Origin of the sequence: Pseudomonas asuensis, from assembly GCF_014646755.1 — a bacterium.
GTDB classification, from domain to species: Bacteria; Pseudomonadota; Gammaproteobacteria; order Pseudomonadales; family Pseudomonadaceae; genus Chryseomonas; species Chryseomonas asuensis.
Map to the genome: position 1 here is coordinate 308,035 of NZ_BMNW01000002.1, position 57,671 is coordinate 365,705.

Annotated in this window: 55 protein-coding genes and 1 pseudogene (1 of these 56 running past the window's edge); 28 read left to right on the forward strand and 28 right to left on the reverse strand. The window is 54.4% G+C overall.

The genetic code is table 11. The features are described from left to right. From IEX86_RS24970 to IEX86_RS05225, 6 genes and pseudogenes are all read right to left on the reverse strand, one after another. A partial coding sequence (locus IEX86_RS24970; RefSeq protein WP_229685259.1) for a dihydrodipicolinate synthase family protein occupies nt 1-537 on the reverse strand: 537 nt, incomplete at its 3' end. A 481-nt stretch (nt 538-1,018) separates the two neighbouring features. Then, nucleotides 1,019-1,774 carry a methyl-accepting chemotaxis protein gene (locus IEX86_RS25605; protein ID WP_373290403.1) on the reverse strand — a complete coding sequence of 252 codons (756 nt, stop codon included), beginning with the start codon at nt 1,772-1,774 and terminating at the stop codon, nt 1,019-1,021. A gap of 102 nt (nt 1,775-1,876) precedes the next feature. Further along, nucleotides 1,877-3,160 (reverse strand): annotated as a pseudogene (locus IEX86_RS25610) (methyl-accepting chemotaxis protein); the annotation flags it as partial. A gap of 107 nt (nt 3,161-3,267) precedes the next feature. After that, complete coding sequence (locus tag IEX86_RS05215; RefSeq protein WP_188865332.1) at nt 3,268-4,698, reverse strand: efflux transporter outer membrane subunit; 1,431 nt, start codon at nt 4,696-4,698, stop codon at nt 3,268-3,270. Continuing rightward, complete coding sequence (locus IEX86_RS05220; protein WP_188865062.1) at nt 4,698-5,729, reverse strand: HlyD family secretion protein; 1,032 nt, start codon at nt 5,727-5,729, stop codon at nt 4,698-4,700. Before IEX86_RS05220 ends, IEX86_RS05215 begins: the two co-directional genes overlap by 1 nt. Then, complete coding sequence (locus tag IEX86_RS05225) at nt 5,726-7,258, reverse strand: MFS transporter (RefSeq protein ID WP_188865063.1); 1,533 nt, start codon at nt 7,256-7,258, stop codon at nt 5,726-5,728. Before IEX86_RS05225 ends, IEX86_RS05220 begins: the two co-directional genes overlap by 4 nt. A gap of 96 nt (nt 7,259-7,354) precedes the next feature. Between IEX86_RS05225 and IEX86_RS05230 the strand changes: the two genes are divergently transcribed. Further along, nucleotides 7,355-8,131: an IclR family transcriptional regulator gene (locus IEX86_RS05230; RefSeq protein WP_188865064.1), complete on the forward strand. Its 777-nt coding sequence runs from the start codon at nt 7,355-7,357 to the stop codon at nt 8,129-8,131. A 4-nt stretch (nt 8,132-8,135) separates the two neighbouring features. On the opposite strand, the gene IEX86_RS05235 is transcribed toward IEX86_RS05230, so the two are convergent. The 5 genes from IEX86_RS05235 to IEX86_RS05255 form a co-directional block, all read right to left on the reverse strand. Next, complete coding sequence (locus tag IEX86_RS05235; RefSeq protein WP_188865065.1) at nt 8,136-9,212, reverse strand: alpha/beta fold hydrolase; 1,077 nt, start codon at nt 9,210-9,212, stop codon at nt 8,136-8,138. Nucleotides 9,213-9,364: 152 nt separating this feature from the next. Further along, a complete protein-coding gene (locus IEX86_RS05240; RefSeq protein WP_188865066.1) occupies nt 9,365-9,679 on the reverse strand; it encodes a hypothetical protein in 315 nt (104 codons plus the stop codon). A gap of 79 nt (nt 9,680-9,758) precedes the next feature. Continuing rightward, complete coding sequence (locus IEX86_RS05245; protein ID WP_188865333.1) at nt 9,759-10,580, reverse strand: cytochrome c oxidase assembly protein; 822 nt, start codon at nt 10,578-10,580, stop codon at nt 9,759-9,761. Between the two features lie 23 nt (nt 10,581-10,603). After that, entirely contained in the window at nt 10,604-11,068 is a 465-nt protein-coding gene (locus tag IEX86_RS05250) for a DUF2243 domain-containing protein (protein ID WP_188865067.1), read from the reverse strand. A gap of 152 nt (nt 11,069-11,220) precedes the next feature. Further along, nucleotides 11,221-11,598, reverse strand: coding sequence for a hypothetical protein (locus IEX86_RS05255; RefSeq protein WP_188865068.1), 378 nt, complete (start codon nt 11,596-11,598; stop codon nt 11,221-11,223). A gap of 190 nt (nt 11,599-11,788) precedes the next feature. Between IEX86_RS05255 and IEX86_RS05260 the strand changes: the two genes are divergently transcribed. Together IEX86_RS05260 and IEX86_RS05265 are read left to right on the forward strand one after the other, a co-directional pair. Continuing rightward, a complete protein-coding gene (locus IEX86_RS05260; RefSeq protein WP_188865069.1) occupies nt 11,789-12,727 on the forward strand; it encodes an AEC family transporter in 939 nt (312 codons plus the stop codon). Nucleotides 12,728-12,816: 89 nt separating this feature from the next. Beyond that, nucleotides 12,817-13,194 carry an RcnB family protein gene (locus IEX86_RS05265; RefSeq protein WP_188865070.1) on the forward strand — a complete coding sequence of 126 codons (378 nt, stop codon included), beginning with the start codon at nt 12,817-12,819 and terminating at the stop codon, nt 13,192-13,194. 246 nt (nt 13,195-13,440) lie between these two features. On the opposite strand, the gene IEX86_RS05270 is transcribed toward IEX86_RS05265, so the two are convergent. Then, nucleotides 13,441-13,590 carry a hypothetical protein gene (locus IEX86_RS05270; RefSeq protein WP_188865071.1) on the reverse strand — a complete coding sequence of 50 codons (150 nt, stop codon included), beginning with the start codon at nt 13,588-13,590 and terminating at the stop codon, nt 13,441-13,443. A gap of 358 nt (nt 13,591-13,948) precedes the next feature. Then, complete coding sequence (locus IEX86_RS05275) at nt 13,949-14,917, reverse strand: DNA replication terminus site-binding protein (protein WP_188865072.1); 969 nt, start codon at nt 14,915-14,917, stop codon at nt 13,949-13,951. Between the two features lie 708 nt (nt 14,918-15,625). Here IEX86_RS05275 and IEX86_RS05280 point away from each other — a divergent pair. Then, nucleotides 15,626-16,933, forward strand: a complete 1,308-nt coding sequence (locus tag IEX86_RS05280; RefSeq protein ID WP_188865073.1) for an alpha/beta fold hydrolase — start codon at nt 15,626-15,628, stop codon at nt 16,931-16,933. A 43-nt stretch (nt 16,934-16,976) separates the two neighbouring features. On the opposite strand, the gene IEX86_RS05285 is transcribed toward IEX86_RS05280, so the two are convergent. Next, on the reverse strand, nt 16,977-17,339 hold the full coding sequence (locus IEX86_RS05285) for a hypothetical protein (protein ID WP_188865074.1): 363 nt from the start codon (nt 17,337-17,339) through the stop codon (nt 16,977-16,979). A gap of 47 nt (nt 17,340-17,386) precedes the next feature. Further along, a complete protein-coding gene (locus IEX86_RS05290; protein WP_188865075.1) occupies nt 17,387-18,124 on the reverse strand; it encodes an SDR family oxidoreductase in 738 nt (245 codons plus the stop codon). 362 nt (nt 18,125-18,486) lie between these two features. Here IEX86_RS05290 and IEX86_RS05295 point away from each other — a divergent pair, with 362 nt between their 5' ends. The 7 genes from IEX86_RS05295 (at nt 18,487) to pip (ending at nt 25,872) form a co-directional block, all read left to right on the forward strand. Next, nucleotides 18,487-19,410 (forward strand): AraC family transcriptional regulator, encoded by a 924-nt coding sequence (locus IEX86_RS05295; RefSeq protein ID WP_188865076.1) that lies wholly within the window; start codon nt 18,487-18,489, stop codon nt 19,408-19,410. A 397-nt stretch (nt 19,411-19,807) separates the two neighbouring features. Continuing rightward, nucleotides 19,808-20,629, forward strand: a complete 822-nt coding sequence (locus IEX86_RS05300; protein ID WP_188865077.1) for an NAD-dependent epimerase/dehydratase family protein — start codon at nt 19,808-19,810, stop codon at nt 20,627-20,629. A 57-nt stretch (nt 20,630-20,686) separates the two neighbouring features. After that, entirely contained in the window at nt 20,687-21,589 is a 903-nt protein-coding gene (locus IEX86_RS05305) for an SMP-30/gluconolactonase/LRE family protein (protein ID WP_188865334.1), read from the forward strand. A gap of 65 nt (nt 21,590-21,654) precedes the next feature. Then, nucleotides 21,655-22,638, forward strand: coding sequence for a TRAP transporter substrate-binding protein (locus IEX86_RS05310; RefSeq protein WP_188865078.1), 984 nt, complete (start codon nt 21,655-21,657; stop codon nt 22,636-22,638). Nucleotides 22,639-22,727: 89 nt separating this feature from the next. Continuing rightward, nucleotides 22,728-23,258: a TRAP transporter small permease gene (locus tag IEX86_RS05315; RefSeq protein WP_188865079.1), complete on the forward strand. Its 531-nt coding sequence runs from the start codon at nt 22,728-22,730 to the stop codon at nt 23,256-23,258. Between the two features lies 1 nt (nt 23,259). Beyond that, a complete protein-coding gene (locus IEX86_RS05320; protein ID WP_188865080.1) occupies nt 23,260-24,543 on the forward strand; it encodes a TRAP transporter large permease in 1,284 nt (427 codons plus the stop codon). A gap of 348 nt (nt 24,544-24,891) precedes the next feature. After that, entirely contained in the window at nt 24,892-25,872 is a 981-nt protein-coding gene (gene pip / locus IEX86_RS05325) for a prolyl aminopeptidase (RefSeq protein WP_188865081.1), read from the forward strand. Between the two features lie 146 nt (nt 25,873-26,018). On the opposite strand, the gene IEX86_RS05330 is transcribed toward pip, so the two are convergent. Together IEX86_RS05330 and IEX86_RS05335 are read right to left on the reverse strand one after the other, a co-directional pair. After that, nucleotides 26,019-27,980, reverse strand: coding sequence for a glycoside hydrolase family 3 protein (locus tag IEX86_RS05330; protein WP_188865082.1), 1,962 nt, complete (start codon nt 27,978-27,980; stop codon nt 26,019-26,021). A 134-nt stretch (nt 27,981-28,114) separates the two neighbouring features. Beyond that, complete coding sequence (locus IEX86_RS05335) at nt 28,115-29,089, reverse strand: Gfo/Idh/MocA family protein (protein WP_188865083.1); 975 nt, start codon at nt 29,087-29,089, stop codon at nt 28,115-28,117. A 229-nt stretch (nt 29,090-29,318) separates the two neighbouring features. Between IEX86_RS05335 and IEX86_RS05340 the strand changes: the two genes are divergently transcribed. Then, nucleotides 29,319-29,981, forward strand: a complete 663-nt coding sequence (locus IEX86_RS05340; protein ID WP_229685261.1) for a nucleoside/nucleotide kinase family protein — start codon at nt 29,319-29,321, stop codon at nt 29,979-29,981. Nucleotides 29,982-30,059: 78 nt separating this feature from the next. Here the strand turns inward: IEX86_RS05340 and IEX86_RS05345 are convergent, their stop codons facing one another. Then, entirely contained in the window at nt 30,060-30,773 is a 714-nt protein-coding gene (locus IEX86_RS05345; RefSeq protein WP_188865084.1) for a LuxR family transcriptional regulator, read from the reverse strand. Between the two features lie 120 nt (nt 30,774-30,893). Between IEX86_RS05345 and IEX86_RS05350 the strand changes: the two genes are divergently transcribed. From IEX86_RS05350 to IEX86_RS05360, 3 genes are all read left to right on the forward strand, one after another. After that, nucleotides 30,894-31,310 carry a DUF4902 domain-containing protein gene (locus IEX86_RS05350; protein ID WP_188865085.1) on the forward strand — a complete coding sequence of 139 codons (417 nt, stop codon included), beginning with the start codon at nt 30,894-30,896 and terminating at the stop codon, nt 31,308-31,310. A 79-nt stretch (nt 31,311-31,389) separates the two neighbouring features. Beyond that, entirely contained in the window at nt 31,390-31,971 is a 582-nt protein-coding gene (locus IEX86_RS05355; protein ID WP_188865086.1) for an acyl-homoserine-lactone synthase, read from the forward strand. Between the two features lie 182 nt (nt 31,972-32,153). Then, nucleotides 32,154-32,474, forward strand: a complete 321-nt coding sequence (locus tag IEX86_RS05360; protein ID WP_188865087.1) for an Arc family DNA-binding protein — start codon at nt 32,154-32,156, stop codon at nt 32,472-32,474. Between the two features lie 393 nt (nt 32,475-32,867). On the opposite strand, the gene IEX86_RS05365 is transcribed toward IEX86_RS05360, so the two are convergent. Continuing rightward, nucleotides 32,868-33,563, reverse strand: a complete 696-nt coding sequence (locus IEX86_RS05365) for a TerC family protein (protein WP_229685262.1) — start codon at nt 33,561-33,563, stop codon at nt 32,868-32,870. Between the two features lie 218 nt (nt 33,564-33,781). Here IEX86_RS05365 and IEX86_RS05370 point away from each other — a divergent pair, with 218 nt between their 5' ends. Next, on the forward strand, nt 33,782-34,567 hold the full coding sequence (locus tag IEX86_RS05370; protein WP_188865088.1) for an exodeoxyribonuclease III: 786 nt from the start codon (nt 33,782-33,784) through the stop codon (nt 34,565-34,567). A 71-nt stretch (nt 34,568-34,638) separates the two neighbouring features. Next, nucleotides 34,639-35,166 (forward strand): GNAT family N-acetyltransferase, encoded by a 528-nt coding sequence (locus IEX86_RS05375; RefSeq protein WP_188865089.1) that lies wholly within the window; start codon nt 34,639-34,641, stop codon nt 35,164-35,166. A 61-nt stretch (nt 35,167-35,227) separates the two neighbouring features. Here the strand turns inward: IEX86_RS05375 and IEX86_RS05380 are convergent, their stop codons facing one another. From IEX86_RS05380 to IEX86_RS05405, 6 genes are all read right to left on the reverse strand, one after another. Further along, nucleotides 35,228-36,937: an ABC transporter ATP-binding protein gene (locus IEX86_RS05380; protein ID WP_188865090.1), complete on the reverse strand. Its 1,710-nt coding sequence runs from the start codon at nt 36,935-36,937 to the stop codon at nt 35,228-35,230. 173 nt (nt 36,938-37,110) lie between these two features. Beyond that, nucleotides 37,111-38,313 (reverse strand): serine palmitoyltransferase, encoded by a 1,203-nt coding sequence (gene spt, locus IEX86_RS05385; RefSeq protein WP_188865091.1) that lies wholly within the window; start codon nt 38,311-38,313, stop codon nt 37,111-37,113. Further along, on the reverse strand, nt 38,297-38,560 hold the full coding sequence (locus IEX86_RS05390; RefSeq protein WP_188865092.1) for an acyl carrier protein: 264 nt from the start codon (nt 38,558-38,560) through the stop codon (nt 38,297-38,299). Before IEX86_RS05390 ends, spt begins: the two co-directional genes overlap by 17 nt. A gap of 37 nt (nt 38,561-38,597) precedes the next feature. Further along, on the reverse strand, nt 38,598-39,512 hold the full coding sequence (locus tag IEX86_RS05395) for an NAD-dependent epimerase/dehydratase family protein (protein ID WP_188865093.1): 915 nt from the start codon (nt 39,510-39,512) through the stop codon (nt 38,598-38,600). A gap of 4 nt (nt 39,513-39,516) precedes the next feature. Beyond that, nucleotides 39,517-41,265 (reverse strand): fatty acyl-AMP ligase, encoded by a 1,749-nt coding sequence (locus IEX86_RS05400; RefSeq protein WP_229685263.1) that lies wholly within the window; start codon nt 41,263-41,265, stop codon nt 39,517-39,519. A gap of 42 nt (nt 41,266-41,307) precedes the next feature. Beyond that, nucleotides 41,308-41,757 carry an HIT family protein gene (locus IEX86_RS05405; RefSeq protein WP_188865094.1) on the reverse strand — a complete coding sequence of 150 codons (450 nt, stop codon included), beginning with the start codon at nt 41,755-41,757 and terminating at the stop codon, nt 41,308-41,310. 225 nt (nt 41,758-41,982) lie between these two features. Here IEX86_RS05405 and IEX86_RS05410 point away from each other — a divergent pair, with 225 nt between their 5' ends. Further along, a complete protein-coding gene (locus IEX86_RS05410; protein ID WP_229685264.1) occupies nt 41,983-43,137 on the forward strand; it encodes an N-acetyltransferase in 1,155 nt (384 codons plus the stop codon). Further along, nucleotides 43,121-43,951 (forward strand): nucleotidyltransferase family protein, encoded by an 831-nt coding sequence (locus tag IEX86_RS05415; RefSeq protein WP_188865095.1) that lies wholly within the window; start codon nt 43,121-43,123, stop codon nt 43,949-43,951. The genes IEX86_RS05410 and IEX86_RS05415 overlap by 17 nt, the downstream gene beginning before the upstream one ends. On the opposite strand, the gene IEX86_RS05420 is transcribed toward IEX86_RS05415, so the two are convergent. Beyond that, nucleotides 43,945-44,721 carry a phosphocholine cytidylyltransferase family protein gene (locus IEX86_RS05420; protein WP_229685265.1) on the reverse strand — a complete coding sequence of 259 codons (777 nt, stop codon included), beginning with the start codon at nt 44,719-44,721 and terminating at the stop codon, nt 43,945-43,947. The genes IEX86_RS05415 and IEX86_RS05420 overlap by 7 nt on opposite strands. Before the next feature lie 148 nt (nt 44,722-44,869). On the opposite strand from IEX86_RS05420, the gene lptF reads away from it, so the two are divergent. From lptF to IEX86_RS05450, 6 genes are all read left to right on the forward strand, one after another. Next, entirely contained in the window at nt 44,870-45,943 is a 1,074-nt protein-coding gene (gene lptF, locus IEX86_RS05425) for an LPS export ABC transporter permease LptF (protein ID WP_188865096.1), read from the forward strand. Then, entirely contained in the window at nt 45,940-47,013 is a 1,074-nt protein-coding gene (gene lptG / locus IEX86_RS05430; protein ID WP_188865097.1) for an LPS export ABC transporter permease LptG, read from the forward strand. Before lptF ends, lptG begins: the two co-directional genes overlap by 4 nt. Before the next feature lie 103 nt (nt 47,014-47,116). Continuing rightward, on the forward strand, nt 47,117-48,301 hold the full coding sequence (locus IEX86_RS05435; RefSeq protein WP_188865098.1) for a CDP-alcohol phosphatidyltransferase family protein: 1,185 nt from the start codon (nt 47,117-47,119) through the stop codon (nt 48,299-48,301). Between the two features lie 37 nt (nt 48,302-48,338). Next, nucleotides 48,339-49,268 (forward strand): diacylglycerol/lipid kinase family protein, encoded by a 930-nt coding sequence (locus tag IEX86_RS05440; protein WP_229685266.1) that lies wholly within the window; start codon nt 48,339-48,341, stop codon nt 49,266-49,268. Between the two features lie 8 nt (nt 49,269-49,276). Next, nucleotides 49,277-50,245, forward strand: coding sequence for a hypothetical protein (locus tag IEX86_RS05445; RefSeq protein WP_188865100.1), 969 nt, complete (start codon nt 49,277-49,279; stop codon nt 50,243-50,245). 69 nt (nt 50,246-50,314) lie between these two features. Continuing rightward, on the forward strand, nt 50,315-51,085 hold the full coding sequence (locus IEX86_RS05450; protein WP_188865101.1) for an aspartyl/asparaginyl beta-hydroxylase domain-containing protein: 771 nt from the start codon (nt 50,315-50,317) through the stop codon (nt 51,083-51,085). A gap of 54 nt (nt 51,086-51,139) precedes the next feature. Here IEX86_RS05450 and IEX86_RS05455 read toward each other — a convergent pair whose 3' ends face one another. Then, the gene (locus tag IEX86_RS05455) at nt 51,140-51,907 is read right to left on the reverse strand and encodes an aspartyl/asparaginyl beta-hydroxylase domain-containing protein (protein ID WP_188865102.1); all 768 of its coding nucleotides are present in this window, start codon (nt 51,905-51,907) and stop codon (nt 51,140-51,142) included. A gap of 55 nt (nt 51,908-51,962) precedes the next feature. After that, a complete protein-coding gene (locus IEX86_RS05460; protein WP_188865103.1) occupies nt 51,963-54,380 on the reverse strand; it encodes an ELM1/GtrOC1 family putative glycosyltransferase in 2,418 nt (805 codons plus the stop codon). A gap of 312 nt (nt 54,381-54,692) precedes the next feature. On the opposite strand from IEX86_RS05460, the gene IEX86_RS05465 reads away from it, so the two are divergent. From IEX86_RS05465 to IEX86_RS05475, 3 genes are all read left to right on the forward strand, one after another. Further along, on the forward strand, nt 54,693-55,733 hold the full coding sequence (locus IEX86_RS05465; RefSeq protein ID WP_188865104.1) for a purine-nucleoside phosphorylase: 1,041 nt from the start codon (nt 54,693-54,695) through the stop codon (nt 55,731-55,733). A gap of 357 nt (nt 55,734-56,090) precedes the next feature. Further along, complete coding sequence (locus IEX86_RS05470; RefSeq protein WP_188865105.1) at nt 56,091-56,828, forward strand: FadR/GntR family transcriptional regulator; 738 nt, start codon at nt 56,091-56,093, stop codon at nt 56,826-56,828. Further along, a protein-coding gene (locus tag IEX86_RS05475) for an ABC transporter ATP-binding protein (RefSeq protein ID WP_188865106.1) crosses the window boundary here: on the forward strand, nt 56,825-57,671 show its 5' portion. The gene runs 149 nt beyond the window's last position; only the first 847 of its 996 coding nucleotides appear in the window; it begins with the start codon at nt 56,825-56,827; its stop codon lies off the right edge, out of view. The genes IEX86_RS05470 and IEX86_RS05475 overlap by 4 nt, the downstream gene beginning before the upstream one ends.

A 57,671-nucleotide genomic window follows, 5' to 3' on the forward strand; every position in this document is an offset into this window, starting at 1 on the left:
AATGGAGACCATCAGCTCTATGTCACCCATGCCATCCTTGAAGCCGATCAGGTTTGGGCAGCGCTCGGCCAGCCTTTCCAGCTGGTCAGGCTTCAAACGGCAGACGTTGCGGTTGTAGACCACCACGCCAAAGTTGACGGACTTGCACACGGCTTCTACGTGAGCCGCTACGCCTTCGGGGCTGGCTTCAGTCAGGTAGTGCGGCAGCAGCAGAATGCCCTGGGCACCCAAGCGCTCGGCTTCCTGAGCTTGCTGGATAGCGACGCGAGTCGGGCCACCGGCACCGGCGAGGATCGGGACCATGCCTTTGCAGGTGTCCACCGCCGTTTTGATGATGTCGGAGTATTCCTTCTGGTCCAGCGAGAAGAACTCACCGGTGCCGCCCGCAGCAAACAGGGCGCTGGCGCCATAAGGAGCCAGCCATTCCAGGCGCTTGATGTAAGTATCGCGGCGGAATTCGCCTTGCGCATCAAAATCGGTCACTGGAAAGGACAGCAATCCGGATGAAAGGGTGTGCTTAAGTTCTTGTGGATTCATTTTTCTGCACCTTGCTTGATCGAGTACATGGCAGTGAACGAACAAGCCGTCACTTGTTGTACGACATCGTATGACTATAGAAAGCAAAGTGCAACTTAGACGAGCGCCTGGGGCAACGTGAAGATGCTCACTCTAGAGCAAGCGGCTGGAATACTGGAATAATTCCTTACAATTCAACCGTTAGGTTTGCTGGTAGCAAATTAAGCATGAGCGGTTCAGCTCTTGTTCGAGGTGGCTTTTAGCTTATTGATTAAAAGCCCGTCATAAGCGAGTCAGCTTTCCCACTGTACTCAAAGGGGTAGCAACCTTAAACATTTATCCCTTGTTAACCGCCCTGCTCTTCATGTCATCTCATCTACCAATACAGATTGCCTTGGCGTACAGCCTTCAACGGTGGGGCTTGAGTGACAAGCATGCAGTGAGCAGAGGTATAAGCAACGAGCATAATGCAAAAAAGCCGCCCCGGAGGGCGGCTTTTTCGTCAGACCTTGAACTGATCCATCAGTGTCTGCTGATGGTTGGCCAGTTCATTCAACGATTGGCTGATCCGTGCCGACTCGTCCGCCTGCCCCGAAAGTGACTCGGTGACTTCGCGGATACCACTGACGTTGCGGTTTATCTCTTCAGCCACGGCGCTTTGTTCTTCAGCGGCACTGGCAATTTGCAGGTTCATGTCAGTAATAACGGAGACGGCATCGCCGATCTGGCGCAAGGCCGATAGAGCCTTGCCTACGTGCTCGACGTTCCCCTGCGCCTGACGATGGCCATCATGCATGGAGTCCACCACGCTGCGCGTACCCTTCTGCAAGTCTTCGATAACCTGACGAATCTCCTCAACTGACTCCTGAGTCCGCTTGGCCAACCCTCGTACCTCATCGGCCACCACGGCAAAGCCACGACCGGCATCACCGGCACGTGCAGCTTCGATGGCCGCATTCAGCGCCAGCAGGTTCGTCTGCTCGGCAACACCCCGGATCACTTCCAGCACGCTACCGATCTGTTCGCTACTTTCTGCAAGACCTTCAACCTGGCTCATGGACGCACTCATGTCAGCAGCCAGCTTCTCGATGCTGCGGGTGGTTTCATTGATAACGGCAAGACCTTCATGGGTCGCATGGTCAGCACCCCGGGCAGCCTCTGCAGCCTGCGCGGCATTGCTGGCCACATCATGGGCCGTCGCACTCATCTCATTCGAGGCAGTCGCAACCTGATCCACTTCATGAAACTGATGCTGCATGCCCTGGCTCGTGCGGGTGGCAATGGCCGCCGACTGGTCTGCTGTAGCACGAGCGTCCTGAACCGAGCGCTTTACATCAGCAATAATGGGTTGAAGCTTGTCGAGGAAGCGGTTGAACCAACCGGCCAACTGCCCCAGTTCGTCCTGCTTGGCGTACCCCAAGCGGCGAGTCAGGTCGCCTTCACCGCTGGCGATATCCTTGAGCATGGCTGCAACCGCCAGGATAGGACGCGTCACGCTGCGGGCGGTGAACCACATCAGCAGCAGGCCGCTGAGCACAGCGATCAAGCCAACCACCACCGAGAACACACTGTCGGAGATCCGACGCTCATCCAGCTCATCAGACAGCTGAATGGCTCGGGACAGGACTACATTCTTTGGCGCTTCGAGCAGGATGCCCCACGGCTTGGCTTCCGGGATAGGCTTGATCGGCTCGATGACGCGAACCAGATCATTATGAGACAGTAAAGCTGACTGTCCCGTCGCCAATGCCTGCTTGAGTTCGCCGGCCTGACTGGCATATACCTTATCCAGGGATTCTCCCAGCCGCTTGGCATCATAGCTATGACCCGCCAGGAGCCCTGCCGGGCTGACAATGCTGACCTCGCCCTCACCCTTGTACAACTTATCGCCAGCTTTCTCGGCAATGTGTTGAAGTGTGCTCAGGCTGATATCGATACCAATAACCCCCACCACCTTACCGCCCTGCTCAATCGGCAAGGCAATACTGGTCATCAAGACCTGCTGCTTGTTTACTTCATCAAAGTAAGGGTCGAGCAAGCAGGCCTTGCCCGTATCACGCGGGCAGGTGTACCACGCGTTATACGCCGCACCACTGGGTCCGGGTGTCGTTTTGGTAAGATCTTCTTCGGTCATTGCTTCGAATTCGAATGAGCCCGGCTCTCCTTGAGACCAATACAACGCAAAACGGCCTCGCTCGTTACTACTGGCTTCCTCCGAATCGAGGAACTGGCTGTCCTGACCATCCAGCGCATTGGGCTCAAAGGCGATATAAAGTCCCAGCAGATCAGGACGTGCCTTCAGCGCATCACCGACCATAGTGATCAACTGCTGGCGCAGTTCACGAGCACTGATTGCACCCTTCTCCTGTGCGCCATTCAAGAGTTTGACCTGGCCGGCCAAACCAAGCCCGTAATCATACGCACTCATGAAATCACGCTGGATACGCAATGCCTGGGCCTCGCCCAAGGTCTGCAAGCGCAGCTGCGCAGACTGCTCAAGCATGCTGGAGCTCGTCTGTTTGACGACCTCTGCACTACGCTTGGCCTGATAGAGCGAAGCACTGACCAACAGAGTCACAATAGCCAACAGGCATAAACCTGCCAGCGCAGTGATTTTCAGCTGGATTGAAAGACGGTTGAACATAGTAAAGGCCTGATTAAAGTAATGCCTTTGCTATCGGCCTGTTCCCGCTGCGCTTAATTAGTTTATAACTATGAACCTCTTAAACAATCCCGCTGCACGATACCGGCCTAGCCCTGAGTGGCTGGGGCTTGAGGCCATCCACCGGCCAATACCTTGTACACTTGCACCAGGTCCGTCGAAACGCGGGTAGCACTGTCTACCAGCGCGCTTTGAGTCTGGATTAGCTCACGCTGGACATTAAGCACGTTGATAAAGTCGATGGCGCCTTCCTTGTATCGGGCCTGGGCTGTTTCCAGCGCGATACGATTCTGACTTACAGCCTGCTCCAGCGCTGCATGATGGCGTTGCTCGGCACTATAGGAGGTCAAGGCATCATCCACTTCGTGCCAGGCAGCCAATACAGTACGTCGGTAATTCAAGGCCGCTTCCTGCTGCTGACGTTCACGCAGTTCCAGCGTACCGGTCAGACGACCGCCCTGAAAGATCGGCAAATAAAGACTAGGACCCATCGAGAACTGACGGGCGCTCCACAGCCCCAGGTTGGAACCTTCCAATGCCTGGAAGTCAAAGTTCCCACCCAAGCTCACGCGCGGGTAGAAATCTGCCTGGGCTACGCCTACGGCAGCCGTAGCCTGATGCAGCGCGGCTTCTGCCTTCTGGATATCCGGACGACGACGAGCAAGCTCCGAGGGCAGCCCTACCGGTACCGCTGACGGTGGCTTTGGTAGGCCCTTGGCTTGCCCCAACTCCTGGCCAAGCGCATGCGGCTCCTGGCCCAGCAGATAGCTCAGGGCATTGATGAGGCGTGCCTCTTCAGCCTCCAGCAGCGGAAGACGTGCTTCAATCGTAGCGACTTGAGCGGCCGAGTTAGCGGTATCCAGATTGGTTGTTACACCGTTCTCAAAGCGAGTCTTGGTAAGGGCCTGACTTTGTTTAGCAATGTCGAGGTTTTGCCGGGTAACCGCCAAGGTCGCCTGCACACCACGTAGTCGCAGGTAGTCCGCAGCGGTTTCTGCTGCGATGCTCAATGCTACGCCATTGCGCTCAGCTTCACTCAGGGCAACGCTGGCATTGGCAGCTTCCAGACTACGCCTTACACGGCCCCAGAGGTCCACCTCCCAATTGGCCTTAAGACCATACTGCCAAAGGCTGAAATCAGATGTCCCATTATTACCAGAGGAATCCATCAGCCCCTTTTCGCTGTTACGTGCACGCTGATAGCCTCCCGTGGCCGAAACATCCGGCAGTACGTCGGCACCTGCAATCTGTAGCAGCGAACGGCTCTGCTCAAAGCGGCTACTGGCCAGAGCAAGATCAAGGTTGGTGGATGCAGCGCGCTCGACCAATGATGTTAGCTGTGGATCGTTGAACTGGGTCCACCAGCTCTTTTCAATAGGATGACTAACCGTCACGCTACTAACGGGCTGAGGCGGACTTTGCCAAGCTTCAGGCAATGTTGCATCAGGTGTATGAAAATCAGGCCCGACGCTGCATCCGGAGAGCGCAGCCAGCGTAATAGCCAATACATGGCGGCGCATCACTTGACTTCTCCTTGCGTATCGACCGTGGCTACAACGGAAAGCCCTACGCGCAGATTGGCAACGGCCGGCTGATCGGGCTCAAACACGATTTTGACCGGGACCCGCTGAGCGACCTTGGTAAAGTTACCCGTGGCGTTATCGGGTGCAATGGCTGAAAACGCCAGCCCCGTCGCCGGAGCGAGACTGTCGATATGACCATGCAGCACTTGATCCGGAAAGACATCGACCCGTACATCAACCGCCTGGTTAGCCTGCATCTTTCCGAGTTGCGTCTCACGGAAATTCGCAACCACATACGCTTCACTGACCGGAACCACGGCCAGTAATGGCTTGCCAGGCGCCACATAAGCACCAATCCGTACCGAACGCTGGGCGATCACACCGTCGCGGGGAGCAACGATATGCGTGTATGAAACATTCAGGTCAGCTTGCTCGCGGGCGGCTTCGGCTTTTGCCTGAGACGCAGCCGCTACATCACGCTGCGCCTTGAGTACTGCCAGATGCTTCTGGGCAGCGACACGGGCAGCACTGTCCCGGTCCCTGGCAGCTTGCCACTGCAACAACTCGGCCTCTGCCTTTTGCTGTTCCTCAACTGTCCCTGCGCCTGCCTTGGACAGATTGCGATAACGCTTGGCATTGGCCTGAGCAAAAGAAAGAGACGCCTCGGTAGCACGCACTGTCGCGGCTGCCTGATCGATAATAGCGGCTTGTCGATCGACTTCAGCGGTCAGGTTGGCCACTTCAGCCGCAGCCGCTTTTACAGCAGCCTCGGCCGACGCCTGCGCGGCCACAAAATCGCGGTCATCGATTCGCGCCAGTAATTGACCGGCCTTCACCGGCTGGTTATCCGAGACGAGCACCTCGGACACGATGCCTGGAATTTTAGGGGCAACCAGAACCGAATCGGCAGTGATAAAGGCATCGTCTGTGCTTTGCGTGCCATTATTCTGGGCAACATGCACACAGGCATACAAGGCGCCGAGCACAACGGCGACGCCGATAAGAGAAAACGCGGTTTTATGACTCATGGCATTACCGGAGGTTGAGGTGGATAGGCCCGCTTGGGCAGGGTTAACAGAATCAGCAGCATGAACCCGGCTACACCGATCAGGGCGAGATAGGCATCGCTGAAAGCCAGGACAAAGGCCTGCTCGCGAACACGATGGCCCAAGCCTGACATTGACTCATTGGTTAACAGAGGCGATAGCTGGGACTGTGCAGACCCGAGCCGGTCAAGCAGGACATTGGAATGAAAGTGTTCACGCACAGTGATGAAGTGTTCCAGCATCGCCGCGCCGATCACGGAAAAGAGTCCGCGTATGGTGTTCACGGTCGCGGAGGCAAAGGGTCCCTCAATTGGCTGAACGACGCCCGTGGCACACATCAGCAGTGGAACCACGATCATGGGCTGAGCCAGGGTCTGCAGGATTTGCAGGACGTAGAAGTCCTCTCGAACCCAGTCGCTGGTCAGCTGTGAGCCACCCAAACACGCCAGCGCCATCAGCCCGAGCCCACAGGCGATAACCCAACGGGAATCCACCCAGTTGCGGTTGATAACGGTGGCCACCAGCGGCGCCATGATGAGCTGCGGCAGTGCGATCATCAGGGCAATCGGCATGGTTTGCAGCGGACGGTAGTCATGCACATGGGCAAGATAAGTCGACGGAATGGCTACACCGGACATACCCAGGATTAAGAAGCTGGCCAGCGTAATGATGCCGAATGCGAAGTTACGCCGGCTGAGCAGCTGCAATTTGACGAGCGGAAGCGGATGAAACCATTCGTTGATGAGAAAGAGTGGAAACAGAATGGCAGCGCCGATAAACAAGGTGCGAATCAAGGGTGACGCGAGCCAGTCCAGGCGCTCTCCCTGCATCAGCGCAATGACAAACATCGCCACGCTACCGCATCCGAAGAGCGCACCTAGCCAATCTGCCTGTTTGAAGCGCTCAAGGCGCAGCGGATCCTGTGGTAAGCCATAGGCAATACAGGCTGCGGCGATCAGGCAGGAGGGCACTACTTGCCAGAACACCAGATGCCAGTCCAGATAATCCGTCCAGACCGCTGCCAGCGGGACGGCGAGGTTTGGGCCAAAGGTGGCCGTCAGGGCATATGCCGAAAGACCATATAACTTGATATGCCAAGGCAGGAAACGCAGTGCTGCCGTCATCAACAGCGGCGGCAACGCCCCTCCTGCAAGCCCCTGAAGCACACGTAGAAACAGCAGTGAATGCAGATCAGGCGCGAGCGGGCATAACAGTCCCAGAAATGCGAACGCCAAGGTCACACCAATGGCAAACCGACGCAGCGAAAATGTAACTGCCAGCCAGGGTGAAATGAGCATCGCCGATACTTCAGCGGCTCCGTACAATGCACTGATCCAAGTCCCTTCGTCATGACCGATGCCGAACACGCCTCGTATATCCGCGAGGGCAATCTCGGTAACACGGTCATTAAGGCCGGACGTGAGTGCTGCAATCAGGACGCCAATAAGTCCAATAGCCAAACGCCAGCCGAAAGGCGCTGGGGTTGGCGCCGGGGGCGCAGTAGAAGACATAGGATTTCCAAAACAGAACGGCTCGATGGGTGAGCCTATGGTGCAGAAACAATATGCGATACAGTGTACCGAACAGTGATACACAGGACAATATCCATGACGACCTCTGAGCCGGAACGTGGTGCCATTCAGGTCATTTCACGGGCGGCGGCCATCCTGCGTTGCCTTGAAAACGAACCTGCGGGGCTCAGCCTTGGTGCCATTGCCAAACGCATCGACCTGCCCCGCTCTACCGTACAGCGGCTGGTAGATGCACTGGCGCTGGAGCAGCTACTGGAGGTCCATGGCGCTGGCGGCGTACGGCTAGGCCCGGCCCTTATCCGCCTGGCCTCTCGCAGCCATGGCGATATCACCCAACGGGTACGTCCCTACCTGGAGGAGTTATCCAAACATACGGGCGAGACGGCTGTACTGGTGCATGCCAACGGTGCTGAACTGATGGTGCTGCATTCCGTTATTTCCAACCAGGAGCTGCGGGTTGCACCTACGCCCGGGAATTTTCTGGCCATTCATGCAACATCGGGCGGAAAGATGTTGCTGTCAGGCATGACAGATAGCGCAGTGACGCAGCTGTTAGGTCAGAACTTGAAGGTGCTGACGGACAAGACGCTCTCCACCCTGCCCGCCCTGCTTGAAGAGCTGAAACAGATCCGGGAGCAAGGCTTTTCTTATGACCGTGAAGAGCACATGGCCGGGGTCCATGCAATGGCGATTGGTATAGAGACTCCACAGGGACGGTATGCCATCTCTCTGGTAGGTCCAGCCTGGCGGATGGAAGCTAACATTGAAAAGTTACGCAGCGCGCTGACGGATTGCCGTAACGCGCTGGCTGATGCCCTGCGGGGTCCTCAAACCGAATATCGCCAAGCCTGATCAGTCAAGCCAACTCAGCGCCCTCTGCCACCAGAGGGTCTACCCCAGTGTTCTTTTCGGTAAGTTGAAGAACCTCGTTAATGACCTGACTGACAATGTCTGGATGGTCTTCGGGGTTAAAATGGCGGCCACCGGGGATGGATATCAGATCAGCATTTAGCTCCGCTGCCAATTGCTGACCTGAAGCGAAGGTAATCGAGTCCGCATCTCCCCAGACGACTCGCTTGGGGCCACTGATGACGGAAAGTTTTCCTGCGAGTGCCTGTGTGTCTTTCGAATCCAGGCAGCTGATCTGATGCGCAAAAGCCTTTGGCCCGATAGTTCTTGAATACGGCTGCCAATGCAGGCTGATTGATTCCTGACGACGGATCTCGTTATCGTGCCCCAGGTTGTAAACGCCACTTAGAAACAAGGGCTTGAACAGGCTGGGTGGCAACTGTTCGATCACCGAAGCCTTGAGTTTGGCCAGGCGGACAGTGGGAACAGGCCAGTTGTCATACGCAACGCTATCAATCAGCACCAGCCCATTACTGAGTTCGGGATGCTGGACCAGAAGCTGTTGAAGCACGCCTCCGCCTAGATCATGCCCGACGAACACAGCCTTGGTAATGTTCATGTGTTGCAGCCAGTCATACAGGTAATCTGCCTGTTTGGGTAGCGAGATATCGCGCTCCAGGCCTTCTTCCATCGACCAGCCAAAGCCAACCAGTTCCCAGGCAAGACAACGTACGCCCGGCTTGCAAACTTGCGGGATGACATAACGCCAGAGACGCGGATGGGTAGGAATACCGTGTACCATGATGACGGGCATCGCACTGGGGTCCGCATCGCCATGCTCTTCCCAGCGCATGTTAATGCCATTAACCAAGCCGGTACGGATAAGCTCAGGCGCCGCCCGCTCATCTGGATTAATAGTTGCTTCATTGGCACTTGGCTTAAGCAGTGCGCTACCTAGCCCTAATGCCGCGGCTGCCGACATTACACTACGCAGCCCTCCGCGGGGCATGGCCAATGCACAGGCCGCCGCCACGCTACCCAAGATCAAGCGTTTCTTGTCGAAATTGAAAGATGACTTGTTCATGTGACCTCCAAACCTGTTCACAGATGTGGGCCACAACAGGAGGCAGGAGGTTCCGGGCAGAACCGGATAGACGACAAAGGGCACCCACTGCCAAGGCAGAACGACACCCTTTGAGTGATACAAGCAAAGCGCCGAGCGAACAGCCCCTTGCTTTATTGGTTAGGTGCGTGTCCGTATTTTTTGATGAACTGCTTTTCCATTTCCTGGCAGGACTGTTGAATCGAAAGCCGGTCCGAGGAGTCAGCCGCGGCCGCATCTGCCCGTTGATGACAGGCTTCGATCGTATTCCGCTCGTTGGCTTCTACCTGAGGTGAAGGCCCACGGGTAAAGAGGTAGATCATGCCGCCAAACAATGCGAAGGCGAAAGCAATGGCACCGACGGTCATCCATAGGCAACCGGCTTTACTAGGCGGCGGCTCGGGCTCATCGGTATTTAAATGGATATGGGAGCTTTTATCTTCTTTCACAACGGGACCTCTAACCGTGGGGACGCGAATCTAGCATGCCTTTAACGCTTCGATAACACAAAGGATATGCGGGTTCTCTTTATCCTGCTCTGGCCAATCCATAGGCCAGTGAGTATTGACCGTATGCATTGGCATTGATGCGTTGTCGATAACGAAACCACACCATACAGAACGCAACGGCAAGCAGCACCTCTGCAAGATCCCCACCGTAATACATCCACTGTGCTGCGGACTCGATTTCAGCCAGCTCATAGGCGAGTCCGTGTGGGTAACCAAATCCATACATGATCTTGGCTAACCCCGCATGGGCAGCCATGGCAGCGAACAGCACGATCAGCCGCAAACGCAGCGTGGGTCTGTGAGGCGCCGGGTCAGGCCCAGCGATGGCCCAGGTGAACAGATACCCTGACACGATAAAATGAAAATGCAGCCAACCATGAATCCAGGGGCTGGCCTGACTCACTGCAAAAAATGACGTCAGATACAAGACATACATACTACCGATATCAAGTAACGCCGCTGTTATCGGATGAGTCAGTACACGCAGTAATCGAGTCGCCAGTAGCCGGACCAGGACTCGTGCCACGCTCACGGGCGCTGCCCTTAGCAATAGCAATCCAGGTGCGCCGAATACCAGGCCCAAGGGCGCAAACATGCCTAATAGGAGGTGTTGCAGCATGTGCCCGCGAAGGTCCTGATGGGCAAAGCTTGATACGGGGGGCATAAAGGCGAGCACAATCAACATAATGCCGACCGCAAAGCTGAGCGTACGCCAGCCAGACCATGCCCGGCCCCGCCGCTGCAAGCAGATCACTCCAGCACAATAGAAGAGCCAGACAATGATAACCAGCAGGATTGGGATTATTGCCACATGCCCTGGCCCAAGGAAGTAGTCTGGCATCACCACGCAAAGACTCCCTGAGATTACGGGCTAACGTAGGTACGTCGGGCTTTTCGCAACAATACAAAGCTGATCAGCAGTAATACGACAGCGGTTAGATTCCAGAGAATGTCATACACCAACAGGTTTTCGACATACCGGATCTGATGAAGCCGCAGTACCTTGTGATCGATCAGCCCATCAAACAGCTGAAAAGCGCCCATGCCAAAAAAGAAACCAGCCCAGGCGTGGGCCTTGGCAAACAGTTTCCGCTCACGCAGCTCTGCCACCATGAAAAATCCAAGAATAAGCAGAATGAGCTCGGCTGAATGCAGGAGGCCATCCGATAACAGGGCAAATGTACCTGTGCCGCAGTCTACGAAATGGTGCCAGGCCAAAAACTGGTGAAAGATGATCTCATCAATAGCGGCCATGAAGCCGATCCCGATGAGCAAGGCGGCCATTAATGATCGACGCGCCAGAAGCGTGGCTGATGTTCCGGTAGCCATGGGCTTTCCTTCCTGTCTCTATAAACTCATCTGCCTCATCCAGTCTCCCGGACAAGCCTCTGCTGAGTAAGACGCAGGACGAACAAGATCGTTCGAGGAAAGCCAACGGCTCAGGGTAGCTAACCGCTACCTCCCAGCTATCGGGTCAAGCATCACTCTACCCGTATGGCGGAATGCACATCCTTACTCTCAATCCATCCCTCCACAGGCTGATCACCTGCCTCAATCTGGATCTTTTTCCAGCGTTTGTACTCGCGAGTATCCACTACTCGTACAGACGTGCCGGCGGCCAGATGGGTTTGGATATTTCCACGACGGGCAGCCACGGTGTCATAGACGACAGGCCATTTACGTACCAATACGTTGTCCGTCTGCAAATGCCAGGTTTGCTCCGGACCTGCTTCACGAAACGATACTTCAGCCGCAGATGTCGTGATTGAAGAGAAAGAGGCACCCAAAACAGCCAGCCCGAGCACAAGGTGTTGTGCGGGCTTGAACATACGAATCGGGTGTTTCCTTGAGATTGCCATTAAGTCGCTCCATGCAATGATGGCGCTATGACAGTGTCTTGCTTAGCAGGTTCGGTGCAATTAATCGTTATTTGAATGAATTAAGAAGGATGGTACGGATCATAGCGGTAAGAACGCTGGCATCGAGCCTGACGCCGACTCTGCCAAGCGGCCATGATGAGCCAAAACCAACAAGGACGCAGCGGTTACCGTGCTACAGATACTCTCTATCACGACCCCCATCTTTATCCTGATCGGCCTCGGCTTTTTCGCTTCCAAAAGCGGCATTCTGGTGCGAGAGCAGATACGTGGCCTGGGCAGCTTTGTCATCACCTTTGCCATGCCGGCCTTGATTATCCGGGCATTATCCGAAAGCCCAATCGAGCAGGTTTTCAATAAATCCTATCTCATCGCCTATGCCGCAGGCTCACTGTTGGTCTTTGCCGGCGGCTTTTGCTTTACCCGCTACAAACTCAAACAAAACCTGGATGTAAGCGCCATTACGGCCATGGGCATGTCAGTGTCCAACAGTGGCTTTATTGGGTATCCCATTGCCGTACTCGTATTGGGGCAACCGGCTGCGGTAGCGTTGGCCCTAAACATGCTAGTGGAAAACATGCTGATGATCCCACTGGCCCTGGCCCTGGCCGAAGCCAGCCGTTCGAGTGAGGGCGGCGTGTTGAAAGTGCTCTTGGACATCGTAAAGCGACTGGGTAAAAACCCGATGATCATTGCGATCCTTGTCGGGCTCCTGCTGTCAGCATTACAGATCAAATTGCCTATTGCGATCTATACCGTGATCGACATGCTGGCCCATGCCTCAGCACCCACTGCCCTCTTTGTCATTGGCGCCACACTGTATGGCCTGAAGGCAAAAGGCATGCTGATCGATGTCGGCCGGATTGCGGGCAGCAAACTCATTCTACACCCGCTGGCCATCTTTCTGATGACCCTGACGCTACCTTCCATTGATCCAACGCTCAAGCTCGCAGCTGTTTTGTTTGCCAGCGCGCCGATGATGAGCATTTATCCGATCATAGGACAACGTTATGGACTGGAAGGCCGTTGCGCGGCTGCACTCATGGTAGCCACAACCGCCTCGTTTTTTACAATCAGTGCCCTGCTCATGTTTGTTAGCCCTGCACCGTGACGCCAGGCCGCAGAGGGAAAATAAACCGCTTCGGGATATCCATGAGCCAATGCCGGTCTTATGTTTAGACTCGATCACTGGAGGACGAGATGAATATCAAAGCACTATCGGCCGTCGTAGCTATCAGCGCATCCCTTGCAAGCGGTGCCCTCTTCGCCCAGCAAGCCGCTGGCGATCATCAGCCTGCCAACAGCAAGTACCAATCCGAGGTGATAAAAAAAGCGCCTAATCAGTCTGAAGATGCCGCCGTCAAAGACCCTAACAGCGAAAACGAATACAAGGTGGGCAGTGAAGCACCAGACAAGTTTCAGCGTGACACCTATAGAATCAAGGACTGGAAGGCTCACGGCTTGAGTGCTCCAGATGAAAATCAGCACTGGGTCAAGATCGGCAACGATTATGTCCTGCTAAAGGACACCGAAGGTGCGATTATCAAAATCGTCAAAGGCCAAGACCCGAAGAAGTAACGGCGGATTTGCCTACCGCTGGATCACCTAGCGGCTTAGGTTGTTGCATGAGGGCCGGTAACAATTGCCGGCCTTTATGCTTATCAACATCAATAAAATGCCCTCGCTCTTCCTCTCTTTCTTGGTTACCTCGTTTCATCCAACTTTTCTTTCTAGTAATCGAACAGGCCTATTTCGACAGGCGCATCACACTGCTGATAGCGTAACAGGCATACAGCCAGGCGCTGCCTTCTTGTCAGGGCGTAACTAAATCAAGCGAGCCCCGACCAGAATATCGGCCACGGCCTGAAAGGTCGCTTCTGGAACACCCTCTCCCGCCGTCCGTTGGGCAATACGCTCAGCCAAGCTTCCGTTAACGGCATACGGAAGCCGCAACTGCTGTGCGTCCTGGATCATTTGCTGCGACTGCTCCAATTAATACTTAAGTGTTATAAGTAGAAAATAATCGGCATAGTGCTATAAGCACATAATCATTCCACTAACAGCAAGCAAGTAAAATAGTGCACAAAGCCTGATTATTGCATTATCAAACTATTGAGAGGCATCGATAACCTGAGCGGTTATGTCTAATGAGGTAGCTTTCTGAAAGACTGTATAACCTAGCTCTCGCTACCGTGGCCGGCAGATAAGTCCGTAGCCCGTGCAGCGCATACTTTGTGCCTACTGGATTAACGGACAGATTCGCATATTTTAAAAGCGATAGGCTCGCCCTACTCTAAACGCCAGGCTACCTCTGAATAGCACGAACTACCGATTACCGCTTCTGGTAAGTAGAAGAAACAGGTGTTCGTGCTACTGCCGTTGTGTCCTGGTTTACAGGCTTAGTGCTGCGCTTACGACCAGGAGATGTTTTGAGGTATAGCCCAAGACGCGGGATGATCTCCTGGCGAGGCACCTTGTCAGAGCGTTCAGCCTGAGCATTTTCCGCATCGAACTCTTCGAGCACATCAACCTTTGGCCAGGGCTGCTTTTCATCCAGCGAAACGAAAATAGGTAGATTGGCATGAGGCATGGCGTCGTAACGGGGGCTTTTGGAGAAATACAGCATTACCCGTGGGTGGGGTGCGATTGGACGGTAGCGATGCAGCTCGGCCTTGGCCTCCAGAAAACCCAATGCCTTGAGCTCAAGCCTCAGATTACGTTCCTTGTCCATATCGGCCTTGGCGACTGCATCAGCCAGCTGTGTCTCGATCTTCTCGATCACGTCTTTGACGGGAATGCTTTCCGGTGCTGCCGTCTTGCCTGCCCACGTAAACAAGATGCGCCGTGGCACGCCTTCGAACACCTGGATATGACGTTCGATCTGTTTGATGACAATGGGCAGTTTGAGAATACTTCTGAGATGCTTTCCCTTGGACAGCGATTTCAGATTCATGGACGCCGTTTCCTGCGCCAGCACCTCAAGGAAGCGGTCCCGCGCAGCATTGGCCTCGCGTGCAGACTCCAAAACTGACTGTGAAACCCCTATCCAGCCTGGCAGGCGCATCACGGTACTCGGGTGCTGCCCCTCTTCTTGCTCGAACTGCAAAATAGCCTTTTTAGCCGCTGCGATAGCAGGTTCGCCAACCAGCTCCATTGGCGTGATCTTGGTCTGACCCTTGGGTTCTTTGTTGATCGGAAGCAGCCAAACCTGCGCATGAATCACTGCCGAAGGCCACGTTGCATTGAAGGCCCGCTGGGCCTCTACCATTTCCTGCCACGCTTCACGGATGTCAGTGATCATAAACGCCTCAATCCTTCCAAAGTAATACCAACACTCATTATAGCTGACTGTTTTAAATTCTGTGGTAGCCAAGGCATAAAAACGCTATTCAAGCCATTAAGTAAGCCATTACTTGACCACTTTGCTTAATTTAAATTTTGGTATCAGGATCCCACTGTAAAATGGGCTGGTATTATTAAAACATATTTATTTTATGCTTTTACTGTTTCTCCATGCACCTTTTGTAGTGCACTGTTATCTCTTTGCTCTGGATAAAAGGTATTTACGTTCGTCGCCTCTAAGGCACTTTTTCGCTTCCAGCTTATCGGTCATTAAGCAAGGGATCATTTAACTCCCCTGGCTATTTTGGATCGACACGAGGTCCGCTCGGGTCAATCGGCAACCTGTATTGTAGTGAGGAGTCTTGAGATGCGCAGTCCCGTTTGTTTTAGCCGCCGCGACAAACTACGGCCCCTGTTCATCGCAGCTGACTGCATCATCGTACAGTCCTCCCCTCTGGGTCCTTGATGGATGGACCCTTTTGCGGCAGCGAGTTGTTCTAAAGCTCGTTTCGGCCCGCTTTGCGGGCCTTCTTTTTTCTTCTGCATGTTCAGCATGCATGTACAACGTTAACGCTCAGGGCCACGCGCATGCTTCATCATCGACTGATGATGCATTTTGGCAGGCTGCGACCTGAGCAACGCCCGATACGCATGGGAGCTGCTCTCTATGTTCAAACTCGCTTACGCCCCTTACAAAACTTGGACGACTATTCCTTCCCTCGGCATCCGTATGCATGCCCGTACCTGGCTTGCCCATGAAGACGAGCTTCATCGGGTCCCGGTCATACTCATTCATGGCCTGGCACTTTCAAGCCGCTACATGGTTCCACTGGGTAGGCGTCTTGCTTCAATGGGCCATGACGTCATGGCACCGGATCTGCCCGGATTCGGACGTTCACCTGCACCCAAGATGTCCAAATGGCCAGCCGGTCCTGATGTCAGAGAGCAATCCAATCATTTATTGGCCTGGATGGATGCCAATGGAATCCACAAGGCCGTGCTGTGCGGCAATTCTGTGGGTGTACAAATTGCCGTAGAGATTGCTGCACGCTTTCCCGATCGTGTTGAACGCCTGATTCTTATTGCACCAACACCAGACCCGGCCTACCGTACACCGGCGCGACAATACGCTCGCCTGGTATTGAACATGCCCTTCGAGAGCCCCTCGATCAATCCACTGATGCACATGGAGTATCTCTCCAATGGCTTACCCCGCATGGTGCAGCAGCTCCGCAGGACGGTACATGACCCCATAGAAAACCGACTGTCACATGTGCAGGCCCCTACCCTCGTGGTTCGTGGGCAGTATGACAAAACGCTTACCCAGCAATGGGCAGAAGAATTCACAAGCCTGCTTCCCAACGGCAAACTGGTGGTTGTAGATGGCGCCGCACATAACGCGCATTACACGGCCGCCCCGCTCATGTCGCAACTGATCCATCGCTTTATCGGTGGCCGCTTCGATACCCAGGCAACCCACATGAGTAATGAAGTTGTCGTACCCGGCATGGATCAAGGCCGCGACCCGCTGGCGCCTGTTAAATTGTTGTCGCCTCGTATGCATGGTCTTCTGGACTATGCATCAGCAGGTCTCTGCCTGGCGCTGGCAGGTGTCAGCCATTGGGGGCCGCGTACCCGTCAGCTTTTCGCAATTGCGGGCCTTTCAACCGCGACTTACAGTCTTATGACTAACTATGAGTATGGTCTGGTGCGCAAGCTGCCGATGACGGTTCATTTGAATATTGATACCTGCAGTGGACTGAAACTGCTACTTGCGGCCGCAACCCTGCTTCGCGGTGAACCTGTAGGCGGACGTTGGGCCGTTGCCGCCCAAGGCACGTTTAATTTGCTGGCCGTGGCAGCCACACGGGTCCCTATGGGGCCGGCTCGCCTGGTACCCATGCAGAACCTGCACCTCTCTGCTCCGGCGGACTACCACCCCCTTGCCGACTACCAGAGTACGCACTCTCAGTGATCGAGCGCAGCTCTCAGGGCCACCGGACAGGATTGCCTGCCTTTTAGCCATAGCACGCGTAAGAGGAGCAGCCCGAAGAGCCTAATCGTGACGTTGCCCAACGGTATGCGTTGGGCAACTCGTTTTCTTCAACCGTCATGAAGTGCATACGCGCAGCAATGGAGCCATTCACCAATCGCGTCCAGAACGCTGCAGGCAGTGCGTTGAAATAGCTATCCATATTCGCCTGCGACCTCCATTGGCCATACACCAGCCAACAGTTTCCATCTTCTTGCGATGGCTTGATAGCAAAGGTGAAGCAGTGCTGCCCTGGATAGGGCAGGCCCTCAAGACATGCGCCAAGCGCAGCGGAGCGCCCTGGCCGGGCCTGGATCAAGAGCAACGATGTATGAGGCGATGCGGACATGAATCCTTCTCCAAGATGGGGTGTCACATTTTGAAAATGGAAGCTGCTTAATAAGGGCTCGCTGTAGGCCTGACGATGATTTCGCTTACATCCACTTCAGCGGGCTGTTCGATAGCAAACGCAATGGCTCGCGCGATCGACTCGGCTGAAATAGCACCTTGGCGAAAGGCACTCATGGCTGCCTGAGCGGTTGGGTCTGTAATAGTTTCAGCCAGCTCGGACTCAGTTACCCCAGGTGAAATCACAGTGACCCGTATATCGGCACCTACTTCCTGCCGCAAACCTTCGGAAATGGCTCTGACGGCAAACTTGGTTGCGCAGTAGACTGCTGCCGTGGGGCTGACAGTGTGCCCGCCGATCGAAGACAGATTGATGAACTGTCCGCTACGCTGTTGTTGCATAACCGGCAGACCGGCAGCAATCCCGTGGAGCACACCTCGAATGTTTACATCGATCATGCGATTCCATTCTTCGACTTTAAGCGCCTCAAGCTTGGAAAGGGGCATCACGCCCGCATTATTGACGAGAACATCCAGGCGCCCACCCTGCTGCTGCGCAAAATGCACAAACGCTTGCATCTCATCCAGCGCCGTGACATCGAGCCGGCTGTAGTCAGCCTTGCCGCCCTGAGCCTGGATCTCGGCCACCAGCGACTCAAGCCGCTCCGTACGACGTGCCCCCAGAATGACGTAACCGCCTCGTGCAGCCAGATACCGTGCGGTTGCTTCGCCAATGCCGCTGCTGGCACCGGTAATCGCAATGACTTTGCCTTCAAGACCTTTCATACAAACCCCCTTACTTGTCAGTTATAGGCGGCCGGTATTGCCGCTTCAGTGACAAAGCTAGGGCTTAAGGTCGCTTTCGCGTTAGACGAATCCTGCTCACTTCTTGCCTGATTCTGCACAGGTAAAAAATATCTTGTGCCTGGGAGATGCACCAAGCACGATAAATCGTGCCTTGCAGACATCTTCGATCTACTTTGGCTTTAACAATCCTGCGGACAACAGGCATACCGTGACAGGATCAGGCAAGAAGCAAGCAGAATCGATATAACGTTTGGTTACCGCTGTTGGCTATCCTGACGTCTGACTCGATCGGTAAACCCGTGCTCAATACAGCAGGAACCGGTAGCCTTGGAGGGAATAGCATGGACCGTGTAACGCCTGAACCCACTTATAGTCGAGACACCCTTCAGCAACACGAACTAGCAGGATTGATCGACCAGTTCACCCAGGCAGATGGTGCTCATGCCACACAAATCGACGGGCTCTGCCTGATGCGGGCAAGCCAGCCCTCAGAGCCAGTACACGGCATCTACAATCCCAGCTTTTGCGTCATTGCCCAAGGCCGAAAACAAGTGACGCTTGGTGAAGAACGTTTCACCTACGACCCTTTGCATTATCTGGTAGGCTCCGTTTCGCTTCCGCTCACCGGCCAGATTATCGAGGCCACGCCGGAGCGTCCCTACCTCTGCATTCGCATCAATCTGGATCTGACAGAAATTACCCGCCTGCTAACCGATGTAGGCCCCACAGGCGTTCCAATCGTACCTGTTCATCGGGGTCTGTATGTCGAACGGGTCGATAACGCTATGCTGGATGCAGTAACTCGACTGGTTCGCCTTCTGCATACGCCTCGTGATGTAGCCATGCTGGCTCCCCTGGTTCTTCGGGAGATCTATTACCGCCTACTACGAAGCCCTCAGGGGTATCGACTTTATGAGATGGCAATGGCAAACAGCCAGACTCACCGCGTAAACCGCGCTATCAACTGGTTGAATCAAAACTACATTGAATCGTTGAAGATTGATGAGCTGGCCCGACGGGTAAACCTCAGCCCTTCAACATTGCATCATCGCTTCAAGGCGGTAACAGCCATGAGCCCGCTGCAATACCAGAAGCAGTTACGCCTGCAGGAAGCCAAGCGCCTGATGCTCAGTGAAGGCCTCGACGCTTCATCAGCCGCCCATCGTGTGGGCTATGAAAGCCCCTCGCAATTCAGCCGCGAATACAGCCGGTTGTTTGGAGCACCACCCATGAAGGATATGGCCCGCTTAAGAGCTAGTGCCTAGAAACACCTGACACTTGACTACGAGGCCCCTATTGCCCGCACACCTAACATGACGGAAGCGTTAAGCGGGATTAGACCTTTGTCTAAGAAACATTGAGAATTTAACAGGCATACTCAATTTTTCCTGACCCTGTCTTGCTTAATCAGATCATTACGCCACTATAGACCGCATACGTCGCACATTTAGGCGTAATCGCCAGGTCTTATAGCTTGTAACAAAACGTTGCTTAACGATCAGTTTCTAACCAGAATCCTGGCGAAACCCATAAGATACGACAACTTACTCCTCGCAAGAGAAAGGCGTCGTTGACATCACAGGTCAGCACTGTTAAAAATTTCGCCATCTAGTCGTATGACATCTTACGACCCAAAATAATACTAATAACCAGGAAACTGACATGGCGACCAGTTCTGTAGAGAATCAGCGTTTAAACCGTATCCTTCTCACCGGCGCCGCAGGCGGTCTTGGAAAGGTACTCCGCGAAGCTCTTCGCCCCTACGCTGAAGTGATCCGGCTTTCCGATATCGCCAATATGGCACCTGCTGAAGGTCCTCACGAAGAAGTGATCCCTTGTGATCTTTCTGACAAAGCGGCCGTTGATGAGCTTGTCAAAGGCGTAGACGCGATTCTTCACTTTGGTGGCGTTTCCGTTGAACGGCCTTTTGAGGAAATTCTGGAAGCCAATATCAAAGGCGTGTTTCATATCTACGAAGCTGCACGCCGTAACGGCGTCAAGCGCGTTATTTTTGCCAGCTCGAACCATGTGATCGGCTTTTACAAGCAGACCGAGCGTATCGATGCCAGCTCACCGCGTCGCCCGGATAGCTACTATGGCCTGTCGAAATCCTATGGCGAAGACGTGGCCAGTTTCTACTTTGATCGCTATGGCATCGAAACCGTCAGCATCCGTATCGGCTCCTCCTTCCCCGAGCCGCAAAACCGCCGCATGCTGGCCACCTGGTTAAGCTACAGCGATCTGACCAACCTGATTGCCCGCTCGCTGTTCACACCAAACGTTGGCCACACTGTGGTATTTGGTGCCTCCAAGAACCGTGACGTCTGGTGGGATAACCGCCTGGCCGCACATCTAGGCTGGGAGCCACAGGATTCTTCAGAACAGTTCCGTGAAAAGGTCGAAGCCCAGCCCGCCCCTGCTGCGGATGATCCTGCCATGGTGTATCAGGGCGGCGCCTTCGTTGCCTCAGGTCCGTTTGAATAATCACGCCGTTGCTTGCAATGGATCAGGACGATCAGACTGAACAAGAGAGACAAGATGATGCAAGCTGAACTGATTCTGGATGCCCGCAACGGTACGGGCGAAAGCCCGGTCTGGAACCCACGGGAACAGGCACTGTACTGGGTAGACATTCCTGCCCGTACCCTCAATCGCTGGAGCGCTGCCGATGGCAGTACCCGCGCCTGGCTGGCACCAGAAATGATCGCCTGCGTGGCTCGTTACGAGGGCAGTGACAACGCGTGGTTGGCAGGCCTGGAAAGCGGATTGTTTAAGGTCGAACTGGCTGAAGGCGACACCTTGCAGGCGACTGCACTGACCACCGTGGCGCATCCCGCTCAGAACATGCGCTTCAATGATGGCCGCTGCGACCGCCAGGGCCGCTTTTGGGCCGGAACCATGGTCATGGACATGGCTGCCGCCGCGCCTGCTGGAAAGCTCTATCGATTTCCTGAGCAGAATGCGACCGCAGCCGATGGCCTGACGCCGATCCTGGAAGATTTTATTGTTCCCAATGGGTTGGGTTTCAGCCCGGACGGCCGAACCCTGTATCTGTCCGATTCACATCCGAGTGTACAGTTAATCTGGGCATTCGATTACGACACCGATACCGGCACTCCACATAACCGTCGTCTGTTCGTTGATATGAACAACCATCCAGGCCGCCCCGACGGCGCCGCCGTGGATGAGGACGGTTGCTACTGGATCTGCGGTAACGACGCCGGCCAGATTCATCGTTTTACGCCGGACGGTCGCCTTGATCGCTCACTGACTGTACCGGTAAAAAAACCAGCCATGTGCGCCTTTGGCGGACCGGGACTGGATACGCTGTTCGTAACCTCCATTCGACCCGGCGGCGATCTATCCGATCAGCCCCTGGCAGGAGGCGTATTTGCCTTGAGGCCCGGCGTAAAAGGCCTGGAAGAGCCGACGTTCAGAGGATAGAACAACGCCTTCAACCACTGCTGTACTCCTCATAACAAAGACAAGATTCACTCAGGAGTTATCTCATGAATTTCAAACGTAACCTATTAGCCGCTGCATGCTGTGCTCTTCTGACTCCCGCAATCGCACTGGCTGACATCACGCTCAAGTCTTCGGACGTTCACCCAGCCGGCTATCCGACGGTTGTCGCTGTCGACAACATGGGTAAGAAGCTCAAGAAGGAAACTGACGGCGAGATTAGCATTCGTATGTTCCCAGGCGGCGTACTGGGTAGCGAAAAAGAAGTAGTTGAGCAGGTACAGCTAGGCGCCATTCAGATGGCCCGTATCTCCATCGGCTCGGTAGGTCCAGTCGTACCAGAGGTAAACGTCTTCAACCTACCCTTCGTCTTCCGCGATGAAGCGCATATGCGCAAGGTCATTGATGGCGAGGTAGGCCAGGAGCTGCTGGATACCGTAACCAACTCCAACTTCAACCTTGTGGCATTGAGCTGGATGGATGGCGGCACTCGCCATCTGTACACCAAAAAGCCAGTGCGCAAGATGGAAGATCTCGGCGGCATGAAGATCCGCGTGATTGGTAACCCAATCTTCATCGATACCCTGAATGCCATGGGGGGTAGCGGTATTGCCATGGCAACGGGTGAAATCTACAGCGCCCTGCAAACCGGCGTGATCGATGGCGCGGAAAACAACCCACCGACCATGGTTACGCAGAACCATTTCCAGGTTGCCAAGTACTACACCCAGACAGGTCACCTGATCCTGCCTGAAATGTTGGTGATGTCAAAGGCCACCTGGAACAAACTAACCCCGGATCAGCAGGCCCTGGTCAAGAAAACCGCACGCGAAGCGCAAATGGAAGAGCGTGAGCTGTGGGACAAGTACAACGCTGAAAGCGTGACCAAACTGAAGGCCGGAGGTGTGGAATTCATCGAAGTAGACCGCAAGCCATTCTATGACGCCACCGCACCAGTACGCGCAAAATACAGCCAGCAATATGGACCTAAATTTGCTGAACTGGTCAAGCGTGTTGAAGCGGTGCAATAAGGCCTAACAGCCATTACAACAACAATCTGACATGCCCTGCTCGCTCCGAGACTCCCTCGCAGCGAGCATGCGGCCGCTCGGAGCTTCTCATGAAACATGCTCTTCTGCGTGTCAACGATGTCATCTATACCCTTTGTGTCTGGATAGCGGGCCTGTCAATCCTTGTCATCTCGCTCATCATTCCGTGGGGCATCTTCACGCGTTATGTAATGGGTACCGGTTCGTCCTGGCCGGAGCCTATTGCCATTTTGCTTATGTCCATCTTCACATTCATTGGCGCAGCGCCCAGCTATCGCGCCGGTGCGCACATGGCTGTAGCGATGTTTACGGATCGTCTCTCACCACAGCTCAAGCGCTACGACGCCGTCCTGGTCAATCTGCTCATGGCTGCCATCAGTCTGTTCATGACCGTATGGGGTATCAAATTGTGCATGGCGACCTGGTATCAGTTCACCAGCGACCTGGCTTGGCTACGTGTTGGAATAGCCTATTCACCGATTCCAATCGGCGGCGCACTGACCCTTTGGTTCGTGCTTGAAAGAATCATTTTTGGCGATCAAAGCCACCGTCGCGCCGTGCAATACGATGCGGTAGAAGAAGCTGCCGAAGGAGTTGCCTGATATGGATGCGTTCGTGTTGTTAGGCAGTTTCATACTGCTGATCCTAGTAGGCATGCCGGTTGCGTATGCTCTTGGCCTGGCTGCGCTGGTCGGTGCCTGGTGGATCGATATCCCGTTCGATGCACTGATGATTCAAGTGGCAGGGGGTATCAACAAGTTTTCTCTTCTAGCCATCCCCTTCTTCGTACTGGCTGGCGCAATTATGGCCGAAGGCGGCATGTCACGTCGTCTTGTAGAATGCGCCAACGTCATGGTGGGTTTCATTCGCGGTGGGTTGTCGCTGGTTAACATTCTCGCCTCTACCTTCTTTGGTGCCATTTCCGGCTCTTCGCTGGCGGATACCGCCTCGGTGGGCTCGGTACTGATTCCGGAGATGGAAAAGAAAGGTTATCCCCGTGATTACGCAACTGCAGTCACGGTCAGTGGCTCAGTTCAGGCCCTACTGACACCACCAAGCCACAACTCTGTCCTGTATTCGCTGGCGGCTGGCGGCACGGTCTCCATCGGTTCGTTGTTTATCGCCGGTATCGGTCCAGGCCTTCTACTCAGCGCCATCATGATGCTGATGTGCCTGTTCTTTGCCAAGAAGCGCAACTATCCCAAGGGCGAGGTCATCCCGCTCAAGCGAGCCATCAAGATCTGTATCGAAGCGCTCTGGGGCATGATGACCATGGTTATCATCCTGGGCGGTATTCTGTCAGGTGTCTTTACCGCGACTGAATCTGCAGCGGTCGCAGTACTGTGGGCGTTCTTTGTCACGATGTTCATCTATCGCGACTACAAATGGAGTGAGTTGCCCAAGCTGATGCATCGAACCGTGCGCACGGTTTCCGTCGTAATGATCCTGATTGCCTTTGCCGCAAGCTTTGGCTACATCATGACATTGATGCAAATCCCGGCGCAGATTACTGCCGCACTCATGACCGTTTCGGAAAACCGTTATGTGATCCTGATGTGTGTGAACATCATGTTGCTGATTTTGGGCACTGTGATGGACATGGCGCCACTGATCCTGATCCTGACGCCCATTTTGCTACCGGTGATGATCTCCATTGGCGTCGATCCGGTCCACTTCGGCATGATCATGCTGGTCAACCTGGGCATCGGCCTGATTACTCCTCCAGTAGGAGGCGTACTGTTCGTGGGCGCGGCAGTAGGCAAGGTCACCATTGAACAAACTGTAAAAGCACTGCTGCCTTTCTATGTCGCACTGTTTGCTGCATTGATGGCCGTGACGTATATCCCTGCAATTTCTCTCTTCCTGCCCAGCCTAATGAGTAACTGATTTTCCGCACCGCTGCTGGCCTCGCCTATACCTCATCGAGGCCAGCAATCTCTTCCCCTCCTAGCAGACAGCTCACCAAAATCCGCTATCTCGGCCTGAGAACGCTATATGGCCGGGCGACCGCTGAGCTTGGCCTTCCATCGGCTTACCGCATTGGATAGAAACTCCAGCGCAACGGGGTAACTCATATAAAAGTGTCCTAAATCAATAACCTGATCTGGACCATCATTCCCTTGTCTACCTCTTGTACCTTATTCGCCTTAATCCAATATGGCAGGTAGCGCCGCACATTCAGCAGGAAGCCCCAAAGTCGAATAGAGACAGTAAATCTGCCTTGCGGAGTTATCTATGGATGCTCAGTGTGAAGTGTGTTACTCGGCTTTTCCTCCAATTGAAAGGCCTAACCGAAGCGGCATGCTCCAGGTCGACGATATCCACCAGATCTATTGGGAGGAATGTGGTAACCCGGAAGGTTTGCCTGTCGTTTACCTGCATGGCGGACCCGGTGAAGGGGCTCCTCCTTCCAAACGCCAATTCTGGGACCCGGACTATTACCGGATCATTCTGTTCGACCAGCGTGGCGCGCTACGCTCTACTCCCTTGGCTGAAGTCAAAAACAACACCACCCAGCACCTGATCGATGATATCGAGATGCTCAGAGAGATGCTTGGCATCGACAAGTGGCTTGTCTCTGGCGGCTCGTGGGGAACCACCCTGGCACTTGCGTATGGGGAGGCACATCCCGATCACTGTCTTGGCTTTGTGCTACGTGGCATCTTTTTAGGCACAACTGACGAGATCAACTGGTTCATTTACGGTATGCGCCTGTTTTTCCCGAAGGCTCATGAGGACTTCGTAAAGTGGCTCCCGGAAGACGAGCAGGATGACCTGCTAGAAGCCTATAGCAAACGGGTGATCTCCGAGGATGAAGATGTCCGCCGGGAAGCGGCGCGTTACTGGGTAAAGTATTCTGGTAGCTGCGCCCTACTACGCCATGATCCCGAAGGCGTTGAAGAGCAGGCAGCCGATGATACAACCATGATGGGCATGGGCATTCTGGATCCTTACTACTTCAAGCACAGCATGTTCCTGGAAGATGATCAGTTACTTCGCAACATCGACCGTATAAACCACCTGCCCTGCGCTATTGTACAAGGCGGGCATGACATGATTGCCACTCCTCACGCGGCCTATCGACTGCACAAAGCCTGGCCTGGCTCTGTGCTCAACATGGTGCCTGATGCAGGCCACTCGCCTACAGAACCAGGAACCTTGAGCGGATTGATAAAGGCGTTTGAAATCTTCAAGAAGACCGGTGACTTTCACTAGCCTTGACAGAGCTGCTTAAACACATCTCCACCTATACAGACGAGAGTCTTTTAACAAGCACCGTCATCTAGGATAGGGTACCTATCAAGACCACAACGAGAAGGCTTGCACGACTACCTTTCGTGCAAGCCTTCCCGGATAGCCGTTTAGAACATCAACCCGTATCCCATCGGATACAAGGGTTTGCTGTTACCTTCATAGCTGGTCGAATGACGATTGATCACTTGCTCCATGGAGAGCGGCAGATCGAACGGCAACTTGCCTTTGAAGCGAGTCGGATTGACCACTGAGTCCAGAAGGATCTCATCAGACACGCCAAAGTTGCCAATGAGCGCGCTCACACGTCCCTGAAGCTTTGTCAGCACGGCTGGACGATCCAGGTACACACTCACAATAGTCGGTACACCCTTTGCGCTGGCGGCCTTGATCTGGAGCAGATCTGGATTGTCTTCCGGATAGTCCAACGAGCCCTCATGCTGCATGCTCCCAAACAGATAATTCGGATGCAAAAGCTCATAAGGTGCGGTCGAGCGCACAATGGCTACATCCGCCTTATCCAGCGAGTCCACTACATTCAGCCCGGCCTTTTGCGCAGCAGCAGCATCGACGTTATAGAGATAGACATTTCGCCCTTTACCGATGGGCAACAGCTTGCTGTTCTTCAGCAATACAAGCGAGTTCTTCTGAGCCTCGTCTGCCAGCTGCTGATGTTCTGCACTACCAACAACCTCAGATGCCTTGGACTCATCCACATAGGGATTCTCAAAGAGGCCCTGCTCGAACTTCTGTTTCATGATCCGGACGACCGCTTCATCCACCCGACGCTCAGAGACGAGCCCTTGTTTAACGGCGTTGACTATAAGGCTGCTGTCATCCACCCCACCCAGCTGGTCGACACCTGCATTGATGGCCTTGGCGGTACGCTGGAGTTCGGTTAGCGACTCAACGCCCCACGGCATTCCCAGCGAGAACGGCTCACCCGGCTTGCTCCCATTTTGGCAGGCCTCGTTACAGTCTTTAGTGATCAGCCAGTCGCTTACCACAACGCCCTTGAAGCCGTAGCGATCCCGCAGGAGATCCTGCAGCAGGAAACGGTTAAAACCAGCCCCCACCTGCTCCTCAATGGGGCGTCCCTGGTGGGATGCATTCTGAAGAATCGAATAGGTCGGCATGATCGACCCTACATTCACCTCGAATGCCCCTATGAAGGGAATGATATGTTGGCGAATGTCCTTGCCATAAAAGTCTGCATATTTGCCATAGGCATTGTGGCTATCCCAACCGTCCTTGGCTTCACCGTAACCCACCCAGTGCTTGACCACGGTGACCACACTGCCCGGATTCAGGAAGTTACCATTCTGCATGCCCTGGACGTAGGCACGAACCAGGCGCTTGGCTAACTGGGCATCCTGTCCAAACGTTCCACTGCCACGCGGCCAACGCGGTTCGGTATAAAGGTCCGCCTGGGGCGATAACGCTACATTGATACCGACGGCGCGGTACTCATCACGCACCACTTCAGCAAATGTCTTGACGACTTTGGCATCGCCAATGGCACCTAGCCCCAAGGCCTCCGGCCACTTGGAAAAGGAGCCGGACTGGTTACTGGCACCCGGCGTGTACAAAAAGGAGTTTCGAGGGTCCGTACTGATGCTTAGAGGAATCGCCAAACGCGACTTTTCAGCCAGCACCTGTAGCGCATTGTTTTGCTTGGCAAAGTTCTCAGGGTCAGTGTCCAGACGCGTGATGTAGGTATTAACCTTCTTTTCTTCAATCGTCTTGGCGATAGCGTCTTGATCATACACAGAGCCACCATCCAAGCCGCCAGCATCCGCTACGGTCGGAAAAGTGCCGTGCATCATGGCACCAGCCTTTTCCTGCAGCGTCATCCAGGTCACAAGGTTGCGCGCGCGATCCTCGGCAGGTAGCCGCCAGTCCTCATAGCGATCCAGCCGACCGTTACGGTTCATATCCTTGAATTGCAAGCCACCCACTGTGATTACAGGCACATCTTTTTGCTTAAGTGTCACGCCGTGCGAAGTAACACTTTGCGCCGAGACTCCTGTCGCCAGTGTGGCTAAGCTGAGTAAAGCTGCGGCCTTTTTCATTGAACCCTCTTTTCCTTATTATTTGTTAACGTAGCGCACTAATGATCTAGAGCACTGGAACTATAGAGCAGGTTTTACATATCTGCCTATAACCGACTCAGATTTGTCTAGCATACGTGTTTGAGCCAATACACTTACGCCTTAACACGCCCTAGAACGCGATCCATTACCCAGTCGGTTTTAACCGCTTCGCGCGCCAGCGCAGCGTACTCTCGCTCCCCTCGGATGTGCGCATTCATACCCAGCACGTGATACCACTGAATATGCTCAGGGTGCTGGATGTATTCACTCAGGGTTTCCTCAGCCTCTAACCGGACCGGCTCATCCCCGAAAACAGAAAAGACGATACGCCCCTGGCTACCAATAAGCTCGACTCGATCTTCGTGACGATCAGCCACGAAATTCCAGCACCCTATGCCTAGAGCGCCCGAGGCGAACCGCCAGCTACCTACCACTGCGTCCTCCGCAGCATAGAGCCCCGCCTGTCTGGCCGTAAAACCATTCACATTAACGATATCGCCCAGCAGGTATTGGAACAGGTCAAGGCCATGACTGGCCAAATCTGCAAAGTATCCACCACCAGCAACCGCCGGATCGGTCCGCCAGTTAACCTGCTGCTCCAGATCTTTTTGGGAAGGCGGTTTCAGCAGGCTCCAGGTCAACTGCCTGACATCCCCTATATGCCCCTGCGCGAGCCATTCGCGCACGCGCTGAAAACGAGGCAGTGAGCGACGGTAGTACGACACGAAGAGATAGCGCCCGGCTTCGTCGAAGGCCTGCTGCATTTCCTTGCTTTGCGTGCTGCTGAGCGACATCGGCTTTTCGACGCAGCAGTGCTTACCTGCTGCGGCGACCAGCAAACTATAGGCATGGTGGCTATCTGGAGGGGTTGCGATATAGACGGCATCTACTTCAGGGTCGTCGATCAATGCCTGTGCATTAGTGTAGACCCGACCAATTCCATGGCGGGCCGCATAATCCTCAACCGCCTCGGCGCGGCGCCCCATGACGGCTACCAGCGCAGAACCAGGCGCTTTGTAAAAAGCAGGCCCGCTTTTACGCTCCGTCACATCCCCACAGCCGATCATTCCCCAACGCACGACGTCCATGAGCTCTTCCCCTTGTTCAAAGAATTATTAGGTTTAACACCTACTCCTTGCCATGGCTTAATGCAGCCACGCAGACTCAGAACCGCTCAAGAAATGCAGGCGTATCAGCATAGTAATCATTGCGCCAGGCACTGCGAACTGTTAGTTAGTAACGGAGCCGTGACAAACAGTCTGCTGATACGAGCAACTCGTTTGGCACAGGCAGCCCATCCAAAACAAGAAGCGACAGATGATGACCAGCCAGCGCCCGGTAACAGAACTCTCCTTACCTAAACCGATTATCGAACGGGCCGAAGCCCTTTTGCAGAAAGGCGGTCGATGCTTGCTTGGAATTGCCGGACCACCCGGCGCAGGAAAGTCAACCGTCGCTGAACTGCTGGCGGCTGAACTGGGAGCACGGGCATTGGTCGTGCCCATGGATGGATTTCACCTGGCTAATCAAGAGCTGGCTCGTCTAGGCCTTGCCGAACGCAAGGGTGCGCCAGACACGTTCGATGTGCATGGCTATCGCGCGCTATTGGAGCGACTCAGACACCAGCGTGCAGACGAAACCATTTATGCCCCCTCTTTCCATCGCGATATCGAGGAGGCTGTTGCCGGATCGATTCCAGTCTCGCCGGACGTATCCCTGATTATCAGCGAAGGAAACTACCTGCTACTTGATGAGGGTCCATGGCAGCCGGTTGCCGGACTGTTTGACGAGTGCTGGTACGTTGCCGTTGACCCTGATGAGCGCCGTACACGACTAATCGAGCGCCATATGCACTTTGGGCGAAGCCTCGAAGCTGCCCAGGCCTGGGTAAATCAGACCGACGAGCCCAACGCTCTGCGGATAGAGCAGTACCGGAACCGAGCTCATCTTCAAATTCCATGGTCTGACGGTCCGGCTTAGTACTTCTAGAGCCCCGCAATAAGCCCAAGCCTAGCTCGGACGTAGCCAGGCCTTTCCGATAAGCCTTCGGCTCATTGGCTAGAAAAGCATCCCCAACAAAGAGGCTTTGACAGCCGCTTCTGCCTTATTGGAAGAATGAAGTTTTCGCATGGCATTCACCAAGTGAAACTTAACAGTGCGCTCATCGATATTAAGAATCAGTCCAACTTCAATATATGTCTTACCAACAGCCGTCCATTTCAGAACTTCCCGCTCACGGCAAGTTAGCTCAGTTGTACATTCAGGCATGGTTTTCGGAGCAAGGAAACGCACCATCGAAGAATGAACAAGCTTGGTTAGCCATATAAGTTTGGCTTCTTTTTCATCCAGCTCCTGAAGGGTAAGTTTTTCCGAGGAACGAACAAGGGACAGTATTCCCATCGTTCCAAACTGCCCTCGCGACGAGAGACACCAGCCATGGCGAATATCGTGCTGCATCGCCTCTTCCCAGAAGTCATGCTCTACAGCTGATTGTTCTGCTGACCAGATCAAGGGCGATTGCTCTTGAATACCGTGCCTCACCGTAGGATCGATGCAGTAGTAATTGTTAGCTACGTACTTACTTTTCCAAGCATCGGGAAATGTTGTGAGAAGTTCTATTTTTGGGCTAGATACAGGAAGTGGTGCCTGAAGACCATAAGAACAAAATTGAAACCCCAGACCTGAAATGATCTTTCCAAGCTCACTGAACAATTGATGTTCGGATTTAGCCCCGGAGCATAAAGAGAGATAATCCTCACGCCAGTCTTTCACATTACTTCAACCTTTGTAAAAGATGCCCAAATGGGCAGTGGTTTGTTTCTAACAGGCTCCGTACCATCATCTATTGATGAAGACTTAATTATTGCGAAACAACTTGTAAGGTGATGAATCTTGGTCGATTTAGGTATTCTTTCGTCGCATCCTAAGGGCGCAGCCATGTCTTTATTAGCACCAGATCATTTCATCCGCATGTCTTACAAGGAGTTCAGTAACGTCGCCTTTTATCAATACATGGCCTGGATGGATACGGATCTTGTCGAAGAGTTGCACAGTCTTGGGATAGAGGCCGTGTCTGCAGGATTTTGCGAATGGGCCAGCACAACCCACTTGCCCTCCATCAGTATTGGCTGGACCTGGTTCAGACAAAGTTCGATTGGAAGTCCCTATCTTGCCCCAGGCGGAATCAGCACAAACCTAATGCTACGTTGTGCAACCGGTTACGATTTAGGACCACGGGCTACAGAAGAATTATTAATATCCTGGCTCTCTCGACAAAATTGGCAGTCCGGAATTCCAATCACCTTATAGCAGACCTGTCCAGATGGGCAGCTGTCCAAAAAAACGTCGCTCTCTTGTAATGGAGTAAAGACACTTACGGAGATGCGATATGCTTAGTATGGTAACAGGGACGGTTAAAGATTTAAAACCGGCCATGGCGCAGGCCCTTTCGGTATATCGATATAACATTTTTGTTGAAAAGATGGGCTGGCCGCTTGAGTGTCAGGAAGGCAATGAACAAGATGCCTTCGACCGCGAAGACACTCTTTATGTAGTGGCACATGACAACAATAACGATGTATGTGGCTGCGCTCGCCTATTGCCTACACATAAGCCTTATCTACTCGGTGAAGTCTTTCCGGAACTCATGGAAGGCGCAGCTTTACCGCACTCCTCCGACATTTGGGAACTCTCCCGCTTTGCCTTGAGCACTCCTAAAAACAAAGTATTAACTGCCGCACAATCATGGCAAAACAATATTGCATTGATGTCAAAAGTGATCGAAACAGCTAGTGCTCGAGGGGCTCGTCGTTTGATCGCTTTTTCCGGTGTCGCCAACGAAAGGTTACTTAAGCGCGCGGGTTTAAACATCCACCGTATTTCAAAACCACACCTTATTGATGAAAAACCGGTCGTCGCTTTCTGGATAGAAATCGACAACCAGACAAGAAGTGCATTAGGTCTTCACTAATACGACCTGATTGCCATGCGTGCTTAATAACAAGATGGATCGATCAACTAATTGAAAAGGACTTTGATAAAAGGCCCTTGTTTGGCTTTAAAACAACCATCAGGTGATCCCTGCCTTTCAACACCTGAAAGCCAGCTTGACCTTGAATTTCCGTTTCCCAATCATTTAGATGACCTAAACTCATGACTCAGGCAATCAGATCTTATTCCAGCCGTACAGCAGACAAATTTGTCGTCCGTCTTCCTGAAGGGATGCGCGATCATATTGCGGATGTGGCCCGAAACCATCACCGGAGCATGAACTCCGAGATTATTGCTCGTCTAGAGCAGAGCCTGATCCAGAATGGTGAAATGGACGGCAGCTCCAGAATGCGGCTGGATAGCCCTGAGCTGAGCGCCCACGAACGCGAGCTGTTACAACGCTTCAGAGTTTTGTCAGGGCGTCAGCAGAACGCACTGATTTCGCTGATCGCTGACAACGCAGCAGCACCCGCACGCGAATAGACATTATTATTCGGGCCTGTTTCCCATCATGAGAACAGGTCCGAATCTTTTAGCCAGGATTCTCAACGCCCACAGGATCTTGCCACTTCGATTCAGCCACGTCCTGGAAACAAGCGAAACGTAGATGGCAGCAGAGCTGCACTATCTCAATCAGATTCTGCCTTTGCTCTCTGTTCGTCATCCTCCATATGGGCCAGCACTGTTCTACTTACATATTCGCCCTCGCGAGCCTGTATGCTAAGAGCCTTTAGCCATGCCCATCGTTTAATTTTTTCTAGGCCGCACTCCCGCCCTGCCTTTCGCTGGTTGTCCTTACCTACTATTCCCGCCATATCACATTCTCGGAAACATACCTGACGCCGGGTTTCATCGGGCATCAGATTAACCGTAGCCTCAGGCATCCTTTGAACGTAGTGTCCGGTTTTGCTGATAGCGCGCCAACGATCCGCCTACTGCAACAACCACCAAAGCCCCAGTTATGCCGGCAATGTAATATGCCCATGATGGCAACGCTGGTAGGCTGATATCGGTCACAGCCATTCCGCCTGCAATCCAACCCAGTAGAGCCGCTCCCAACTTGATGACGATGGGAAAGCGCTCCATCAGACGTAACACTAGCTTGCTTCCCCAGATGATGATTGGGATGCTTACAACGATTCCGAAAATGACCAATTCAAGCTGACCGTGGGACGCCCCTGCCACGGCCACAACGTTGTCCAGGCTCATAAGCGCATCCGCCACAATAATGGTCCAGATAGCACCCAGCAGTTTCGGACTGGCTTTAAGGTCAGCATGTTCACCCTCATCCTCAGGCAACATCAGCTTTATACCGATCCAGATGAGCAGCAACGCACCGACCAGCTTGAGATACGGCAGCATAAGCAACTCAAGGGCAAAAAAGATCAGGACTATCCTAAGTAGAATAGCGCCTAGCGCCCCCCCTAGAATGGCCTTGTTTCGCTGTGCTTCAGGCAGCTTTCGACACGCCAGGGCAATCACTACGGCATTGTCCCCACCCAGCAGGATGTCGATCAGAATAATCTCTCCGACGGCAAGCCAAACATCTGGATTACTCATTAACTCAGTCAATAGCGTCTCCTTTGAGACAGTAGCCAGTAAAGCATGCGCAAGAAAAACCGCATGAATCCTGTTGATGTAGAGGCAGCCCTTAAGTGGAGCGTCAGTGTATCCAAAGGTTTCATGCACATTGACAGGCAATGGGAAAGAATATCTACCGCCGGGGTCATAGCCTTGAAACCGTCTGCTACCCATCACCGGTAGCGCTCGCCTACTACCAAGGAGCCTGTGTGGAACCGTTGAAAATCGCTACGTTCAATGTGAATGGCCTGCAGGCACGACGCTCCAACCTACTCGAATGGCTGCACCGCGAATCGCCTGATGTGGTGTGCCTGCAAGAGCTGAAAATGGCTGATGCCAGTTTTCCTGTCGATGACATACAAAATGCAGGTTACGGTGCGCTATGGCAGGGCCAGAAATCCTGGAACGGAGTAGCCATTCTGGCCAAGGGCGAAACGCCATTGGAAAGCCGGCGTGGCCTTCCGGGTAATGAGGACGACCCACAGAGCCGCTATCTGGAGGCCGCCGTGCACGGTATAGTCGTTGGCTGCCTGTACCTTCCCAATGGCAATCCACAACCAGGTCCCAAATTTGAATACAAGCTGGACTGGTTTGAAAAGCTGATCGCCTATGCTGCTCAGCTACAGGCGAGCGGCCATCCGGTCATTCTTGCGGGTGACTATAACGTCATCCCTACTGATGAAGATATCTACAGTACGCGTTCCTGGCAGAAAGATGCATTGCTGCAACCGGAAAGCCGGGCCTGCTTTGAGCAACTGTTGAAGCAAGGCTGGACCGATGCCCTGCGCACGCGTCATCCAGATGAGCGTATCTATACATTCTGGGACTACTTTCGCCAACACTGGCAGAAGAACTCAGGCATGCGCATTGATCATCTCCTGCTGAGCACCTCCCTTGCGCCTCGCCTGCTGGATGCAGGTGTAGATCGCTGGGTACGAGATCAACCTCATGCCAGCGACCACGCGCCAACCTGGATTACACTCAAGCCGGCCTAGAGGAAGACATGATGGGGTAATAGGTATCGTGCTACCTTCTCATGTCTACCAATGTCTGTAAGGGATAGACAGTGACTCAGCCCACGCTGGTATCGGACCGTCTGGTGTTAAGTCCACTTCTGCCTGCTGATGCGCCACGCATTCAGCTGCTGGCGAACTCACCGTTGATTGCCGATGTAACCGCCCATATTCCTCACCCTTACCCTGACGGGTTAGCCGAATCATGGATTGCCTCACATTCTAGCCGTTGGCAGGCTGGCGAACTGGCGGCCTTTGGCATTCGCCTGAAAGATTACGGTCAGCTGATAGGCGTCATTTCACTGAACCACATCCGTAATCGACGCGCCATGGTTGCCTATTGGATCGGCATTGAGTACTGGAATCAGGGGTATGGCTCGGAGGCGTGCAAAACTATTACAACCTTTGGCTTCCAGGGAATGGATCTGATAGAGATTCGCGGCAATCATCTCGCGCGAAATCCCGCCTCAGGCAGGGTTCTGGTAAAGAGCGGCTTTGAATATCTGTTTTCTAAACCTACCGCGCTAGGCTTGAAAACAGAAGAAATGATGATGTTTTACCGGCTCACTCACAGCTCATAGCATTGCATTACTGGCTCCTGAAGGGTGCCATCCAGGCCAAGCTGGATGGCAACGCTAAAAGTCAGTGTGCCACCTCATCAAGCTCATTGCTTTTGACGAGTGTCAGCCGGCCCTCAAACAGACGGTATACCTGATCAGCTACGTCGATAAGCGCAGGTCGGTGTGATACAGCAATAACCGTAATGCCCGGTGTCAAGGCTTTGAGGGTCTGGCTGATAGCGGCTTCCGATTCAGGGTCGAGCGCACTGGTAGCTTCATCCAGAATCAATAGCCGAGGGTTATGCGCCAGTGCACGGGCAATAACGATACGCTGACGCTGCCCGCCAGACAGGCGACCGCCCCGCTCCCCTACAATCGCGTCCATGCCGCCAGACAGCTTCTCCACGAACTCCCAAGCACCTGCCTGCTTGAGCGCACGCTCGGCATCGTCAGCCGTAAGCGCAGGATCACCCAGGGTAACATTGGCCAGGACGGTATCGTGCAGCAGCAAGGTCTCCTGCGGGACATATCCAATCAGGCGGCGCCATTGGCGCTTGTCGAGCTCTTCGATTGGATCATTATCAATCAGGACACGCCCGGACTGAGCGGCCAATAGAGCACATATCAGATCCAGGATGGTGGTCTTTCCCGACCCGGAAGGTCCAATGAGACTGGTAAACGTTCCAACCGGAATATTCAGGTCTACTTCGCTCAGAATAGGTTTGCTTCCGTAGTGAAAGGATGCGCGCTCAAAGGTAATAGCGCTCTTCAAAGAGGGCGTGCGGGTTCCGCCATTTGGCTCGGCATCGGCCAGCGCAGCGTTAATCGAGTCTTGCAAGGCCCAATAGGCGCTCTCTTGTGCAGCCATTCGATGGTAACGCTGCTGCGCCTTGTGAAGCAGACCCAGCACGCGTACTACCAGAAATATAAGAACCATGACGGAAGACAAGGGCAGCTTCCATACTACTAGCGCAGCATACAGTCCGGCCGCTGCCAGAATAGCGAGCATAGGCTCCTGCATGGCGCGCAGTGCCTCACGGCTCATGACCTCGCGCTCCATCGCCTTGTTGAGCTCGGCAGCCTGATGCCGCAGCAGTGAATCGGCAATGTCGTAGCGGGCCATGGCCTTGAGCGGCTTGACCGATGCCAATGTGTCGGTCAGATGAGCAAGCAGCTCGCGCATGAGACTCGTCTGGCTCTTGCCAGCGCGACGGGACGTTTTTACCAGCCGCTGGAGAGCCATTAAAAGAACGCCCCCTAGTAGAAGCGAAACCAGCGTTGCCTTCCACGAGACGATAAAAGCGATAAAGGCATATACCGCTGCCTGAATTACCAGGGCCAACATATTGGCTGCATGCTCATACCCCGTCGAAGCACGATAGGCCTCGGTCGCTACGGCATTGGCCAACGCGCCAGCAGGCTGACGCAGGTAGTACTCCCAGCGACTGCCTAACAAGGCACGAATCAGGTCAATTCGAAGATCGGTGGCAACATGAGCTACAGCATAACCAACCTGGCGATTACCTAGCAGCACCAACATGCTGCTTAGTGTCAGCCCAAAGACGATAACCACCAGCATGGTGACAAGCGTAGGTTCGAGACCCACCAGACCGAGCACATGGATGATTTTATTGGAGAGGTCAGAATGAGCCTGGTCACCTAGTGCAATAGAAAGCAGCGGCAGCAAGGTCGTCAATCCGACCCCTTCCGCAATACCTGCCAACAGCAGGCTTATCAGCATCAGAAACGTACGCACCGGGTAGGCACGACCGTAGGCAAAAAGAATCCGCATGGTATATCCGTTAGCGATGGGCCCGGTTAACTAGACAGGGAGCGCGCAGCTCAACTTGCCGCCAGACTACATGAAAAGGGTAATCCAGCTCCGTATCCCTGTGAGCCTATAGCTTGGTTCATAAACGCTCGATCTGCCTTACGCCGACTTGGGAACTGCGTAAGGCAGATGCGTTAGCCAACGTGTGCCACAGTCGAGAATTGGTGACGTAGCGTTGCAAAGGCGGCAATGATCTGGTCAATCTGTTCTGGCGTATGGGCAGCACTGACGCTGCAGCGAACCAGGGCATCCCCGTTGGGGCTAGCCGGAGGCAGTACCAGGTTCACATACACGCCCTGCTCAATCAGCGCTTCCCAGAAGGCAACACCCTCCTTGGGCGAGCCCAGCATGACCGGAATGACAGGGCTTGGCTTCGAACTTACCCGATACCCTAGCGCCGACAGCCCCTTGTGCAGTTGCCGGGCATTGCTCCAGAGCTGTGCTCTGAGTTCCGGACGAGCACGCAGGCTCTGCAAAGCCGTACGCACAGAGGCAATCACTGAAGGCGAAGGCGATGCAGTAAAGATATAGGGACGACTCGCATAACGAAGCAGATCAAACTCGGCATGCTGGCTCGCCGCAAAGCCACCAATAGCCCCCAGGCTCTTACTGAACGTACCCAGGATGACATCTACGTCTTTCTCAACGCCTAACGCTTCGGCCAGACCTCGACCGTTGGCACCCAACACGCCAACAGAGTGCGCTTCATCAACGAGCAGATAACCACCCAGACGACGCTTGACTTCGACGATCTCCTCCAATGGCGCCTGATCGCCCATCATGCTGTAAATGCCTTCAACAATAATGATCGCGTCCCGAGCTTTTTCGCCCAGGCGAAGCATGCGCTTTTCCAGGTCGGCCGCATCATTATGGCGAAAGCGAATGACCTGCGCGCCACCCATGCGACATGCATCGTAGATGCTGGCATGGCAATCGGCATCCAACAGGACGGTATCATCGGGCCCTGCCAGGGTTCCGATAATGCCCAGGTTGGCCAGATACCCTGTCGAGAAGACGATGACCGAACGGCGCTGAAAGAAATCCCCCAGCTCCTCTTCAAGTGCGATGTGGCTACCGTAGCTGCCATTGGCCATGCGAGACCCTGTTGTACCGGTGCCTTCATGCTCCAATGCCTGCTGGGCGGCCTTGATGCAATCGGGGTCAAAGGTCAAACCCAGGTAATTATTGGTCCCTGCGAGCACTACACGCCACTGCCCGATCCGTCCTTCTGTTGGCGTGTAAATCTCATCGATGCGTGTACCAAAAGGGCTGGGCTCTGCCTGGATCAGCGCCGTGCGCTCTTGCGCCAGCTTGTTAAACTTATCGAACAAGGCCATCTGCAGGCTCCAGCAGGGCGATGACAGTATGTGCCAGTTGCGCAGGGGTACGGACGTCTGTCAGGACATTCAGAGGGATAGAAATATCGAACTCGTCTTCCATCTCCATCAGGAGATCCATGACTTTGATAGAGTCCAGGCCAAGCTCCTGAATGAGATCAATGTCAGGATGGATAGGCGTGCCAGGAGGTGCAAGGCGATTCAGGTATGCAAAAATATTTTCTAGTATTTTTTCTTGGGATGTCATGACTATGTCCCTAAACGGAATGAATGCCCTAGGCCTTTCAGAAATAACGCTCTTCCAGAGCCCTCTCCAGCAGGATATTGGGGTGCCATCCCAGTGCCTGCTCAACGGCCGTATTACTGCATGACCAGTTTGGGTGTCTCAATTCCCCTACCTTAGCGGGTGTCAACATGGGGGCACGCCGTGTGAGGCAGGAAAAAGACAGATTGACCTGCGCAATGCCCTGAAGCAACGCGGCCGGCACAGTAACTTGACGCACCGACCCGTGGCGAATCTTTTTAGCAATCTCAGCGATACCTTGCCAATCGTAATTGCCAGGACAGCCATCACAGAGTTCATAAGTAGCCGAGTGTACCTGTGGAGCACTGACCCAAGCCACTACAGCGCGAACCAGATCTTCTACATGGATGAATGACAACCGCGCGGTCTGCTCACCCAGGGTCAATAACCAGCCGCGCAACAACCATTCGAAGAGCGGGCGCATTTCTTTGTCGCCCGGCCCATACACAGCGGTAGGTCTGAAAACCGTAACCGAAAGGTCACCTGCCCGTTTTTGTACCGCCTGCTCTGCCTCTCGCTTGGAGGCTGCATACCAAGACAACTCCGGATGTCGGGCCGCCAGCGAAGACATCAGGAGAAACCGATGGCTGGCCCCCACCCTTCGCACAGCCTCCATCAGACGGACACTGCCATCGACATTGATACGATTGAATTGGTCGAGAGAACTGCCTCGGACAGCGCCCGCCAGGTGGATAACAGCATCCGCCTCTTCTACCAGACGCTCAAGCGAACCGGCATTCTCAAGCGACCCCTTGATCCACTCGATACCCTCGTGCACACCCTCTTCACGTCGGCTCAAGGCACGCACGGTGAGGCCCGATTCAACCAGGCGCTTGCGCAAAGTAGTTCCGATGAAGCCTGTCGCCCCGGTGAGGGCGACAACCTGAACGGCCAAAGGCTTATCCAGCAGCAAGGGAGAGACTGCAATCAGCCTCGATCTGCTGAATAAAGCGCTTCCGTGCCTCTGCACGTGAGGGCTTACCGGATGAGGTACGGGGTAATGAATGTGGCGGTACCAACTCCACCCGACAGGTAAGGCCAAACTCGCTGTTAATGAGCTTGGTCAGTGACTGGGCAAAATGTTCGCGCTGCTCTGGATCCATGATACGGCATTGAACCTGGACAACCACTTGAGGCTCGTCTTCACCCGGAATAAGAAAGGCAATGACGTCCCCCGGACGGATATCAGGCTGACACTCAGCCAGATACTCGATGTCCTGAGGCCAGATATTACGCCCCCGTACGATAATCAGATCTTTACGGCGGCCGGTAATATAGAGCTCGCCTTTGGAGAGGTAGCCTAAATCACCCGTATCCAGCCAATCACCTTTAGGGCTCATGACCGCCTGGGTGGACTCTTCGTCGCGAAAATAACCCGACATCAGGCTTGGCCCTTTCAGGGTGATACGACCGATTGCACGCTCAGGCAGAGCTTGTCCGCTATCGTCACGGATCTCAAGCGTATGCCCAGGCAGAGCAGCACCACAATTTACAAAGGTACTGGCATTGCCATCCGGCCCATCAAAAGGAATAGCCTGCGAGTGATGCTCAAGCTCCCGGCGATTGATACGGTCCGTCTGGATACCTGTATCACGACAAGCAAAGCTGACGCCCAGGGTGCTTTCTGCCAATCCATAACATGGCAGGAATGCTTTGCAATCAAAGCCCGTCCGCTCAAACTGCGCGGCGAATCGACTCAATACCTCAGCACGAATCGGCTCGGCACCAATGCCTGCGACACGCCAGCTGGACAGGTCAAAACGCTCCATGTCGCTCTCGCGGACACGGCGCGTACAAATGTCGTAGCCAAAGGGAGGCGCAAAGGAAATCGTGCCTCTGTTCTGGCTGATCAAGCTCAGCCACTGCCGTGGACGCATGGCAAAATCCTGGGTCCGCATATAGTCAACGGACAGCTGGGACGCCATTGGGCCAAGGACAAAACCGACCAGCCCCATGTCATGATAGAACGGAAGCCATGACACGCAGCGATCACCAGGCTGAACACCTAGTCCATCTCGCGTGATGCCTTGCAGATTTGCCATGACGGCACGTTGCGTCACAACAACGCCGCGGGGAAACCGCGTACTGCCTGAGGTGTACTGTAGGTACGCGACCTCGTCGCTACGGGACGGCGCCAGCTCAACACTTGGCATCGGGCGCAGGGATAGCTCCTTGGCCGTACCAATGAAGCGCATCGGCTGCTCGACTGCCTCCTCCGCAAACTTCACCAACTCTGCCGGGGCGAATACAGCTGACGCCTCGCAACTCTTGAGCAGGCCCTTGAGCTTTTTGACGTAGATATCGTGGCTGCCTAGCCCAGAGGGAATCGGCAGCGGAACGGGTACGAAGCCGCCATACTGACAACCGTAGAATATCTCCATGAAGGACAGATCGGTATCGGCGATCAAAGCAATCCTGTCGCCCCGCTGAAGTCCTAAGCCATGAAGTCTTTTAGCCACTTTGAGGGCTTCTCTTCTCAGGACGCCATACTGTACGACCGCCGTCAGGCGGCAGCGGCCGTCGTAGAAATTCAGCCCCGTTTCGCCCTCAGCGGCATAATCAAGCGCTTCCGACAAGGTTGAGAAATCAGCCAGGCGTTGAGGTAAAACGTGTTGAGTTAGTGTTGCAGACATGTACAGTTCAGCCATCCCTTTGGTCCTGCTCTCAGCACATCGCATGCAGCGGGCCGATCAGCAAGGCCAGCAGCGCATCAGTTCATCACGTAAATTAACGCTGTCGACCTCTTGAAGCTCAATCGATGAACTCAACTGAGGGGGTCCCGGCCAGGCACTATCACTGAATTCCTGGTCAGCCCAAGTACGGGGACTGTTGTAACGAGGTATTACATGAAAATGGACGTGTGGATCGACCATCATCAGCATTAAATAGTTCAGTTTGCTGTAGTTGAAAACACCTTTTAAAGTGCTTTCGATATCAGTGGTAACCGTTTTGAGTTCCGTAAAGGCTGCAGGACTCAACTCGGCAAATGCAGTGGCCTCTTCCTTGGCAATCAATACCAGGGAGCCCAACGTTACCTGCTGTGGCCGTAACTGCACCGACCAGTACTGGTAATCACGAATCACAGAACCAGGAGCGCCAAACTTCTTCATGGTGGCGTTCAACGCATCAGTCGACTCCATCCGGCACCCATTCTTATCGTATGATTTGATCCGGCTACGGAAGTTAAATGTTTATGCTCCACTTTGAAAGCCCAGTTGAACCGCTACAGCTTGTTATTTTTTGAAACATTCGCAAACCATAAGCGCATAATCGAGCCTTGGGAAGAAGTAATGAGTGTATGTAAGAAAGCATGTTTCAAACGTAACCCGAAGCATTGTTCAGCTAACTAAGCCAAAGGCCTTCATGTGGATCAACTCACCTCCGGGACTAGACAATCAGTTGAAGTCAGGCCAGTTATCAGCAAGACCGACAGGGCAACCTTTATCAGTCTTCCAGGGCGGCTCTACAGAAACGATCCGAGCTGGATTGAGCCCCTGCATTTTGAGCGTCACGAACACCTCTCCCGCAAGAATCCAGTATTTGAACATCTAACGTGGCGGGCCTGGATTGCCTGGTCAGGTCATGAACCTGTGGGGCGCATCACTGCACAGGTAGATTCCCTCCACCGTGAGCGACACGGTTCGGACACTGGCCACTTCGGCATGCTTGAGGCCATTGATGATCCCACTGTTTTTGAAGCGCTGATCAGTACTGCCGAAGCTTGGCTGCTCGAACAAGGCGCTCGCCGTATAACAGGCCCCTTCAGCCTGACCATCAATGAAGAAAGCGGCCTTCTTGTCGACGGTTTCGACACCCCGCCCATGTTTATGATGAGCCATGGTCACCCTTACTACAGCAGTCAACTGGAAAGAAACGGCTACCAACCTGCTGCAGACCTCCTGGCGTATTGGATGCGTACAGACGAGCTCAACTTTACTCCGACCATGCGCCGCATGATGGATCGGTATCGTAAGCGCATCTGTATCCGCACGCTGGATCGCAGCCGTTTCGCCGAAGAAATACAAACGCTGCGGGATATCTTCAACGATGCCTGGGCCAATAATTGGGGCTTCGTTCCCTTTACGGAAGCCGAATTCCGGGAGATGGGCAATAATCTTAAACTTCTTGTCCCTGACGACCTGCTATACATTGCCGAAGTGGATGGCAAACCCAGCGCCTTTATCATTGCCTTGCCCAATCTGAATGAAGTGATCAGACCGCTCAACGGCAAGCTCATGCCTTTTGGTTGGCTGCGCCTGCTGTGGCGCCTCAAGATCCGCAAGCCAACCACGGCTCGTGTCCCCCTGATGGGCGTACGCCAGGAGCATCAATTCAGCCGCCTTGGACCTACCCTTGCCCTGCTCTTGATCGAAGCGCTCAAGCCCCCCTTTGTCAGGCATGGCCTTGAAGCACTGGAGATGTCCTGGATTCTGGAAAGCAACACCGGCATGCGCACTATTCTTGAGCAGATTGGCACCCATCAGTACAAACGATACCGCGTCTATGAAAAGCAGCTTTGAATCCAAACCCTTTTCGGCTCTGGTTCTGGCCGCTGACCGACATGACGGGGATGCCGTGGCAACGGCTGCCGGTGTGGATTGCAAGGCGTTGGCAACCGTAGGTGGCATTCCGATGGTTCGCCGCGTAACCAGCACCTTGCGCTCAAGCCATCTGGTGGAGCGCATTACGCTCATAGGCCCTACCCGTGCCTTGTTGCGCCAGGAGCCTCAGGTCGAAACATGGCTGAAAGCCGGTGAGATCCATTGGTTGAGCCATGCAAACTCCCCCAGCGCCAGCGCCGCACTCGGTCTTGAGGCAGAAGACCCAACGCAACCCGTGTTACTGACGACTGCCGACCATGCGCTGTTGACGCCGGACATGGTGGACTATTTTCTGACCGAGGCCCGCCGCAGCGGATGTGACTTTGTAGTCGGTGTCGCCCGCCTCGAAACGGTAAAGGCGCGTTTTCCGGGTAACCGCCGCACTGCGATCAAGCTCCAGGATGGCCCTTTTTGCGGTTGCAATCTTTTTGCCTTCATGACTGAACGCGGCCATCAGCTTGCGCCTTTCTGGCGCCGTATCGAACAGGAACGCAAGCGTCCCTGGCGAGTCATCACAGGCGCACTAGGCTGGACGGCAGTCCTTCGTTATCTGGCGGGAACGCTAACCCTTGAACAGGCACTGAGCCGGTTGTCACACAAGCTGGATATGCGTATCGGCGCCGTTGTATTGCCCTTTGCCGAAGCCGCGGTAGATGTGGATACACCGGCGGATCGTCAGCTGGTAGAGACGATCCTGGCGGAAAGAAACAGAGCTGAAGCGGCTCATTATTGAGCCGCTTCAGTCGCCATGTGCCATGCAAGAACCTTGTGCTTGGCTGCTTCCAGGTCTTGCGGAAAATCAAGCTCGCCCCAGCTCAACCCCTCGATGGACTGCACGAAAACCTTGCCGGTCTGCTGAGCAATTTCATCAATGATGCTGAGATACCAGCGCTGTAGCGCCTCGGGTTTGCGCATGTTGTCTTCGAGCGCCTTACGGAACAAGACAGCACCTTCAGACTGGAAGTACATCATGCCGATCGACTCACCATTCACTGTAGGCAGTGGCAAGGTTTTGCCAACACGCATCAGCTGTTCACCTTCAAGACAGACCTTCATATCATCACTGTCGTAAGAAGGTTTTCGGTCGATGGCTAACGTAATGGGCCGTGGCGATGCGCTCAGGAGACGCTTGAGTACCGGCAGATCAAACAGCGTATCGCCATTGAGTAACAGAAAATCATCCTGCATGGCCTCTCGTGCCATCCAACAACTGGCCAGGTTATCCGCCACTTCATAGAAAGGGTTGAATAACGTGTTGATGACACCCGCGCCATAACGGTCAACCAGCACACGCTCAACCTGCCTTGCTTCATAGCCTACGACAACCGTTATGCTTTCTATTCCGGCGGCCATCAAACCATCGATCTGCCATTCGATGACCGTACGCCCTTCAAGCTCAATGAGGCACTTGGGCTTGCTTTCGGTATAAGGAAGAAGCCGACGTCCTTGCCCCGCACTTAGAATAATCGCCCGATGGGGCTTATTCTGTTCAAGATGATTCAATGCCGTCTCCTAACAGGAAGGAATTTAACCACCTTGAAGCAGCCATACCCCGGCCAAACATTTAAGGATGGTTATTCAGCCAGTTACGTATGAATAAGGGGTATAGTAACCGGCGGGTGTTTTGGAACCACAGAAGGCTCCAGAGTTCATGCGTCTAATTGAGCGTTATGTTATCTCCGAGGTGTGTCGTCCTTTACTTGCCATGGTGGGAATTCTCACCTTCATTTTTGCCAGCTACTCCTCGGAACGCTATCTGGCTGAAGCTGCGAATGGCACGTTGGCACTGAGTGTCGTTCTGGATATCGTCTATTACAAGGTGCTTATTGCGCTCGAAGTGCTTGTCCCTGTAGCGCTTTATGTCGCGGTCGTCCTGAGCCTGGGACGTTTGTACCACGATACGGAAATGTCGGCTATTGCTGCATCAGGGGTTAGCCCCCTACTTCTTTATAAGGCCGTTTTGCTGATTGCCCTTCCCGTTGCGGTTGCTGTGGCGTTCCTATCCCTTTATGGACGCCCTTGGGCATACGACAGTGCCTATCGACTAGAGCAGCAGTCCAGAACGGATCTGGACGTCAATCATCTCCAGGCCGAACGTTTCAACGTCAATGAAGACAATGGTCGAATGATCCTGGCAAAACAGATTGATCCTGGGTCGGGTGCTCTGAACGATGTGCTGATTTACGATACGAGTGCAGAAAGAACCCACCTTTTTCGAGCACACCGTGCATTGATAACTGACCCAAACCCGGAAGACCCTATCCTTTCACTGGAACAGGGAACGGCCTATTCGCTAGAGCGTCAGGGCAGCAGGGACCAAACCATGTCTTTCAAAGAGATGACCTTGCATCTGGCACCGCTCGCGCAAACAGCAGCGTATCGCCGCAAAGCAGCTCCCAGTCATGTACTCGCAGCGTCGCCAGCATTATCCGATCAAGCCGAACTGCAGTGGCGCCAATCCCGAGGCATCAGTGCCCTGCTGCTGGCGCTTCTGGCCATACCGCTTAGTTATACCGCGCCCCGAAAAGGTCGTTTCGCCAGAGTGCTACCGGTCACGGCGGTATTCGCCCTGGTGTTTTATGCCAGCGATATCTGTAAAAGCATGGTTAGCAATGGATCGTTGCCGCTTTTTCCCGGCCTGTGGCTAGTCCCCCTTCTCATGGGACTGGTGCTGCTTGTAACGATCAAGCGGGATGTTGTGGGGAAGCGGCCTCGCACTTCATGAAGATCATCGACAAATACCTGCTACAAAATCTTTTCATAGGTTTTCTAGCTGCCGCCGCGCTGCTGCTACCGCTATTCAGCACTTTGGATCTTGTCAGTGAGCTCGATGACATTGGCGGCGACTATCGATTGATCCAGGCGATTGAGGTGGTTGCCATGACGCTACCTCGGCGCATGGTGGAACTCGGGCCGTTCATTGCACTGCTAGGCGGCATTGCTGCACTGGGGCAGCTGGCACTGACTCAAGAGCTCAATACCCTGCGCGCCGCCGGCATATCGGCAGCACGTATCGGATTGAGTACCGTATTAGCTGGTGCGCTGTTTGCCGTAGCGCTGGCCGCCGTCGATGAGTTCGCCGCCTCGCCACTACAACAGAAGGCTATCCAGTTGCGCACACATGCCCTTGCCTCAACTGAGGGAAATGGCAAAGATGGCAGCATTTGGGGGCGCAAAGACCAGCAGTTCGTCCGCGTGGGCGGGTTACGCCTGGGTCGAATTCCAACTCATATTGAAATATTCAGCTTTGACGGCAATCAGGCTCTCAAGGAGTATTTGTTCGCCGACTATGCCGATATCGAATCCGAGGGGCTATGGCAACTGCATGACGTAACGGTGAAGCGGTGGGTCGAAGGTAACGAGACGGTCGAGCACCTGGACCAAATGACCTGGCAATCGGTACTACCTGAAACGCGGCTGCAGGACGTTGCGCTCCCTGCCAACAGCCTTTCCTCCCGACAGCTTTATCACTACATCGAGTTTTTGAAAGGCACCACGCAACCGGCGGCGCAATATGAGGTGGCCCTGTGGGAAAAGCTTGGAACGCTTTTATTGACCTTGGCCATGATACTGCTGGCAGTACCGTTTTCATTTAGCCAGGTGCGCTCTACGGGCCTGGGTAGCAAGCTGGCACTGGGAGCTATAACAGGTTTGCTGGTTTACCTGGCCAATCAGATTATTGTAAATCTCGGCATATTGTTCGGACTTGTCCCTATGCTGGTCGGAACCGTTCCTGCACTGGTAATGCTGGTATTCTCGATCAGTTTGATTCTTCAGCTCGACAGAAAGCGATAAGACGGCAACACAGCTATGAGCAGGCTGCGGCTTTCATCAGACAGGGTTCACAAGACCTAATAATTTCAATAACACATCCATTGCGTGGACTAAGGCAGAACTTATGACAATACAGGTCCATCTTGTAGGCCGTTGTGAGGTGATCTTATGGGGCCTTACCTCACGAGAGCGGCTCCGAAGAATCCTCAAGAAGTTTCCCCAGGCACACCTGGCCAATGCCGGTGAGGCGCTTCCTGCCGATGGAGACATTCTGCTGTTACGCGAAGATTATCTTTACGATGACCGGGTTTTGAGAGGATTACTGGATACGCAGGATATCGCCCTGCAGGACCCTCGCGACGGAGCAATCGTCGCGGCTCGTACCTCATCCTCGCGTTTGTCCGGCGTAGCCGATTTGAGCGCCCCTGCCATCAACCAGCTTCGTACCGCGCAACCGGATACCGTAGCCTCTGGCCTTCAGACACAGCTGCGCAAGTTCGATCAGCCTTGGGTAGCAAGAATCACCCAAAGCAACCGCCAGCATTTGGAAAAGTCCCTGTTCAATGGCGCCTACAAAGGCGTAACGGACTTTATTACCCGCGGTGTATGGCCTGTACCGGCGCGCTGGGTAACCCACCTGTGTGTTCGCCTCGGCCTAAGCCCGAACCATGTCACAACTGCCAGCTATGTCCTGGCGATCCTGGCCGGCTGGTGGTTCTGGAATGGAGAGTTTGGTCTGGGGCTGATCGCAGGCTGGATCATGACCTTTCTGGATACTGTGGATGGCAAGCTTGCCCGCGTAACAGTGACCTCCACGCGTTTCGGCAATATTTTTGACCATGCCCTCGACCTTGTGCATCCCCCACTCTGGTACATTGCCTGGGGCATGGGGCTGGCTGCCACGTGGAGCTATAGCCTGCCCCTGTCCATGGTGTTCTGGGCCATTTTCATCGGTTATGTAGCCGGACGCCTGTGTGAGGGCTCGTTCAAATTTGCGGCACCTTTTTCCATGTTTCTCTGGAAGCCTTTCGACTCACTGAACCGATTAGTCACAGCACGTCGCAATCCAAATCTGCTGCTTCTGACGCTGGCATGGACTGCCAGTGCCAACGATGTTGGCTTGCTGCTCGTAGCAGCCTGGACAATTATCTCCACGCTTGTCCTGGCATGGCGCGTCGTATGGGCTATCACGCTGCGGTGGCGCGGTACGGACCTGCAGCCATGGCTAAGCCAGATCGACCTCAAGGCTGAAGGTCATCGCCCTGTGGTTCGGCTGTTTGCGCCCCGCTCCGGGCTGGCCGATGCCTGAGAACGGATTACCCGCGCCCGCTCGGATTGGGGTTCTCATGAATCCGTTAAGCGGGCGTGTCCGTCGGCGTCTGCAGCCCCTGCGCGCCTTGATTGCCACCCTGCCAGGTGCCATGTTGCACGAGGCCTCAGCGCCTGCGGATATTGTTCATGTCCTGCTTCAATGGCAGGAAAGTCCACCAGAGCTTGTGGTTGTAATCGGAGGGGACGGCACCTTACAGGCCGTACTGACTGCACTGCTACAAGCGCAGCCGGTTATTACATTGCCAGCATTGGTTATCGTTGCTGGCGGCACGACAAACATGAGCGCTGCCGACTTAGGCACCCGTGCAAAGCCTGAAGTTGTCCTGAAGGCTTTGAACGCCTGGCTAAACGGTAACGGGGCACCGCCTCGCCAACAGGAGCGAGCCGTTCTAAAGGTCGATGGTGACAGGGTTAACGGGTCACAGTACGGTATGTTTTTTGGTACTGGGGCTATTCTAAGCGGCGTTCGGTATTTCCATCAGCACGTCCGCCCTACGGGTGTGCGCGGTGCATTAGGGCCTGCACTGGCTTTCGTACGCATGCTGTTCTCGCTACTGCGCAACAAGCCCCATCCACTTTTACCCGCTACTCCGGCGTCGCTTAGAACTGACACCGATAGCTGGAGCAGTAGCTGGCTGCTGGTATTGGCGTCGACGCTGGATAACCTGCTGATCGGCTGCCGCCCGTACTGGGGCACCGAATCGGCGCCTATGCACTTCACAGCTGTTGAGCATCAGCCGCGACGACTGATGCGCGTCTTACCTTTTTTGCTCTGTGGCCGAGGGAGATCTGTTGCGCATGAGCGTGACGGCTATATCAGCCGTAATCTCAACAGGCTTAGCCTTGAGGGCAGCTCACATTTTCTTCTGGACGGCGAGCAATTCGAGGCCGACAGCCCGATTCGTCTGTCGACGACTGCTCCCCTGCGTTTTTTGACGTACTGAGGCCGGCCATGCCACACCTAGCCCCGCTCCCTTGCCCATCACCCGCACTGCTTAATGTGATTGCCTGGCAAAGCCGGCAACCGGTGCACGATGAACTTAACTGCTTATGTGAGGCAGTCCAGGCACGGTTCGGCGAGGCTGTGGTTGGTGTACTGTTCTATGGCTCCTGTTTGCGTAGCGGCAATCCGGCAGACGGGATCGTCGACCTGTACGCCATCGTAGACAGTTACACACGAGCGCACTCTAATACTCTGCTCCGTATGGCTAACACGTGGCTGCCTCCCAATGTCTTTATGTTGCAGGCTCAAGCACCTGATGGAAAGGTGCTGCGCACCAAATGTGCAGTGCTCTCGCTGGAAGACCTGGAGCTTGGCACTTCCCGCTGGTTTCAGAGCTATCTGTGGGGACGCTTTGCACAACCGTCTCGCCTGGTGTACTGCCTAGAGGACACGACACGGCAACGTATTTATCAGGCCTTAGGTTACGCCGTCTTAAGGCTGATCGAGCAAACGCTGCCATCAATGCCAGAGCGCTTTAACAGCGAGCAGCTATGGCAAGCAGGACTTGCCTTGAGTTACGGTACCGAGCTGCGTCCAGAAGCCGCAAGTAGGCCTGCCGAGCTGGTTCAATACGATAAAACCTACTACCGTCAAGTAACGGCAGCCGTTGCTCCCGTGTTTTCTGGAATAAGCAGTATAGGGGGTGAGGAAGATCTCTTTACACACCCTCACTCCAGCGAGGCCTTGCAACAGAGCAAGCTGATATGGAGCAGCAGGCGGCGGCAAGGCCGAGTATTGAATATTCTTCGACTCATGAAATCTGTTTTCACTTTCGAGAATGGGGTGGATTACATCGCCTGGAAGCTGGAGCGGCATCTGGGCCGGCCGATCGAGGTAACGCCTCGCCTGCGCCGTTATCCCCTGATTTTTGGCTGGCCCTTGCTTTGGCAGTTATTGAGGGAACGCCGTTTACGCTAAAACGAACACAAGCGAAGGGTCTTCTTCGCTTGCACCCGGAATCATGCGGCACTGCCTACGAGGTGAAGAGTGGAAAAGATCCAGGACAACGCCACGCTGTCTACTCAGAAACGCAAACGCAAGAAGCACCGCCCCAGTGTGGCGATCGGTCTCTGGATCATCAAGCGACTGGAGAAGGCAATCAAGCATTACTCCAAAGTAGAGACCACGCCCTTTATCGATCCTGGCCAATTTGTCTGGGTGCCCGAGCTGGAAACCCATTGGAAGACGATTCGTGCCGAACTTAATGAAGTTCTGCAAAACAAGCATAAGATCCCTAACTTTCAAGACATCTCCAAAGACCAAAAAAATATTACCCAGGATGATCGCTGGAAAACGTTTTTCCTGTATGGGTATGGCTACAAGATGGATGGCAACTGCCTGCGCTGCCCTGAGACGACCCGCATCATCGAGTCGATTCCAGGCATGTTTACTGCCTTCTTTTCCATCCTTGAACCAGGTAAGCACATACCGCTGCACCGTGGCCCCTACAATGGGCTGCTACGGGCGCACCTAGGGCTGGTAGTACCGGAACCCAAAGAGATGTGTCGTATTGAGGTAGGCGGAGAAACTCAGCATTGGGAAACCGGTAAATGCATGATTTTCGATGATACCTATAGGCATCAGGTCTGGAACGAGACCGATGGGGTTCGCGTGGTATTATTCCTGGACATCCAACGGCCACTCGCCTGGCCGGGATCGCTGCTCAACCGGATGATTCTCCGACTGATTCGCTGGTCACCCTTTATTCAGGACGCCAGGCGCAACCATCGCGCCTGGGAACGTGGTCTGGAGCCGTAATAATCGAAGTAACGGCTCGGCGCTTCCTGATGTCGAGCCGCTATTGAAATGCGATTATTCATCCAGCAGCTTCTGAGCATCATCCCACGCAGCAAGGTTGCGACGCGCTTCTTGAACGAATGGGCTCCGTTTTACTGCCCCTAGAAACAGGTCGCCCAAAAGTCGTCCTGGCAGGCGCAACGGTCGCTTGAACTGAATCAGCAGTACGACCCGCGTCTGATCGGTCTCATTCCAGACCTCGTGGGGATAGGTGTCATCGAATACGATGCACTTACCATCATCCCAGTAGACCATTTCATCCCCTACCTGAATGCGGCAGTTTTCACGCGGAGCAGGTGTCAGCAGGCCCAGGTGACACGTCATGATTCGCTTGGTCACTCCGGTATGCCGTGGAATATGGGCACCGGGCGTCAGGATAGAAAAGAAAGCACTGTTCAGACCAGGCACTACGGACAAAGCCTCGGTGGTCTTTGGGCAACGCTGGCAGTTTTCCTCGATTTTGTACCCATACCCCCACAAGAAATAGGAGCGCCAGCTATTACCCTCGGCGATCCTGCGGTGATCGGGCGAAATATCGCGAAGCGCAGGAATCGAATCCATACCCCTCAAAAGTTGCTGTACTTCCTGCCGTATACCCTCCCAGCGCTGCTCCAGCGAAGCCGTCCAGGGAAACAGCTGCTTATCAAATACAGGCGGATCGCCGACCAAGGATTTTTTGGCCAAATAACCGTTGAGCACGGGCCTTAGCTTTTTACCGGTCCGGTAGAGGGCGCTGCGTTTGACTTTTGTTTTAGCGGCAACAGGAGGTGCGGCATTGGTCATTGTAAGTGTGTCCTAACGGTATTCGATGCGGCCGCCCAACTGCCCGCGTTCATGCCTAGATAAGAGTCGCTGACAAGGCTCGCTCACCTGTAATTACAGCGCGTACAGCCTCGATAGCGCGCTGGCGCGATGTAGCCATCAACTCGGGAGACAGTCCTGGCAATTGATCAAGACCTTGCGGCAAAGGCAAAAGTCCCAGCGCCACATGAACCTCCTCGATTCTCCGCTCCCGCTTGATAAGCCCCTCCTCTACAAGACTGTCGTAGATTCGTCCGGTCTTGTTTTGTTGCCGAGGCGTACCACGGCTTCCTGCCACACGATCAACTATACCTAGCTTGCGCTCCAGTGCATGGTGCACACGTGCCTTCAGATGGCGCCGTACAGGCAGTGGGAAAACCGCAACCGGTTTGCCGGTCAGCGAGGCTTCGGTGAGCATGGAGACGCTTTCACCGGTCACGATGAACGCATCGGCCAGTACCAGTAACGCTCGATAAGGATTGTCGCTGCCCTTGTCGAAGCGGTAGCACCAGTGCGGTATATCGACGACCTCCAGAAGCGATTGCGTGACAGGCTCGGCCGTACGGGGGCTGGTAGAAATCAGGAGCGACCCACCTTTGGCTTTGACGGCTGCACTGGCCCTGATCCCAAGCTCGCGCCCTGCTGCCTCGTCGAGTTCGTAGGGAATGCTGCTCCCGCCCACTAGCATGGCGACCCAGGGGCGCGGCAGATGTGCAAAGCGCTCGCTCCAGACAGACAACTCCTGGTCTGTCGGGGTTTGGCCCTGGATAAAAGGCACCGGCAGATCTACTACATTGTCACGCAGTGGCAAGCTGTACTGCGGCGTCGTCAGTACCAGATCAAAACTCGACAACGGCGCACGTGGACGGCCTACGACCACCAAACGGCTCTTACCCTCGGAACGTCGCTGAATCCAATGAGCCACGGGTGCCGTTCGCCGGCCAGAACTGAGTACCAGATCCGGCCAAGGTGCGGTGAGACCGGGCGCTGATTGGGCCATCTTGCCCTGAAATAATACGCCGGACGTATATTTGGCCGGTTTTAAGCGCGTTTCCTTACACTCATACGGCCAGCCAAGCGACTCGGCAATGGCCAGCAGTTGCGCATTATCACCAGCATGCTGGCCCAACAGTACCCAGACCCTGGGCAATGCTTCACCTTGCCTGGAACGTAACGGGAAGTCCGCCAGATAACGATATACCGTGCCGTCATGCCCTTCGCAATCAAACTGCCAACACCGATCCGGATAGCGCTGAGATACACGACGCAGCAATGCCCGCCATCCCTTGATTGAACTGATAAGCGATTCATCCGCTCCCAGTCCTGCCTTGATGTAAACAAAGCTGCGGCTGAGTCTGAACACGCGGTCCACAAGCCAGGGGATATCTTCAGGAGGCAGATGTTCGAGGCCACTGACGGCAAGCATGTCATGACTGGGCAAATCAGGCTGGCGTAACTGCTCGAGGCGGTAATGGGTGGTGGCTAGCGGAACCGCGTCAGTGTCGGCCCAATGCCCTACAAACGCCACGTGCTCGCTGTTTAACGCGTTTGCAAAGGATGCTACCTCCGACGGCAGAGACACAGGCGAAAACGCCTGAGCCTGGCACGCTGCATTAAAGTTCGGGCTTGGGCTCGCCATGGTGTAGGGCTCATAGCCTTCAGCATTGGCTGCCTGCTCCAGGCTTAGGAAATACTCGGCATACGGGTTGATCTGGTAGGAATACTGCTCAGGTGTGGGTCGCCAGGGCTGCAAGTGCAGCGTGGTGTAATGAAGCAGCCTGGAATGACCATGCTCGTATTCAAGATCGCGCGCATGCCAGACGGAATCAAGCGGCCCCCAGAGGCCTGGCTTTTCAGCTGCCTGGGTATGCAAGGCTTTCTTGCTTTCCCGACGCGCCTTTTCGAAGTTCCAGACGTCGATCATGCGCTCGCAATCGATCAAGGTGACTGCCGTGTCATTGGGCGTAAGGGCGAGGTAACCATGTTCACCCATAGGCTGATCGAACAACTCGGCCGGGTCAGCGGTATAGATCTGATCCACATCATTATAGATAGCGCGCCCGTGGCGCCCGGCCAGGTCTGGAATGGCAAAGCGATAATTTGTAAATCCGGTACGCCAACGGCTTTCGTCGAAGCCCGGTAAACGGATCATTCGATAGACTTCATAACGCCGATCGGGGTTACGGACCTTTTCCAGCGAATACACAAATATCCGCTCCGCACGGTATTGCGCAGGCTCGGTTCCCAGAAAGATACGTACAGCCGGTTTATCAGCAGCGCCTGCCCTTGCCTCCAGCACAATCGGCTGTATATGTGGCACCGCCATGGGCACATAGGCTGCCTGACTGCCAGAGACCTTGGCCAAAGCAGTGGATGGAGACACTCGATTTTTTTCCGAACGAGGCAATTTCCACTTACGTATCGCGCGCGGCGCTTTCCAAGCGAAGAAAGTCATGCGTCCTCTCATGCTTCGGTCTTAGGCAGAACGGCTGTACAACCTGCCTTGGTTGTTGAAGGAAGAACTATCGTTCCCCTGTTCGGCTTGAACAGGCATGGATCAGGTTCTCGTGCATATCAAAGGGCGTGTGACTGGCCCTTTGTTATCACCGCTTTTCCTATACTGCCACCCGTGAAGCCAACCCGCGTTCTATCAGCGATTCGTGTTGCAGACAACCGTTTTTGGCGAACCTGTTACCGAGTGCTGGCATGTATTTTGGACACTCGATCAAATTTTCATGGCAACTGTATAAAAAGGCTACTCTACCCAATGCTCAGAAAATCCCTCATTAGCGCTCTCGGAGTGGCAGGTCTACTTGGCGGACTAGCCGCTGCGCCACTGGTATCCGCAGCGGAAAAACCCATTACGCCCAAAGTCATGCTGATCACCATGTTCGGTCCAGAAGCCAAGACCTGGATCGAGCAGCTCAAGCTTGATAAGAAGGTGTCAGTCGAAGGACTGTCGGCCGAGTACCCGGATGTGCTTTGTAATGAAGCTCAGGTATGCCTGATGACTACTGCAATGGGACATACCAATGCAGCGGCCTCAACTATGGCGTTGGCCTTCTCGCCTAAATTTGACTTGCGTAGAACCTATTTCCTGGTCGCAGGTATTGCAGGCATCAACCCGCACGAGGGCACCCTCGGTACGACAGCCTGGGCGCACTATCTGGTGAACTTTGGTATTCAATGGGAGCTGGATGCCCGGGAGGCACCCGCGGAGTGGAAAGGCGGCTACCTAGGCATCAACACACGTAATCCCAGCCAGAAACCGCCACTGGACTACAAGACCGAGGTGTTCGAGGTTAATCAGCAGCTGATGGAAAAAGCTTATGCCCTTTCCAAGGACGCCAAGCTTATCGAGAGTTCCGAATCTACAGCCTGGCGCAAAAACTACAGCTACGCGCCTGCGAATCAGCCGCCTGTAGTGACACGGTGCGACACGGTTGCAAGCGATACGTGGTTCTCCGGCACGCTGCTCTCCCAGCGCGCCGAAGAATGGACACGTACGCTGACAGACGGCAAAGGCCGCTATTGCACTACGCAGCAGGAAGACAACGCCACCTATGAGGCGTTGCTACGGGCCAGCCGTACAGGCCGAGTTGATATCCAGCGCCTGGCTGTAGTTCGCGGCGGCTCCGACTTTGACCGCCCTTATGAAGGGTATACAGATGTCGAAAACCTTATCGATTATGCCAAGCAAGGCGGCTTCGAACCCGCGTTGGAAAACCTGTTCCGCACAGGCAATCCCTTGGTGCAAGATATTGTGAAAAACTGGAGCACCTGGGAAAAAGGAGTTCCCTCCTCCTGATTGATGAAAACAGGCCGGGCATAGTGCCCGGTCCTGCTCTTACGCCCTCCCTTCAACCGCACCGTTAGCGTGCAGCGTCGCCCGGAAACGGACCATTACCGTAACCATTCTAAGAATTGGTTCGCCTACCTACCGAACCAATGACAAGTGATACCTTGCCTATCGACTTACTATTTCTATGACCATTTCCCGCCCCGCCTGTAGTACTGGCTTAAGGGCCCTGGCGTAACCGTTTCGCCAGCATGAACCAATCTCCATTGGCATCTCGCTTGCAAACCTGCCTATAGCTGCTGCGATCGTCTAGCTGACGTAAACGAGGCGATCGATAAGTTATCTACACAGGCATGAGAGATCACGATGCAACGGTTCGAAGCTGAAGTCCCTATCGATCAATCAGCCCGGATGGCACTTGACGCCCTTCGCCAGCTGGTGGCGCAGCACTCTGCCTTTCCTGAGCGTCCCTTGCCGCCAGAGCGCGATCTGGCCATTGGCTTTGGCGTTAGCCGTCGCTCAGTTCGCCGCGCATTATCTGTACTGGAAGCAGAAGGACAGGTATGGCGTCGTCAGGGTAAGGGCACTTTTGTAGGCCCAACCCCGCCCAACGCTGCCCTAAGCTTTACCAAATTGTCCAGCCGAACCAATTTCATTGAGGTGATGGAGGCACGCCTTTACCTGGAGCCTGCCCTTGCCTCACTGGCAGCGATCCGTGCCAGCGGCGAGCAGATGGCCATGCTGCGTCGACTTGCCGAGCGTACCGGCCAACATCTCAATGCCCAGGCACCGGATGCCGAAGCGCTGGAACTCTGGGACAGCGCCTTTCACCGAGGCATCGCAGAAGCGGCTGGCAATCGTCTGATGCTGGATATCTTTGAAATGTTTGATGCCATTCGCCTTGACCCGGTCTGGCGCGACCTGCGTCAACGTGCCCGCAACAGCGATCGGATGCATGCTTATAGCCACGACCATGACGACATCGTCACCGCGATTGAGCAGCGTGATGCCAGCAAGGCGGCCATGGCCATGCGCGGCCATCTGCGTGCGTTGCAACAGGCATTGGACATCGTTATCCACCATGATCTGGAGCAGAGTTTATGAGTGAGTCCCCACGTTCCGTCTTGAGTGTGCATAACCTGACGGTCCGCTTCAAAGGCGCCCATGCCAACGTAGTGGATGGCCTGTCGTTCGATATTGCGCCTGGTCGAACCCTGGCCATTGTAGGAGAGTCCGGTTGCGGCAAGAGCGTTACGTCCATGGCATTAATGGGACTGCTGCCTGGTAGCGCCCATGTCCATGCCGATGCCTCGACCTTTCTTGGTGAGCCGCTGCTGACAATGAATGAACAGCGCCTTCTGGATGTCCGGGGCAATCACTTGGCGATGATCTTTCAGGAGCCCATGACCTCGCTTAATCCTGCATTCACTATTGGTGATCAGATTGCCGAAAGTGTCATGCGCCACCAAAACCTCCCGGCAAAAAAAGCCCGCCAGCGGGCACTGGAAATGCTGGAAAAGGTTCGCATACCCGCCGCCGCGCAGCGGCTGGATGCCTATCCACACGAGTTATCAGGTGGCATGAGACAGCGGGCCATGATTGCTATGGCACTCGCCAATGACCCTGCGCTCATTATTGCCGATGAGCCCACTACAGCGCTGGATGTGACTATCCAGGCGCAGATCCTCTCGTTGATCGCGAATCTGCAAGCTGAAACCGGGGCCGCGATGATCCTGATCACACATGATCTGGGCGTCGTTGCCGAAGTCGCCGACGATGTCGCCGTCATGTATGCAGGCCAGGTTGTGGAAAGTGGCCCTGTCAACGCGCTTTTCGATGATCCGCAGCATCCTTACACGGTCGGCCTCATGGGATCGATGCCTTCTGTAGGCCCCCGTGAAGATCGCCTTGCCACTATTGCCGGACGTGTTCCCACCCCAGCTGAAA

Coding starts and splice junctions, on each gene's coding strand:
- IEX86_RS25605 (WP_373290403.1), bottom strand. CDS start 1,774: ATGCAGCATCAGTTTCATGAAGTGGATCAGGTTGCGACTGCCTCGAAT.
- IEX86_RS05215 (WP_188865332.1), bottom strand. CDS start 4,698: ATGCGCCGCCATGTATTGGCTATTACGCTGGCTGCGCTCTCCGGATGC.
- IEX86_RS05220 (WP_188865062.1), bottom strand. CDS start 5,729: ATGAGTCATAAAACCGCGTTTTCTCTTATCGGCGTCGCCGTTGTGCTC.
- IEX86_RS05225 (WP_188865063.1), bottom strand. CDS start 7,258: ATGTCTTCTACTGCGCCCCCGGCGCCAACCCCAGCGCCTTTCGGCTGG.
- IEX86_RS05230 (WP_188865064.1), top strand. CDS start 7,355: ATGACGACCTCTGAGCCGGAACGTGGTGCCATTCAGGTCATTTCACGG.
- IEX86_RS05235 (WP_188865065.1), bottom strand. CDS start 9,212: ATGAACAAGTCATCTTTCAATTTCGACAAGAAACGCTTGATCTTGGGT.
- IEX86_RS05245 (WP_188865333.1), bottom strand. CDS start 10,580: ATGCCAGACTACTTCCTTGGGCCAGGGCATGTGGCAATAATCCCAATC.
- IEX86_RS05250 (WP_188865067.1), bottom strand. CDS start 11,068: ATGGCTACCGGAACATCAGCCACGCTTCTGGCGCGTCGATCATTAATG.
- IEX86_RS05255 (WP_188865068.1), bottom strand. CDS start 11,598: ATGGCAATCTCAAGGAAACACCCGATTCGTATGTTCAAGCCCGCACAA.
- IEX86_RS05265 (WP_188865070.1), top strand. CDS start 12,817: ATGAATATCAAAGCACTATCGGCCGTCGTAGCTATCAGCGCATCCCTT.
- IEX86_RS05270 (WP_188865071.1), bottom strand. CDS start 13,590: ATGATCCAGGACGCACAGCAGTTGCGGCTTCCGTATGCCGTTAACGGA.
- IEX86_RS05275 (WP_188865072.1), bottom strand. CDS start 14,917: ATGATCACTGACATCCGTGAAGCGTGGCAGGAAATGGTAGAGGCCCAG.
- IEX86_RS05280 (WP_188865073.1), top strand. CDS start 15,626: ATGTTCAAACTCGCTTACGCCCCTTACAAAACTTGGACGACTATTCCT.
- IEX86_RS05285 (WP_188865074.1), bottom strand. CDS start 17,339: ATGTCCGCATCGCCTCATACATCGTTGCTCTTGATCCAGGCCCGGCCA.
- IEX86_RS05290 (WP_188865075.1), bottom strand. CDS start 18,124: ATGAAAGGTCTTGAAGGCAAAGTCATTGCGATTACCGGTGCCAGCAGC.
- IEX86_RS05295 (WP_188865076.1), top strand. CDS start 18,487: ATGGACCGTGTAACGCCTGAACCCACTTATAGTCGAGACACCCTTCAG.
- IEX86_RS05300 (WP_188865077.1), top strand. CDS start 19,808: ATGGCGACCAGTTCTGTAGAGAATCAGCGTTTAAACCGTATCCTTCTC.
- IEX86_RS05305 (WP_188865334.1), top strand. CDS start 20,687: ATGCAAGCTGAACTGATTCTGGATGCCCGCAACGGTACGGGCGAAAGC.
- IEX86_RS05310 (WP_188865078.1), top strand. CDS start 21,655: ATGAATTTCAAACGTAACCTATTAGCCGCTGCATGCTGTGCTCTTCTG.
- IEX86_RS05315 (WP_188865079.1), top strand. CDS start 22,728: ATGAAACATGCTCTTCTGCGTGTCAACGATGTCATCTATACCCTTTGT.
- IEX86_RS05320 (WP_188865080.1), top strand. CDS start 23,260: ATGGATGCGTTCGTGTTGTTAGGCAGTTTCATACTGCTGATCCTAGTA.
- pip (WP_188865081.1), top strand. CDS start 24,892: ATGGATGCTCAGTGTGAAGTGTGTTACTCGGCTTTTCCTCCAATTGAA.
- IEX86_RS05330 (WP_188865082.1), bottom strand. CDS start 27,980: ATGAAAAAGGCCGCAGCTTTACTCAGCTTAGCCACACTGGCGACAGGA.
- IEX86_RS05335 (WP_188865083.1), bottom strand. CDS start 29,089: ATGGACGTCGTGCGTTGGGGAATGATCGGCTGTGGGGATGTGACGGAG.
- IEX86_RS05340 (WP_229685261.1), top strand. CDS start 29,319: ATGATGACCAGCCAGCGCCCGGTAACAGAACTCTCCTTACCTAAACCG.
- IEX86_RS05355 (WP_188865086.1), top strand. CDS start 31,390: ATGCTTAGTATGGTAACAGGGACGGTTAAAGATTTAAAACCGGCCATG.
- IEX86_RS05360 (WP_188865087.1), top strand. CDS start 32,154: ATGACTCAGGCAATCAGATCTTATTCCAGCCGTACAGCAGACAAATTT.
- IEX86_RS05380 (WP_188865090.1), bottom strand. CDS start 36,937: ATGCGGATTCTTTTTGCCTACGGTCGTGCCTACCCGGTGCGTACGTTT.
- spt (WP_188865091.1), bottom strand. CDS start 38,313: ATGGCCTTGTTCGATAAGTTTAACAAGCTGGCGCAAGAGCGCACGGCG.
- IEX86_RS05390 (WP_188865092.1), bottom strand. CDS start 38,560: ATGACATCCCAAGAAAAAATACTAGAAAATATTTTTGCATACCTGAAT.
- IEX86_RS05400 (WP_229685263.1), bottom strand. CDS start 41,265: ATGGCTGAACTGTACATGTCTGCAACACTAACTCAACACGTTTTACCT.
- IEX86_RS05405 (WP_188865094.1), bottom strand. CDS start 41,757: ATGGAGTCGACTGATGCGTTGAACGCCACCATGAAGAAGTTTGGCGCT.
- IEX86_RS05415 (WP_188865095.1), top strand. CDS start 43,121: ATGAAAAGCAGCTTTGAATCCAAACCCTTTTCGGCTCTGGTTCTGGCC.
- lptF (WP_188865096.1), top strand. CDS start 44,870: ATGCGTCTAATTGAGCGTTATGTTATCTCCGAGGTGTGTCGTCCTTTA.
- lptG (WP_188865097.1), top strand. CDS start 45,940: ATGAAGATCATCGACAAATACCTGCTACAAAATCTTTTCATAGGTTTT.
- IEX86_RS05435 (WP_188865098.1), top strand. CDS start 47,117: ATGACAATACAGGTCCATCTTGTAGGCCGTTGTGAGGTGATCTTATGG.
- IEX86_RS05440 (WP_229685266.1), top strand. CDS start 48,339: ATGAATCCGTTAAGCGGGCGTGTCCGTCGGCGTCTGCAGCCCCTGCGC.
- IEX86_RS05445 (WP_188865100.1), top strand. CDS start 49,277: ATGCCACACCTAGCCCCGCTCCCTTGCCCATCACCCGCACTGCTTAAT.
- IEX86_RS05455 (WP_188865102.1), bottom strand. CDS start 51,907: ATGACCAATGCCGCACCTCCTGTTGCCGCTAAAACAAAAGTCAAACGC.
- IEX86_RS05460 (WP_188865103.1), bottom strand. CDS start 54,380: ATGACTTTCTTCGCTTGGAAAGCGCCGCGCGCGATACGTAAGTGGAAA.
- IEX86_RS05465 (WP_188865104.1), top strand. CDS start 54,693: ATGCTCAGAAAATCCCTCATTAGCGCTCTCGGAGTGGCAGGTCTACTT.
- IEX86_RS05470 (WP_188865105.1), top strand. CDS start 56,091: ATGCAACGGTTCGAAGCTGAAGTCCCTATCGATCAATCAGCCCGGATG.